At 64.2% G+C, this 57671-nt stretch carries 48 protein-coding genes, 4 tRNA genes and 2 pseudogenes (1 of these 54 running past the window's edge); 26 read left to right on the top strand and 28 right to left on the bottom strand.

The window, feature by feature from the left end; all coding sequences use genetic code 11:
• Positions 1–677 carry the 5' portion of a cation transporter gene (locus KIH76_RS08650; RefSeq protein ID WP_214372331.1) on the bottom strand. The gene continues 229 nt to the left of window position 1, outside the view, so only the first 677 of its 906 coding nucleotides appear in the window; it begins with the start codon at positions 675–677; its stop codon lies beyond the left edge, outside the window.
• A gap of 300 nt (positions 678–977) precedes the next feature.
• Between KIH76_RS08650 and ffh the strand changes: the two genes are divergently transcribed.
• The 8 genes from ffh to KIH76_RS08610 all read left to right on the top strand — a co-directional run bounded on the left by ffh (position 978) and on the right by KIH76_RS08610 (position 10189).
• Positions 978–2618, top strand: coding sequence for a signal recognition particle protein (gene ffh / locus KIH76_RS08645; RefSeq protein WP_214372333.1), 1641 nt, complete (start codon positions 978–980; stop codon positions 2616–2618).
• Positions 2619–2736: 118 nt separating this feature from the next.
• On the top strand, positions 2737–3861 hold the full coding sequence (locus tag KIH76_RS08640; protein ID WP_214372334.1) for an endonuclease/exonuclease/phosphatase family protein: 1125 nt from the start codon (positions 2737–2739) through the stop codon (positions 3859–3861).
• Positions 3862–4043: 182 nt separating this feature from the next.
• A complete protein-coding gene (gene rpsP, locus KIH76_RS08635; RefSeq protein ID WP_214372335.1) occupies positions 4044–4490 on the top strand; it encodes a 30S ribosomal protein S16 in 447 nt (148 codons plus the stop codon).
• Positions 4491–4492: 2 nt separating this feature from the next.
• Entirely contained in the window at positions 4493–4726 is a 234-nt protein-coding gene (locus tag KIH76_RS08630; protein ID WP_094729693.1) for an RNA-binding protein, read from the top strand.
• 8 nt (positions 4727–4734) lie between these two features.
• A complete protein-coding gene (gene rimM, locus KIH76_RS08625; protein ID WP_219070342.1) occupies positions 4735–5343 on the top strand; it encodes a ribosome maturation factor RimM in 609 nt (202 codons plus the stop codon).
• Positions 5344–5435: 92 nt separating this feature from the next.
• Entirely contained in the window at positions 5436–7280 is a 1845-nt protein-coding gene (locus KIH76_RS08620) for an ABC transporter ATP-binding protein (RefSeq protein ID WP_219070341.1), read from the top strand.
• Complete coding sequence (locus KIH76_RS08615; RefSeq protein WP_219070340.1) at positions 7277–9127, top strand: ABC transporter ATP-binding protein; 1851 nt, start codon at positions 7277–7279, stop codon at positions 9125–9127. Before KIH76_RS08620 ends, KIH76_RS08615 begins: the two co-directional genes overlap by 4 nt.
• A 63-nt stretch (positions 9128–9190) precedes the next feature.
• Entirely contained in the window at positions 9191–10189 is a 999-nt protein-coding gene (locus KIH76_RS08610) for a tRNA (guanine(37)-N(1))-methyltransferase (protein ID WP_219070339.1), read from the top strand.
• Positions 10190–10362: 173 nt separating this feature from the next.
• Here the strand turns inward: KIH76_RS08610 and KIH76_RS08605 are convergent, their stop codons facing one another.
• The 4 genes from KIH76_RS08605 to rpmB all read right to left on the bottom strand — a co-directional run bounded on the left by KIH76_RS08605 (position 10363) and on the right by rpmB (position 14869).
• Positions 10363–10965, bottom strand: a complete 603-nt coding sequence (locus KIH76_RS08605) for a nitroreductase family protein (RefSeq protein WP_219070338.1) — start codon at positions 10963–10965, stop codon at positions 10363–10365.
• 150 nt (positions 10966–11115) lie between these two features.
• On the bottom strand, positions 11116–11775 hold the full coding sequence (gene rsmD / locus KIH76_RS08600; RefSeq protein ID WP_219070337.1) for a 16S rRNA (guanine(966)-N(2))-methyltransferase RsmD: 660 nt from the start codon (positions 11773–11775) through the stop codon (positions 11116–11118).
• A 213-nt stretch (positions 11776–11988) separates the two neighbouring features.
• On the bottom strand, positions 11989–14553 hold the full coding sequence (locus KIH76_RS08595) for an ATP-dependent DNA helicase RecG (protein WP_219070336.1): 2565 nt from the start codon (positions 14551–14553) through the stop codon (positions 11989–11991).
• A gap of 121 nt (positions 14554–14674) precedes the next feature.
• Positions 14675–14869, bottom strand: coding sequence for a 50S ribosomal protein L28 (rpmB, locus tag KIH76_RS08590; protein ID WP_152357804.1), 195 nt, complete (start codon positions 14867–14869; stop codon positions 14675–14677).
• A 321-nt stretch (positions 14870–15190) separates the two neighbouring features.
• On the opposite strand from rpmB, the gene KIH76_RS08585 reads away from it, so the two are divergent.
• The 3 genes from KIH76_RS08585 to KIH76_RS08575 all read left to right on the top strand — a co-directional run bounded on the left by KIH76_RS08585 (position 15191) and on the right by KIH76_RS08575 (position 18374).
• The gene (locus tag KIH76_RS08585) at positions 15191–16267 is read left to right on the top strand and encodes a PfkB family carbohydrate kinase (protein WP_219070335.1); all 1077 of its coding nucleotides are present in this window, start codon (positions 15191–15193) and stop codon (positions 16265–16267) included.
• Between the two features lie 196 nt (positions 16268–16463).
• Positions 16464–17741, top strand: coding sequence for an MFS transporter (locus tag KIH76_RS08580; protein WP_219070375.1), 1278 nt, complete (start codon positions 16464–16466; stop codon positions 17739–17741).
• A 147-nt stretch (positions 17742–17888) separates the two neighbouring features.
• Positions 17889–18374 (top strand): hypothetical protein, encoded by a 486-nt coding sequence (locus KIH76_RS08575; protein WP_219070334.1) that lies wholly within the window; start codon positions 17889–17891, stop codon positions 18372–18374.
• Here the strand turns inward: KIH76_RS08575 and KIH76_RS08570 are convergent.
• A complete protein-coding gene (locus KIH76_RS08570) occupies positions 18371–18544 on the bottom strand; it encodes a chemotaxis protein (protein ID WP_219070333.1) in 174 nt (57 codons plus the stop codon). The genes KIH76_RS08575 and KIH76_RS08570 overlap by 4 nt on opposite strands.
• Before the next feature lie 114 nt (positions 18545–18658).
• Between KIH76_RS08570 and KIH76_RS08565 the strand changes: the two genes are divergently transcribed.
• Complete coding sequence (locus tag KIH76_RS08565; protein ID WP_219070332.1) at positions 18659–19024, top strand: VOC family protein; 366 nt, start codon at positions 18659–18661, stop codon at positions 19022–19024.
• Positions 19025–19074: 50 nt separating this feature from the next.
• Here KIH76_RS08565 and KIH76_RS08560 read toward each other — a convergent pair whose 3' ends face one another.
• The 5 genes from KIH76_RS08560 to KIH76_RS08540 form a co-directional block, all read right to left on the bottom strand.
• Positions 19075–19623: a GNAT family N-acetyltransferase gene (locus tag KIH76_RS08560; protein WP_214372348.1), complete on the bottom strand. Its 549-nt coding sequence runs from the start codon at positions 19621–19623 to the stop codon at positions 19075–19077.
• Positions 19624–19759: 136 nt separating this feature from the next.
• Positions 19760–20377, bottom strand: a complete 618-nt coding sequence (locus KIH76_RS11695; RefSeq protein ID WP_214372350.1) for a sugar O-acetyltransferase — start codon at positions 20375–20377, stop codon at positions 19760–19762.
• 299 nt (positions 20378–20676) lie between these two features.
• Positions 20677–21807 carry a helix-turn-helix transcriptional regulator gene (locus KIH76_RS08550; RefSeq protein ID WP_214372351.1) on the bottom strand — a complete coding sequence of 377 codons (1131 nt, stop codon included), beginning with the start codon at positions 21805–21807 and terminating at the stop codon, positions 20677–20679.
• A 186-nt stretch (positions 21808–21993) separates the two neighbouring features.
• On the bottom strand, positions 21994–22878 hold the full coding sequence (locus tag KIH76_RS08545) for a class I SAM-dependent methyltransferase (RefSeq protein ID WP_219070331.1): 885 nt from the start codon (positions 22876–22878) through the stop codon (positions 21994–21996).
• Positions 22879–22920: 42 nt separating this feature from the next.
• Positions 22921–24156, bottom strand: coding sequence for a lactonase family protein (locus KIH76_RS08540; RefSeq protein WP_219070330.1), 1236 nt, complete (start codon positions 24154–24156; stop codon positions 22921–22923).
• Positions 24157–24334: 178 nt separating this feature from the next.
• Between KIH76_RS08540 and KIH76_RS08535 the strand changes: the two genes are divergently transcribed.
• A complete protein-coding gene (locus tag KIH76_RS08535; RefSeq protein WP_214372356.1) occupies positions 24335–26179 on the top strand; it encodes an AMP-dependent synthetase/ligase in 1845 nt (614 codons plus the stop codon).
• Positions 26180–26473: 294 nt separating this feature from the next.
• Here the strand turns inward: KIH76_RS08535 and KIH76_RS08530 are convergent.
• From KIH76_RS08530 to KIH76_RS08510, 5 genes are all read right to left on the bottom strand, one after another.
• A tRNA-Ala gene (locus tag KIH76_RS08530) sits at positions 26474–26546 on the bottom strand.
• A 30-nt stretch (positions 26547–26576) separates the two neighbouring features.
• Positions 26577–26649, bottom strand: a tRNA-Val gene (locus KIH76_RS08525).
• A gap of 60 nt (positions 26650–26709) precedes the next feature.
• A tRNA-Val gene (locus KIH76_RS08520) sits at positions 26710–26781 on the bottom strand.
• A gap of 50 nt (positions 26782–26831) precedes the next feature.
• Positions 26832–26904: transfer RNA gene (locus KIH76_RS08515), tRNA-Gly, on the bottom strand.
• A gap of 131 nt (positions 26905–27035) precedes the next feature.
• Positions 27036–28229, bottom strand: coding sequence for a pyridoxal phosphate-dependent aminotransferase (locus tag KIH76_RS08510; protein WP_214372358.1), 1194 nt, complete (start codon positions 28227–28229; stop codon positions 27036–27038).
• A gap of 293 nt (positions 28230–28522) precedes the next feature.
• On the opposite strand from KIH76_RS08510, the gene KIH76_RS08505 reads away from it, so the two are divergent.
• Positions 28523–29728, top strand: a complete 1206-nt coding sequence (locus KIH76_RS08505) for a DUF2974 domain-containing protein (RefSeq protein WP_214372360.1) — start codon at positions 28523–28525, stop codon at positions 29726–29728.
• Between the two features lie 465 nt (positions 29729–30193).
• Positions 30194–30844, top strand: a complete 651-nt coding sequence (locus KIH76_RS08500; protein ID WP_214372361.1) for a TetR/AcrR family transcriptional regulator — start codon at positions 30194–30196, stop codon at positions 30842–30844.
• Between the two features lie 467 nt (positions 30845–31311).
• Here the strand turns inward: KIH76_RS08500 and KIH76_RS08495 are convergent, their stop codons facing one another.
• Positions 31312–32598 (bottom strand): Mbeg1-like protein, encoded by a 1287-nt coding sequence (locus KIH76_RS08495; protein WP_219070329.1) that lies wholly within the window; start codon positions 32596–32598, stop codon positions 31312–31314.
• A 121-nt stretch (positions 32599–32719) separates the two neighbouring features.
• On the opposite strand from KIH76_RS08495, the gene KIH76_RS08490 reads away from it, so the two are divergent.
• Entirely contained in the window at positions 32720–33493 is a 774-nt protein-coding gene (locus KIH76_RS08490; RefSeq protein WP_214372739.1) for a mechanosensitive ion channel family protein, read from the top strand.
• 64 nt (positions 33494–33557) lie between these two features.
• On the opposite strand, the gene KIH76_RS08485 is transcribed toward KIH76_RS08490, so the two are convergent.
• From KIH76_RS08485 to KIH76_RS08470, 4 genes are all read right to left on the bottom strand, one after another.
• Positions 33558–34697 carry a D-alanine--D-alanine ligase family protein gene (locus KIH76_RS08485; RefSeq protein ID WP_214372363.1) on the bottom strand — a complete coding sequence of 380 codons (1140 nt, stop codon included), beginning with the start codon at positions 34695–34697 and terminating at the stop codon, positions 33558–33560.
• Between the two features lie 98 nt (positions 34698–34795).
• Positions 34796–35902: an NAD(+) diphosphatase gene (nudC, locus tag KIH76_RS08480; RefSeq protein ID WP_219070328.1), complete on the bottom strand. Its 1107-nt coding sequence runs from the start codon at positions 35900–35902 to the stop codon at positions 34796–34798.
• A 36-nt stretch (positions 35903–35938) separates the two neighbouring features.
• Positions 35939–36793: an alpha/beta fold hydrolase gene (locus KIH76_RS08475; protein WP_219070327.1), complete on the bottom strand. Its 855-nt coding sequence runs from the start codon at positions 36791–36793 to the stop codon at positions 35939–35941.
• Positions 36794–36879: 86 nt separating this feature from the next.
• Entirely contained in the window at positions 36880–37506 is a 627-nt protein-coding gene (locus KIH76_RS08470; protein WP_219070326.1) for an NUDIX hydrolase family protein, read from the bottom strand.
• A gap of 242 nt (positions 37507–37748) precedes the next feature.
• Between KIH76_RS08470 and trxA the strand changes: the two genes are divergently transcribed.
• Positions 37749–38096 (top strand): thioredoxin, encoded by a 348-nt coding sequence (gene trxA, locus KIH76_RS08465; RefSeq protein ID WP_214372368.1) that lies wholly within the window; start codon positions 37749–37751, stop codon positions 38094–38096.
• Positions 38097–38163: 67 nt separating this feature from the next.
• Here trxA and KIH76_RS08460 read toward each other — a convergent pair whose 3' ends face one another.
• Complete coding sequence (locus tag KIH76_RS08460; protein ID WP_214372369.1) at positions 38164–39393, bottom strand: ROK family protein; 1230 nt, start codon at positions 39391–39393, stop codon at positions 38164–38166.
• 418 nt (positions 39394–39811) lie between these two features.
• Here KIH76_RS08460 and KIH76_RS08455 point away from each other — a divergent pair, with 418 nt between their 5' ends.
• The 5 genes and pseudogenes from KIH76_RS08455 to pgl all read left to right on the top strand — a co-directional run bounded on the left by KIH76_RS08455 (position 39812) and on the right by pgl (position 44216).
• Positions 39812–40726: a DMT family transporter gene (locus KIH76_RS08455; RefSeq protein WP_236036937.1), complete on the top strand. Its 915-nt coding sequence runs from the start codon at positions 39812–39814 to the stop codon at positions 40724–40726.
• Positions 40727–40836: 110 nt separating this feature from the next.
• A complete protein-coding gene (zwf, locus tag KIH76_RS08450) occupies positions 40837–42390 on the top strand; it encodes a glucose-6-phosphate dehydrogenase (protein WP_219070325.1) in 1554 nt (517 codons plus the stop codon).
• A pseudogene (locus KIH76_RS11790) lies at positions 42387–42588 on the top strand (glucose-6-phosphate dehydrogenase assembly protein OpcA); the annotation flags it as partial. The gene zwf and the pseudogene KIH76_RS11790, both read left to right, overlap by 4 nt.
• Complete coding sequence (locus KIH76_RS08445; RefSeq protein WP_420829269.1) at positions 42570–43373, top strand: glucose-6-phosphate dehydrogenase assembly protein OpcA; 804 nt, start codon at positions 42570–42572, stop codon at positions 43371–43373. The pseudogene KIH76_RS11790 and the gene KIH76_RS08445, both read left to right, overlap by 19 nt.
• A 42-nt stretch (positions 43374–43415) precedes the next feature.
• Complete coding sequence (gene pgl / locus KIH76_RS08440; RefSeq protein ID WP_219070324.1) at positions 43416–44216, top strand: 6-phosphogluconolactonase; 801 nt, start codon at positions 43416–43418, stop codon at positions 44214–44216.
• A 225-nt stretch (positions 44217–44441) separates the two neighbouring features.
• Here pgl and gndA read toward each other — a convergent pair whose 3' ends face one another.
• From gndA to KIH76_RS08425, 3 genes are all read right to left on the bottom strand, one after another.
• Entirely contained in the window at positions 44442–45890 is a 1449-nt protein-coding gene (gene gndA, locus KIH76_RS08435) for an NADP-dependent phosphogluconate dehydrogenase (protein ID WP_219070323.1), read from the bottom strand.
• Between the two features lie 218 nt (positions 45891–46108).
• Complete coding sequence (locus tag KIH76_RS08430) at positions 46109–47443, bottom strand: gluconate:H+ symporter (RefSeq protein ID WP_163231809.1); 1335 nt, start codon at positions 47441–47443, stop codon at positions 46109–46111.
• 38 nt (positions 47444–47481) lie between these two features.
• Positions 47482–48255 (bottom strand): SDR family NAD(P)-dependent oxidoreductase, encoded by a 774-nt coding sequence (locus KIH76_RS08425; protein ID WP_214372374.1) that lies wholly within the window; start codon positions 48253–48255, stop codon positions 47482–47484.
• 332 nt (positions 48256–48587) lie between these two features.
• Between KIH76_RS08425 and KIH76_RS08420 the strand changes: the two genes are divergently transcribed.
• Both KIH76_RS08420 and KIH76_RS08415 read left to right on the top strand, forming a co-directional pair.
• Positions 48588–49610: a LacI family DNA-binding transcriptional regulator gene (locus tag KIH76_RS08420; protein WP_214372375.1), complete on the top strand. Its 1023-nt coding sequence runs from the start codon at positions 48588–48590 to the stop codon at positions 49608–49610.
• 156 nt (positions 49611–49766) lie between these two features.
• Positions 49767–50825 (top strand): bile acid:sodium symporter family protein, encoded by a 1059-nt coding sequence (locus KIH76_RS08415; protein ID WP_214372376.1) that lies wholly within the window; start codon positions 49767–49769, stop codon positions 50823–50825.
• Positions 50826–51028: 203 nt separating this feature from the next.
• Here KIH76_RS08415 and KIH76_RS08410 read toward each other — a convergent pair whose 3' ends face one another.
• Complete coding sequence (locus KIH76_RS08410) at positions 51029–52216, bottom strand: pyridoxal phosphate-dependent aminotransferase (protein WP_219070322.1); 1188 nt, start codon at positions 52214–52216, stop codon at positions 51029–51031.
• A gap of 259 nt (positions 52217–52475) precedes the next feature.
• Positions 52476–52991: pseudogene (locus KIH76_RS08405) on the bottom strand (very short patch repair endonuclease); the annotation flags it as partial.
• An 85-nt stretch (positions 52992–53076) separates the two neighbouring features.
• Between KIH76_RS08405 and KIH76_RS08400 the strand changes: the two are divergent.
• Together KIH76_RS08400 and KIH76_RS08395 are read left to right on the top strand one after the other, a co-directional pair.
• Positions 53077–54132 (top strand): Gfo/Idh/MocA family protein, encoded by a 1056-nt coding sequence (locus KIH76_RS08400; RefSeq protein WP_219070321.1) that lies wholly within the window; start codon positions 53077–53079, stop codon positions 54130–54132.
• A 715-nt stretch (positions 54133–54847) separates the two neighbouring features.
• Positions 54848–56092 (top strand): tyrosine-type recombinase/integrase, encoded by a 1245-nt coding sequence (locus tag KIH76_RS08395; protein ID WP_219070320.1) that lies wholly within the window; start codon positions 54848–54850, stop codon positions 56090–56092.
• 238 nt (positions 56093–56330) lie between these two features.
• Here KIH76_RS08395 and tet(40) read toward each other — a convergent pair whose 3' ends face one another.
• Positions 56331–57515: a tetracycline efflux MFS transporter Tet(40) gene (tet(40), locus tag KIH76_RS08390; protein WP_033495414.1), complete on the bottom strand. Its 1185-nt coding sequence runs from the start codon at positions 57513–57515 to the stop codon at positions 56331–56333.
• Positions 57516–57671: the final 156 nt, after the last annotated feature.

Raw genomic sequence — 57671 nt, 5'->3', positions numbered from 1 at the left:
TCGTCGTCATGCACGCCGCCGACCAGTTCGATGAACGCATCGCGCAGCACGCCGAACGGCTCCTTGATCGTGCAGGCCACAAGCGCGACGGTGATGAAGAAGTCGCCGGTGAAGTGCAGGAAGTCGAACGGGCCGCTGGTCGGCAGGAACATGAGCACGACGGCGACCACGCCGATGCCGAACGACATCGCGCCGTCGACCAGCGTGCTCTTGCATTCGGCGGTGAGCATGGTGCTCGAATTGCGGATGGCACGGTTTTCGCGCCGGTAGTAGACGTACAGGCCGAAGCAGACGAGCACGGTAACGATCTCGTAGATGACGACCGGGCCGGTTTCGATGCGTTCGCCCTGGCCGAGCACGAAGTAGTCGTAAGCGACGCGCGAGACGTCGACGAGTGAGAACAGCAACAGCGAGAGCGTGAAGATGGCCTTGCAGATCGCGTAAATCGGCTCGAGCGCGAACAGGCCATTGGGGAACCGTTCGGTGGTGCGCACGGTGCGCGAGGACAGGTAGACCGCGACAAGGCCAGACAGCACAGAGATCGCGGTGAAGGAGAAATCGAGGAACATGGCCTTGAGGCCGGTCATGAAGAACACGGCCATACCGGCCGCGACTTGCAGCACGTTGACGACGATGCCAACGATCAGGGCTTTACGTTCTATTCTTTTTTGGGGCATAGGGCGGGCCTTCCATATTGCACGGCATGTCTGCGTTGACCCGTTACTTCACTGGCCGGTTCGGAACGTCGCGGTTCCGGGACGGCTCGATTTGCGAGGGCGCACGGCAGTCTGCGTATAGGTGGTGTCCGTCGGCATTTCAAAACAGCGTGTGCATCAAAAAACCACGGATTATTTGCCCTTCTAGGATACTGGGAGGGCGCGATTCAGCGTTGCGTTCTGGGCTGAATCGTCCGGATGACGGATGGCCGGCGGACGGCCTCCCCGTTTTCCCCCGCCACGGCTAGACTGGTGCGCATTATGGCAGCATTTAGTTCTTTGACAGACCGTCTCTCGAATGCGTTCAAGCATTTGAAGAGCAAGGGCAAGCTTTCCGAGGCCGATATCGACGGCACGATCCGTGAGATCCGCCGCGCACTGCTCGACGCCGACGTGGCGCTCGACGTGGTGCGTTCCTTCACCGCCAGAGTCCGCGAACGTGCGCTGGGCACCGAAGTCTCCGACGCGCTCAATCCGGCGCAGCAGGTGGTCAAGATCGTCAATGACGAGCTGACCGACATCCTCGGCGCGGGCGTCGACCGTCCGCTCAACTTCGCGAAGAACCCGCCGACGATCATCATGCTCGCCGGTCTGCAGGGCGCCGGCAAGACCACGCTGGCCGGCAAGCTCGGCTACTGGCTCAAGGACGCCGGCCACACGCCGCTGCTGGTCGCGGCCGATCTGCAGCGTCCGAACGCGGTGACGCAGCTGCAGGTGGTGGGCGAGCGCGCCGGCGTGCCGGTGTACGCGCCGGAGAAGGGCGTGCAGTCCGACGGCGGCGACGCGGTGTCGGCCCCGGGACTGACGAGCGGCGACCCGGTGAAGGTCGCGCGCGATTCGATCGAGTTCGCCAAGCAGAAGCTGTACGACACGGTGATCATCGATACCGCCGGCCGTCTCGGCGTGGACGAGGAGCTGATGAAGCAGGCGCGCGATATCCGCGACGCCGTGCAGCCGAATGAGATCCTGTTCGTGATCGACGCGATGATCGGTCAGGATGCGGTCAAGACCGCGAAGGCGTTCGACGAGGGCGTGGACTTCACCGGCGTGGTGCTCTCCAAGCTCGATGGCGATGCGCGTGGCGGCGCAGCGCTGTCGGTCGCGAGCGTGACCGGCAAGCCGATCCTGTTCGCCTCGAACGGCGAGGGCCTCAAGGACTTCGAGGTCTTCCACCCGGACCGTATGGCGTCGCGCATCCTCGACATGGGCGACATCCTCACGCTGATCGAGCAGGCGCAGAAGCAGTTCGACGAGGACAAGGCGCGCGAGGCCGCGGCCAAGATGGCCGAGGGCGAGTTCGGTCTGGACGACTTCCTCGAGCAGCTGCAGCAGGTGCGCAAGCTCGGTTCGATGAAGTCGCTGCTCGGCATGATCCCGGGCATGGCCGCGCATCGCAAGGAGCTGGAGCAGTTCGACGAGCGTGAGATCGACCGCACGGAGGCGATCATCCGTTCGATGACGCCGGCCGAACGTCGCAATCCGAAGATCATCGACGGCTCGCGCCGCGCCCGTATCGCGTACGGCTCGGGCAATACGGTGTCTGCCGTCAATGCGCTGCTGCAGCGCTTCGAACAGGCCGCGAAGATGATGAAGCGCATGTCGAGCAAGGCCGGCATGGGTGGCATTCCGGGCTTCGGCGGCCCCGCGATGGGCGGTGGCAAGAAGAACGCGAAGAAGGGCAAGAAGAAGGGTTCCAAGTCCGGCAACCCGATGAAGCGTGAGGCCGAGGAGAAGGCGTTGCGCGACAAGCTCGCCGGCAAGTCCAGCGGCTCGTCGTCCGGTTCCGCGTTTGCCAAGAAACCGCAGAATCCGGCGCTTCCGGCCGGTCTGCAGAATGCGCTGGGCGGCAACGGCGAACTGCCGCCGAACCTCGGTGGCGGCCTGTCCGGTCTGCTCGGCTGAGTGCAATCCGGCTGAAACAGCGATACGGCGGCTGCGATTGGCCGTCTATATCCGTTGTGAACTGAGCCCTCGCTTTGACACAGAGCGAGGGCTTATCAGTAATGAAGGAGACGTTGTCATGTTCTGGTTCCTGTGGATCGTGGTGCTGATCTGCGCGGTCTGGGTCGCTCTGTCCGCACTGCCGGCCGGCATGGATGCCCACATGCCGTTGCCGTATCTGATCGCCCTGGTGCCCCTGCTGTGGGTGCCGACGCTTCTGGTGGCCGTCGCGGCCGACGTCATGGGAGAATGGGGGCTGCTGTGCGGCGCGATCGCGGTCGGTCTCGCCTCGCAGCTGCACCAGACCGGATACTGGGCGAACTATTCGACGAAGATGTTCGATGCCCCCGCCCGTCTGACGGCATCCCCCGTCCCGGCCAGGAAACCCGCCCATCGTCAGCCGACCACCGACGAGCTGCTCGCCGAGATCCGCAAGGCGCGCCAGGAGACGGAGATCAATGCCAGCGAGACCGCCGACGACGTCCTCGACCAGCGGACCTCGGCCGCGGCAACCATCAACGTCATGACGCTCAACTGCCGGTATGGCCGCGCCGACGCGAAGTCCATCGTCGCGATGGTCCTCAGCCGCAACATCACCGTGCTCGCGTTGCAGGAACTCACCGACGATCTCGTGCGCGACCTCAACGCCAACGGCCTCGACCTGCTGCTGCCCTACCATCAGCTCGGCGAGAGCAAGGAGACCGACAACGGCGGCTTCAACGGCGTGTGGATTCGCGTCGACCCGAAGGACGCGCAACGTTCCGCGATCGAGATCCCGGCGGCCGACGTGCCGTCGATCACGATTCCGGTCGATTCGATGCGCGACATCACGTTCGTCTCCGCGCATCCGAAGTCGCCGATGCGCGGCTGCCGCGAATGGTCGGCCGGCATCATCGGACTCGGCAAACTCGCACGCAACGACGGCGCAGCCCATCCCGACCGCGACATCGCCGTCATCCTCGGCGACCTCAACTCAGGCACGCAGCATCCGAGCTTCCGCGCGCTGCTCAGGTCCGGCTTCACCGACGCGAACCTCGCCGTCGCGCAGGGACCGCAGTACACGTTCCCGCGCTGGACCGCTTGGCCGCGGCTCATCCTCGACCATGTGCTCGCCTCGAAGGGCGCGTCGTTCACCGACGTGCAGTCCACGGTCATCGAAGGCACCGACCATCTCGCGCTGACGGCCACGCTCACCATCAAGTAGCGAACCAGACCGCTCGCCCGCCCCAGCGTGTCGCGCTATCCACCCCCATGCGCTATAATGGCCCGGTTATTCGCGACCGGCGGTGCCCTCTATCCCGCTTGCCGTGAGGAACATGTGGGCTCGGCGAGCTGCGCCCCACAATGCAAACCGAAACCACGACTCTAGTTACAAGGAGAGCCATTTTGGCAACCAAGATTCGTCTGAAGCGCATGGGTAAGAAGTTCTACGCGTTCTACCGCGTGGTCATCATGGATTCGCGCACCAAGCGCGACGGCCGTGCCATCGAGGAGATCGGTACCTACAACCCGAACACCCAGCCTTCGACCATCGAGATCAATTCCGAGCGCGCCCAGTACTGGCTCGGCGTCGGCGCCCAGCCGACCGAGCAGGTGCTGAACCTCCTCAAGATCACCGGTGACTGGCAGAAGTTCAAGGGCCTTGACGGTGCCGAAGGCACCCTGAAGACCGTTGCCGCCGGCCCGGATGCCGCCGCCCGCGTCGAGGCCGTCGAGAACGAGGCCCAGAAGCTCAAGGCCGCCAAGTCCGAAGCCGACGCGAAGGCCAAGGCCGAGGCCGAAGCCGCCGCTGCCGCCGAGGAAGCCCCGGCCGAGGAAGCGCAGGCTGAGTGATCATGCTCGCGCAGGCTGTGGAACACCTCATCAAGAACATCGTTGATTTTCCGGACGATGTTTCGGTCAAGTCCCACGAGAATCCGCGCGGCGAACTGCTTCGCGTGCGCGTGAATCCCGAGGACATCGGCCGCGTGATCGGCCGTAACGGCCGCACGGCGAACGCGATCCGCACCGTGATCCAGGCTCTGTCCGATCACAAGGTGCGCGTCGACATCATGGACGTGCGCAGGTGAACCCCAACGTGGTGCGAGAATCATTCTCAGACGACCCTCAGCAGCTCGAACTGCTGAGGGTCTGTCGTATCGGCCGCGCTCAGGGGCTCAAGGGCGAAGTCAACGTCTACAGCTTCACGGACGAACCGGAATACCGGTTCGCTGCAGGTTCCGTGCTGTACTCGCGCGACGGCGAGAAAGAGTACATCGTGGAACGTTCCCGCTCGTTCAAGAGCCGTTGGATCATCAAGCTCGAGGGCGTCGAATCGCGTGAGGATGCGGAGGTGCTCAACGGCACCGAGCTGTTCGGCGAGGCCGACGACCCGGACGACATGCTGGAGGAGGACGCCTGGTATCCGAAGGACCTGATCGGACTGGAGGTCCGGCTGGCCGAGGATAACGGCCTCGGACTGCCGGCCGGTCAGGTGGTCGGCAAGGTCGTGGACGTGCTCGACGGCTTCCAGTCGCTGCTCAAGGTGCGGCTCGCGAATCCGGTGCGTGATCCCGAAACCGGCGAGGTGACCGAGAACTCGGCGCTCGTGCCGTTCGTGGACGAGCTGGTGCCCGACATCGATCTGAACGAGCAGTATCTGACGATCGATCCTCCCGGCGGGCTGATTCCCGGTCTGGAATCCTGACCATACTCTCTCGCCGGCACGACTACTATCGTCTTCCATAACGGGAGGCGACGGTGAGACTGATATTCCATTATGTCCGGCGGTGTTGGGCCTTGGCGCTCACCGCCGCCGGCTTTTTGCTGATCGAGACGATCGGCGACCTGTTGCAGCCGACGCTGATGTCGATGATCGTCGATCAGGGCGTGGTGCGGCGCGATATCGGCACGGTGTGGCGTTGGGGCGCGGTCATGCTCGCCGTCGCCGTGATCGGCGCGGGTGCGGCCGCGATGCGCAACGTCTTCGCGTCGCGCGCCTCGCAGCTCATCGGCCGCGACATCCGGTCCGACACGTATCGCAAGGTGATGTCGCTCGGATTCGACACGGTCGACCGGCTGCAGCCCGGCGCGATCATCACGCGCATCACCAACGACGTGGTGCAGATCCAGAACTTCGCGCAGGGGCTGATGCGCATCATGCTCAAGGCGCCGATCACCTGCGTGGGCGCGATCGCGCTGATCATCGTGCAGATTCCGGACCAGACGCCCACGGTGGCGGCGATTCTGGCGGTGGCGGCGCTGCTGATCTGGGCGAACATGCATCTGAGCTTCCCCCGGTTCCTGCGCGTGCAGCAGACGCTCGACCGGCTGGGCGTGGTCAGCCGCGAGTTCCTGCGTTCGATCCGCGTGGTCAAGGCGTTCGTGATGGAGCATGAGGAGCGCGCCCGGTTCGCCGGTGCCGCGCGGCGGTTCGCGGATGCGAACGTCGCCGCGACGAGGGTGAACGCGACGTTCGGCCCGATGATCAACCTGAGCGTGAACGTCGGCATCGTGGTGATGCTGTGGCTGTCGCGCACGCAGGACGCGGCGCATATCGGCACGTTGATGGCCTCGATGAACTACATGACGCAGATCCTGTTCGCATTGAACCGCGTGTCGATGATCGTCAATTCGGCGACCCGCGCGAGTGCTTCGGCGTCGCGTATCCAGGAGATCTTCGACTGTCCCGATGAGTTCGCGCAGTCGCCGGATTCCGCCATCGGCACCGATCAGGCCCATGATACGGTCCGCGGTCCGGCTCCCGATTCAAGCAAGCCCTCCGCCGATTCCAACCCAGCCCTCACGTCGGCGCCTACGCCGCCGCTGCCGTCGCACGAACCGGCGACGCGACCCGAATCATCTGACGACTCCCCCACCGTCGAATTGCGCGACGTCACCTTCGCCTACGCGCAGTCCGCCGCCCCCGCGCTGCGCGACGTGTCGTTCGCCATGCCGCGCGGCGCCACGCTCGGCATCATCGGCCCGACCGGTTCCGGCAAGTCCACGCTCGTATCGCTCATCGCGCGCCTGTACGACCCGCAGTCCGGCATGGTCGCCGTCGACGGCCGCGACCTGCACGCATGGGATGTGGACGAGCTGCGTGCCAATATCGCGCTCGTCTCGCAGCAGCCGACCCTGTTCACCGGCACGATCCGTTCGAACCTGCGCTGGGGCGACCCTCAGGCAAGCGACGAACAGCTGCGCCGGGCCGCGCGGCTGGCCTGCGCCGACGAGTTCATCGACCGGCTGCCGGACGGCTATGACGCACGCGTCGGTCAGGGCGGCGTGAATCTGTCCGGCGGGCAGAAGCAGCGGCTCAATCTCGCCCGCGCGCTGGTGCGCGGGCCGCGGCTGCTGATGCTGGACGACTGCACGAGCGCGTTGGATGCGGTCACCGAGCATCAGGTGCTGTCAAATCTGCGTACGTTGTCTGCCGCCGCTTCGACCGGCCAGACCAGCGAGCGCCGCCGGACCAGCGTCGTCATCATTTCGCAGCGTATCGCCACCGTGCGCACCGCCGACCGCATCGTCGTCATGGACGGCGGCCGCGTCGCCGGAGTCGGCACGCACGACGAGCTGCTGCGAACGTGCGCACTGTATCAGGCCATCGCCGCGTCGCAACTCGGAGGCACCCGATCATGAGTCACGCAGACAACGCAACCCCATCATCGCCATCCGCAACCCCATCCCCGACGTTCGACCGCCGCGCGACCGGACCGCAGTTCGGCGGCGGCATGGCCCGTCGCGGCGCGCCGGTCGTCAAACCGCACGACATGCGCGGCACGCTGCGTCGTCTGCTCGACGTGACGCGCGGCCACCGGCGCGGTCTGGGCCGCGTGTTCGTCCTGTCCGGACTGGGCGCCACGTCCGGCGTGCTCTCGCCGCTGCTCATCGGCATGGTCATCGACCGCATCTCGGCCCGCGCGTCGGTCACGTTCGCGCTCGCGCTGCTGGCCGGGCTGTATGCGGTCGACTGGCTCATCGACTTCGGCAAGCAGTGGATGATGGCCGCGGTCGGCCAGCGGATCGTGCTGCATCTGCGGCTTGCGCTGTTCGAATCGATGGAACGGCTCCCCTTGCGTTTCTTCGACCGGCATCAGCACGGCGAGCTGATGAGCCGCCTGACGAACGACGTGGACAACATCAGTTCCACGATCTCCGATTCGCTCGCTCAGCTCATGGTGTACGCGTTCACGATCGCGGGCACGCTGGCGTGCATGCTGTGGCTGAGTCCGCCGCTGACCGCCGTCTCGCTCGTTTCGGTGGCGCTCGTGCTGCTGCTCGCGCGCACCGTGACGCGCCGCACGCGACCGCTGTTCGCGAAGCAGCAGCGCGTGCTCGGCGAGCTCGACGGGCATGTCGAGGAGACGGTCTCGGGCATGGCGACCGTGAAGACGTACGGTCAGGAACAGGCGATGATCGACGATTTCGAACGGCTCAACGACCGGCTGTGCGCGACGGCGACGCGCGCGCAGACCTGGTCGGGATTCATGATGCCGCTGTCGAACGCGATCAACAATTTCGGGTTCCTGCTGGTCGCGGTCACGAGCGGCGTGATGGCGGCCCGCGGCATGATCGGCATCGGCGTGGTGTCGAGCTTCCTGCTGTACGTGCGCCAGTTCTCGCGCCCGTTCGTGGACATCGCGAACATCTACAACACGTTCCAGACGGCGGTGGCCGGCGCGGAACGCATGTTCCAGGTCATGGACGAGGAGCCGGAGCCGGCCGACGCGCCGGACGCGGTGGATGCGGCCGGGCCGCGCGGAGACATCGTGTTCGATCATGTCTCGTTCGGCTACGATCCGGCGCATCCGGTGATCCATGACGTGACGCTGGCGATTCCGGCCGGCGCGCGCGTCGCGTTCGTCGGGCAGACCGGCTCGGGCAAGACGACGATGGTGAGCCTGCTGACGCGCTGCTACGATCCGGACGCGGGGCGCGTGCTGCTGGACGGGCGTGATCTGCGCGATTATCGGATGGCGAGCCTGAGGCATGCGTTCGGCAGCGTGCTGCAGGAGCCGTCGCTGTTCGAGGACACGGTGGCGGCGAACATCGCGTTCGGGCGTCCAGACGCGACGCGCGAGCAGATTCGCGATGCGGCGCGGGCGGCCGGTGCGGACGGGTTCATCGAACGGCTGGAGCATGGCTACGATACGGTGCTGACCGGCGGCGGCAGTGCGATGAGCCAGGGCGAGCGGCAGCTGCTGACGATCGCGCGGGCGCTGCTGGCCGATGCGCCGATCGTGATCCTCGACGAGGCGACGAGCGCGGTCGACACGGTGACCGAACAGTCGATCCGGCGCGCGATGATCCGCATGACCGCGGGACGCACGAGCATCGTGATCGCGCATCGCCTGTCCACGATCCGCGATTCCGACCTGATCGTCGTGTTCGAGCACGGCAGGATCGTCGAGCAGGGCACGCACGAGTCGCTGATGGCGGCGGGCGGCGTCTACTCGCGCATGGTGGCCGATCAGACGGCGGGGTGATGTTTCACGTCGCGGGCGGGCGGACGCATGGCAGAACCAGCCCACACGCTAGGCTAGGGGTTCATGAAGATCGATATCGTTTCCGTGTTCCCGGAGTATTTTGACGTGCTGAACCTGTCGCTGTTCGGCAAGGCGCAGGCCAAGGGACTGGTCGAGGTGAAGGCGCACAACCTGCGCAACTGGACGCACGACGTGCATCATTCGGTGGACGACACGCCGGTCGGCGGCGGCGCCGGCATGGTGATGAAGCCCGCGGTGTGGGCCGAGTGCCTTGACGATCTGCTAGGCCTTGCGCCGGCGGTCGTGACTGCGCCGTCCGGCGAGTCCGACGAGTCCGACGAGTCCGACGGGGTTCCGGCTTCCGTCTCGCCGGACGATACGACCTCGGCAACCATCCCGACGGAATCGCGGTCCGACGCGCAGTCATCATTCCCGTCATCCCAGCCCTCTGAACAGTCTTCCTCCTCGTCATCTCGAGCGGAGGCGCAGCCGGAGTCGAGAGATCTTCCATCCTCCCCCGTCCTGATCTTCCCCAATCCGTCCGCGCCGCTGTTCACGCAGCGCGACGCGACCGAGCTGAGCCACGCCGGTCACCTGCTGTTCGGCTGCGGCCGCTACGAGGGCTACGATGCCCGAATCCCCGCGTATTACCGCGCGCAGGGCGTGGACGTGCGCGAGTATTCGATCGGTGATTACGTGCTGAACGGCGGCGAGGTGGCCGTGTCGGTGATGTTGGAGGCGATCACGCGTCTGCTGCCCGGGTTCATGGGCAACGCCGACTCCATCATCGAGGAATCCTACACGGGCGAGAACGCGCTGCTCGAGCACCGCCAGTACACCAAGCCGGCCGAATGGCGCGGACTCAAGGTGCCGGACATCCTGCTGTCCGGCGACCACGGCAAGGTCGACCGCTACCGCCGCGACGAGGCGATCGCCCGTACGGACGAGATCCGGCCGGATCTGATCGAGCGACTGGACTGCAAGGCGCTCGACAAGGCCGACCGCAAGACGCTGATGGCGCTGGGCTGGGAGGTCTCGGGCGCGCATCCGAAGCGCCGGTAGTCGACGCTCCCCATCACGCGATTGCGCACGCGATGGAAACTCAAATCCATATGCCATCGCGGAATCGCGCAATAAAAAACGGGATGGAAAACCATGCGAGTTTTCCATCCCGTGATCTCATCGCGTCTCAGCGCACAGCCATGTCAGATGGCCGCAACGCACCGCGGCACGGTTTACAGGCCGAAGACCTTGACGCGGGCGTCGGCCGGCTGCTTGTCGACCGGGCCGGCCGGCTGGGCGACGGTGCCGAACGGCATCTGGGCCTGCAGCTTCCAGCTTGCGGGCAGGCCGAACTCGGCGGCGACGGCCTCGTCGATCAGCGGGTTGTAGTGCTGCAGGGACGCGCCGAGGCCCTTCTCGGACAGAGCGGTCCACACGGCGAGCTGCAGCATGCCGGCGGCGTCACGTGCGAAGCCCGGGAAGTTGGCGGCGTAGGCCGGGAAGTTCTCCTGCAGCTGCTTGGTCACGTCCTCGTCGTCGAAGAACAGGACGGTACCGTGGCCGGCCGCGAAGGAGTTGATCTTCGCCTCGGTGGACTTGAACGCCTCTTCGTCATTGACGACCTTGCGCAGGGTCTCCTTGACGATGTCCCACAGCTTCTGGTTGGCGTCGCCGAACAGCACGACAGCGCGCTGCGGCTGGGAGTTGAAGGCGCTCGGCACGGCGACGGTGACGTCCTCGATCAGCTTGACGATCTCCTGGTCGGCGATCGGGGAGGCGCTGGTCAGCGCGTACTGGGAACGACGGGCCTGGAGTTCCTCGACAAAGTTCGACATGATGGTTCCTTTCGGTCACGGTATGCAGATCATCGATATATCTCGATTCGATATCTCGATTCGAGATATATCATCCGCATACCACGATACGAGGTATTACCGGCACGTCATGCCGGTTTCGCTGAAAGTGAAATCAGTCAGCTCCCGGGATTATTCGCCGTCAATCGCGGGAACCGCAGCCTCCAGATAGAACACCGCCGTCTCGCCATAGTCGCGCCGCTCACTGATCTCCCAGCCGGCCGGGGCGGCCGGGTCATCCGAGCGGCCCGACCGTTCCAGTACGATCACCGTGCGCTCCCCCGCCATGCCGGACGCCACCAGGTCGGCCAGCAATTGGTCGCACGCCTGAGTCTCGAACGCATACGGCGGGTCGATGAAGATCACGTCGAACGGCCGGGCGGCCGCCGCACCCGATGCCGCGGGAGCCGCGAACTTCTCCGCCTTCGCCTTGATGACCCGCGCGCCCATGTCCGGCCGCCACGCCTTGTTGTGCTTCAGCGCGGTCAGCGTCTTCGCGATCAGCGCGGCGGCCGGTCCGTTCGCCTCGATGGCGACCAATTCGCGCGCGCCGCGGCTCAGCGCTTCAATGCCGAGCGCCCCGGTGCCGGCGAACAGGTCGAGCACTCGGGCGTCGTCCAGCACGCCCCACGAGTCGAGACGCGAGAAGATCGCTTCCTTGGTGCGGTCGGTAGTGGGCCGGGTGCCGGTTTTCGGCGTGGTCAGCGCCACGCCCTTGAATCGTCCAGAAATCACGCGCATACGCCCTACTGTAGCGGTCGGCCTATGCACCGGTCTTTCAATCCGGCCCATCATTCCGGTTAAGCCTCCCACCATGTCATTTCGACCGAGCGAAGCGAGCGGAGAAATCTTATGCCGCCGCCTCAGCAAGATTTCTCCGCTCGCTTCGCTCGGTCGAAATGACAATGTCCCACTGCGGTTAGGTCGAAATGACAATATGTGACCAGCTCAGTCGATATGGCAACGCCTCGCCCCGCCTGGCCGAAATGACACGTCACGCCGCGATCACGACGAGGTCAAAAACGCCTCGTTGCCGCGCGTGAAGTCGAGCACCGCGCCGGCGAGCTGCACTTCGCCGCCCAGATCGGGGTCGTCGGTCAGCAGTCGTCCGGCACGTTCGCGCGCGTCGGCGATCATGTCGGCGTCCTTGACCACGCGCAGCAGTTTCAGGCTCGACTTGCCGCCCGACTGCGCGTCGCCGAGCACATCGCCCGCGCCGCGGAATTCCAGGTCGGCCTGCGCGATCTCGGCACCGTCCAAAGATCCCTGAATCACCTGCAACCGCTGTTCGGCCGGCGATCCGGGCTCGGCACGCGAGATCAGGAACGCCCACGAGTTCGTGCCGCCACGCCCCACACGCCCGCGCAGCTGGTGCAGCTGCGACAGACCGTACCGGTCGGCGTCGAAGATCACGATGCAGCTGGCCTGCGGCACGTCCACGCCAACCTCGATCACCGTGGTGGCGACCAGGATCGGCGTCTTGCCGCTCGCGAAGTCGGCCATCACGCGGGCCTTCGTCTCGTCGTCGTCGCGCCCGGTCAACGTCGCGAACTCGATGCCGGCGAACTGCGGCAGGCTTGCCAGCCGGTCGGCGATCTCGGTCACCGAGTGCAACGGCGGGCGCTGTGGGTGCTCGTCGCCGTCCGTCCCGGTCATGCCGGCATCAGAGCGGTCGTATACGTCCATTTCGGAGCCGCCGGTCACCGACGAGTCGACATCGTCGGTCTCGGAATCCGCGTCGATGCGCGGGCAGACCACGTACGCCCGCTCCCCTGCGTCGATACGCTGGCGAATGTGCGCGAACATACTGCCCATCGTGCGCCCGTCCGCTTCGGGCACAATGAACGTGCGGATCGGCTTGCGGCCGCCCGGCAATTCCGTGAGCCACGAGATGTCGAGATCGCCGAACCAGGTCATCGCGGCCGTGCGCGGGATCGGCGTGGCGGTCATGACTAGCAGGTGCGGCGCCTTGTCGGCTTTGCCGCGCAACGATTCGCGCTGTTCGACGCCGAACCGGTGCTGTTCGTCGATGACCGCAAGCGCGAGGTTCGGCGCCTGAAAGGTTTTGGAGAACGCGGCATGCGTGGCAACGATGATGCACGGCCGGCCGCTGGCGGCAACGGCGAGCGCACGGCGACGGGCGGCGAGTTTCATGCCGCCAGTCAAGAGGATCACGGGGATGACGTCGTCGTGTGCCGCGGGATCGTCGAATAGGCCGTCGGATGCGGCGGTGGAAGCTTTGCCACGGCGAGAATGGTCGTCCGTTACATCGTCACCGTCAGCGGACGCATCGACGTCATCCGCCGCGCGCAGTCCGGCGACCATCTTGCCGATCGTGGCAACGTGCTGCTCGGCGAGCACCTGCGTGGGCGCGACGAGCACGGCCTGATGGCCGGAGCCGACCGCCTGCAGCATCGCGGCGAGCGCGACGACGGTTTTGCCGGAGCCGACTTCGCCTTGCAGAAGCCGTTGCATCGGCGTGTCGCGGGTCATGTCGGCGGCGATGTCGTCGACGACCTCGCGCTGACCGCGCGTCAGATCGAACGGCAGAGATGCGATGAACCGGTCGCGCAATGCGGTGTGCGGACAGGGTTCCGCGGCCGTGTGATGCGCGTGCCGGCGCGCTTGCAGCAGCGAGGTCTGGCAGATGAACGCTTCCTCGTATCGCAGCGTGTCGATGGCGCGCGCGAAGTCGGCCGTGGAATCCGGATTATGGATCGCGGCGAACGCTGCGGCTCGGTGCATGAGCTGTTTGGCGGTCCGCACCGGTTCAGGCAGGATGTCGGGGATGGCATGCGCGAGTCGCATGATCTGGGCGGCGTCGGCAGGGCCGTTTACGGAGTCGGCGGCACCCTCGGCGGTCGCTGTCGTGTCGCGGAGCGTATCGTTCCGCGCAGCCCGGCCGGCGTCCGCAATGTCCGCGACATCGTCGCGTTCCAGCATTCGCATGAACGAGAGGATCGACTCGTGGATATGCTCGCTGGAGATGCGCGAGGTCGCGTGGTACACCGGTCGCGGCCGGCAGACGCGACGCAGGCCGGCCTCGACCGTGTCCGCATCGTACTTGAGCGATGACGTTTCCGGCACGAACATGCCGTCTACGGTCGGACCGTCGTTCGGCGCGACCGTCACGATTTCGGGATGCGTGAACTGCAGCTGGCCGCCGTATTCGCTGGGCGTTCCCGAGATCACGACGCTCGATCCGGCACGCAGCCGGACACTCAGCCAGTCGACGTACTGCTTCTTGTACGAGAAGAACGTGAGCCGCGTGATCGCGCCTGTCATGCCGCGCGAACGGGCGAAATCGGAATCGTCGGCGAGCGCTTCGAGTCGGTAGCCGCGCCGCGCGTTCATCGGCACCACCCGCAGGTCGCGGATCACCGCGGCGAACGCCATCGCCTCGCCGATCCGAGCCTCACGCAGCGCGCGCAGCGGCACCGGGTCGGTCACACGGAACGGATAGTAGGTCAGCGCGTCGCCGATCGAGACGATGCCTAGAGATTTGAGCGCACCGGCACGCCGTTTGTTCGTCATCAACGACGACACCGGGGTGTTCAGGGTAATGCTCATAACGCTCCATTGTGTCGGGGCAAGCGGACAGCTGCCTTCGGTCAACGGCCCGGACCGCCTGCGATATGAAAAACCCCGGCGGTCTTGCGACTACCGGGGTTTAAGCTTGCTATCTCGCGATTCACGCGGCCACACGCTGAACCTTGCCAGCCTTGAGGCACTTGACGCACACGCGAACGCGGACGTTCTCGCCGTCGATCGTGGTGCGAACCGGCTGCAGGTTCGGGCGGAAGGTGCGCTTATTGCGGATATGTGAGTGCGAAACGGTGTAACCGGTCTGCGGTCCCTTGCCGCACACTGCGCAACGAGCTGCCATAATGGACTCCCTATAATGTTCTTTGACTTGCAAGTCTTGCGTTCGCGCCACGCATTTTACCGCACGGCGGAACACACAACTTCACTACTATAGCGCACAGCACCGGACAACGCAAAACAGGCGCGCGAAATCTCCCTACAACCGACCAGCCCGCCCGAGCGCATCATCATCCGCCGTCTCGCGAAACTTCACGCAATCATACCTAGTACCTATTGCCGCATTCAGGAAACATTCATAAACTTGCTGTACAACGTGACTAATTAATGGCGATGGCTCGCAACATCGACGCGCAGCCCATCCGCAGCAGTCAAGGAGGATGCCATGCTCAGCCGAATCGGTGAACGCTTCGCCCAGTTCAAGGAAACGCAGGACGACGAACCGCAGCATGCCGTCATCTCGCTCGGCCACATCTGGGTCGACATCATGATGAACGTCAACGATTTCCCAAAACCCGGCGGATTCGCCGTCTCTGATCACACCAATGCGGCGGTCGGCGGCAGCTACCGTGTGCTGCAGGCGGCCACACGCATGGGCGCGAAGGCCGAACATGCCGGCATCATCGGCACCGGCCCGTGGGCCACGATCGTGCGCGAGACGCTCGCCGCCAGCGGCATCGACCACATCGGCCAGGACCGCCTCGACACCGATTCCGGCTTCCGCCTCGTGCTCGCCGACGAGGATCGCCGCAAGACCTACATCGCCACCTACGGCGCGGAGGCACAGGGCGACGGCACGACGTTCGACTGCGTGGAGCCACGTCCCGGCGACGTGGTGCACATCAGCGGCAACACGCTGATGGACCACACCGCAGCGGGCGTGGACGAATTCATGCACCGGGCCGGCAGCGATCCGGCCGGCCGCGATTTCACAATCGTGCTCAACCCGACGAACACGCTGTCGCTGGTCAACGACCATCTGCTCGAGGATTTGGTGCTGGCGCGCCCGATTTGGTCGTGTAACCGGCAGGAGGCGAACACGCTGGCCGACCGACTCGGCGTGCTGCGCGACGACGACATGCTGATGACCGTGGGCGGCGGGTTCGACCGGTCAATGGCCGAACTGTGCGAGGTGCTCGGCGAGACGCTACGCGCGCCGCTGGTGGTGCGGGCCGGTTCGCGCGGCGCATGGGTACGCACGCCGGGCGGCAACGTCGTGCACGTGGACGGATTCCCTACCAAGGCGACGCACACGCGCTCGGCCGGAGCGCCGCATACCGGCGCATTGTGCGCGATGCTGGCGCAGGGCTGGTCGCTGACCGATGCGGTGCGCATCGCGAACGCGGCCGCGTCGATGGCGATCCAACGCGCGGTCAACGGCGTGCCGAGCTGCCCGGAATACGAGGACGCGATCGCGCTCGTCGACGCGGCCGAAACGGAAACCGGCAAGCCCCAGGCGTAGACGCGGCTCCCCAGACAGACATATCGTCCCCACACCTTGGCATACGTTTGCCGGCAGCATGCGGCCAACCACCGCCAGCCGCCGGCAAACGACAATTCACTGTGCGTTCATCTCCATTCTTCCGGCCGCACGGCACGTCCCGTACCATTAAAGATGGTTATGAACAGGAGTCGTTATGTCTGAAAGCACCACCGGCATGTCCGCCGCGCCAGCCCCGGCGGCACCGGCCGCATCCGCGAAACTCACGAAACGCGAGAAGCAGTGGATCGTCTACGACGTCGGCAATTCGGCGTTCGTGCTGCTGAGCACTGCCGTCGTCCCGATCTACGCGAAATCGCTCATGCCCGCGGACGGCAACATCGTCTCCGCATGGGGCTACGCGCAAACGATCGCATCGCTCGTCATCGCGCTGCTCATGCCGCTGCTTGGCTCGATCGCCGACGTGCAGGGTATGAAGATCAAATTCTTCCTCGGCTTCTTCGGTACGGGCGTGGTCATGTGCTGCGCGATGGCCCTGCCGCTGACCTGGCTGCCGTTCCTGATCGCGTACGTGCTCGCGACGATCGGATTGAACGGCTCGCTCACGTTCTACGATTCGATGCTCATCGACACGACCGACAACGATCGCATGGACAAGGTGTCGTCGCACGGCTACGGGTGGGGATACGTCGGCTCGACGATCCCGTTCATCGCGTGCATCGCGCTGATCTTCGGCGGTCCCGCTCTGTTCGGCTGGTCGACGGTCGCATGCACGCGGGCAAGCTTCGTCATCACGGCCGTGTGGTGGGTGGCGTTCACGATCCCGCTGCTGACGAGCTACCGGCAGGTGCATTACCGCGCGACCCGCGAGCACACGCGCGAGGCGATCCACGGCACGTTCACCGAGCTGGGCGGCACGTTGCGCAAGCTTGTGCGCAACAAGCCGCTGTGGATGTTCATGATCGCGTTCTTCTTCTACATCGACGCGGTGAACACGGTCATCTCGATGAGCACGTCGTACGGCACGCAGCTCGGCATCGACTCGACGCAGCTCGTGGTGGCGCTGCTGGTGACGCAGTTCGTCGCGTTCCCGTGCGCGATCCTGTACGGACGGCTGGCGGGCCGTTTCGGGTGCAAGCCGATGATCATGGCCGCGGTCGTCGCATACATGTGCATCGTGTTCTTCGCCGCGTTCTTCCTGCGCTCGGCCGTGCAGTTCTGGATCCTCGCGATTCTCGTAGGCATGTTCCAGGGCGGCATTCAGGCGCTGTCGCGCTCGTACTACGGCAAGATCATCCCCAAGGAGCACGCCAACGAGTACTACGGCCTGTACGACATCTTCGGCAAGACGGCCTCGATTCTCGGCACGTTCCTCGTGGCGACCACCACGTCGCTGACCGGCAACGCGTCGCTCGGCGTCCTGTCGATCGCGATCCTGCTCGTCGTCGCGCTCGTCTTCCTCACCCTGCAGAAGGATCCGACCAAGACGGCCTGACGGCGGCGCGCCTGCCTCGCCCGACCGTCCGATTCCTCCATGCGGGTGCACAGATGTCCGCATGCTCCCCCTGCGGCCGGTTGCGCACTGATACATTGGGATGCATCGGACCGTTGGGACGCATCAATCCGGCCGGAAGGAACGCCAATGCGCAGCGACAATCCTGAGAACAGGCCACGATACGGCCATATGCTTGGTGGACATCTGACGCTGGATGCGGTCGTCTCGTTCCCGATCAGTCTGCTGGTCGCGTGGCTGGGATTGCGGTTCATCACGCACGCCGCGTTCGACGCCGGCGAGCTGGCCGCTCTGCTGGCGGTCACATGGCTGGGCGTCTCGCTGATCGATTCGCGTCTCGACTACGAACTGCGGCGGGCGACGAACCGCACCGCACCGCCGATGCCATGGCCGATGATCGCCGCCAAGATGGCGCTGCCGTTCGCCCTGCCGTGGATCGCGGCCTTCGCGGCCCTTGGCCATGCGGACATGACGACCGTCGCGGCCGCGAGCGTCGCCGCGGGAGCGGTCCGTCTGGCGGAGATCATCGGCCTCGAACAGCCATGGAGAGGTGAGGATCAGGAGACGATCGACCGGCGACGGCGAGGGCCGAGGCGCGGCATCCAAGTCGGTTAATGTCCCAGCAGCCCCGAGATCTGTCCGATGACGTCGGTGGGTAGACCCGTCCGATCGGCGATCGATCCCAGATCGAGGTTCTCGCCCTGTTCCCGGATCGCGCCGGCGACCGCACCGATCTGATCGACGGAGATGTGCTCCTCGACGAGCCCGCCAAGCGCGTCACCCAACGCGCCGGACGCGAGATTCTCAAAACCGCCCAGCCGCCCACGTCCCGCCGACTAGACTGGAAACCGATGGGATCACCGGGAATACGGCGGTTCCGCCGATGCAAGGAGGTCAATATGATCGATCATGTCGGATTGTTCGTCAAGGACGCGAACGAGCGCGCGGGCTTCTACGAGCAGTTGCTCAAGCCGCTGGGCTACGTGAAGAAATGCGAGTTCCCGGGCGCGGTGTGCTTTGCGAACGACGAGGACGGCGACAGCGTGTGGCTGGAGTCGCCGAAGGACGGCAACCCGGTCGTGCCGACGCATCTGGCGTTCCACGCGGCCGACGAGGATGCGGTGAAGACGTTCCATGCGGCCGGCCTTGCGGCGGGCGGCGTCGACAACGGCCAGCCCGGTCCGCGCCCGAACTACAGCCCGACCTATTACGCCGCGTTCATCCACGACCCGGACGGCAACAACATCGAAGCCTGCCTGCAGTAGCGGTGCATCGGCTGTGGTGGGTGAGGCGACTCTCCCACCACAGCAGCAAGTCACATTCGTTGAAACTCTTCGTTCAGTATCGCGTATTCCAGCTCATCTTCCCAATGCGTGCCGGCAGCACCCACATATTTCACCTTTTGAACGTAATGGGCCTCTTTGCGTAAACCGCATTTCTCCATCACCTTCCATGAGCCGATATTATTCGGATGACAAAGCGCGCACACGCGATGAACCTGCATCACATCGAAGCAATATTTGAGCAATGATTTGGTGATTTCCGTGGCGTACCCCTTGCCCCATTCAGATCGCACGAGCAGCCAGCCAAGCATCGCGGTATCACTTTCATAATCCATATGGATTCGCGCCCGCCCAATTTTTCGCGAATCGGATTTCGCGATCACCGCCATCTCATAATTCGTCTGCGGCCGCACATCCCAGTCAGACACCACCTGCCGCACATGATCCCGAATCCCCTCATCCGTCAAACAACCGCACGGCATATACGTCATGATCTCTGGGTCGCCGTACAGCGCGGAGATGATATCCTCATCATCAAGCGTGAACGGGCGCATCATAAGACGCTGAGTTTCTATCATCATTCTCGATCTTTCTTATATGCAGATTCGTTTTCGGGTTCCATATTCCCACGTATCGAGAAGGCAGATCACGCATGACACAAAAGCCTTTACGGAAGTGCACACATGCTCGGCCGAGTACGCTCGCTCTGGCACGCGCTCACTCCCACACGTCTAGGCGACGGTTCTTGTAGTAGAACTCGCGGTCCTTCTCCCCGATCTCGCGTACGGCTTTGCACGGCACGCCGTAGGCGACCGTGTTCGCGGGAATGTCGTGGCTGACGACCGAGCCGGCGCCGATCACGCAGTTGTCGCCGATGGTCACGCCCGGCAGGATCGTCACGTTCGCGCCGATCCACACGTTGCGACCGATCGTGACCGGGATGCAGTACACGTAGTGGTGTTCGCGCAGCACCGGCAGCACCGGATGCCCGGCCGTGGCGATGACGACGTTCGGCCCGAACATGCAGTAGTCGCCGATCGTGATGTCGGCGTCGTCCACGCAGGTGAAGTTCACGTTGCAGTACACGCCTTTGCCCATGTGCACGTGGTGGAATCCCCAGTTCGCGTGCGCGGGCGTCTCGACGTGGCAGCCGTCGCCAATCTCGGCGAACATCTCCTTGAGGAGCTTCTGCTTGCCGTCCGCGTCGGTGGGGTGGGTCCGGTTGAACTCCCACAGCTTCTCCTGATATTCGAGCTGGCCACCCATGATGGACGGATCGTCGTAGTGGTACGGCAGTTGTTCGGTACGGCGTTGCGCGTTATTGAGTTCGGCCATATTGACACTCCTCGTCAAATCCCAATGATTGCAACTATGTTTGCGTTATCATTATAGATCGAGCATATACGGTTCCACGCGGCGTGTTATACGATTCACTTCATCCATGCACGGTGACACGACGCATCCAGCGATATCGTGCGCCCGGGCGGCCGCGACCTGATCAACCGCATGCCACCCCTATCCTTGTTTTTCGAGGCCGACGCCGCCAAGCCACAGCCTCTCGATCGGCGAACCGACGCACGCAAACCGCCAAATCTGCCTCTCAATCGGCGAACCGTCCCAAAAGACCCCGCCCATCAGCCGTCAAGACGATCCTTGCACAGCCAGATGACGAGCGCCGCGATGCCGCACAGTGTGCCGCCGACCGGCCACGGCAGCCAGAACAGCGTGAACGCCGACCACACACCGGCATCGGCACCGGGCATGAGTAGCAACAGACATAGGGCGATGATCGTGGCGACCAGCATGATGACACCGCACACCGCCACGGTGAGTCTATTGGAGAACGCCTGTTGTCCGGTTCGCCGCTCCTCACCTCGATCGTTCTCGGCCGCACGGTTGTAGGCGTCGATGTTCAGCAGACCATACCGCATGCCGCAGTAGACAAAGCCGAACACGGCAAGCGCGCTGAGCAGCAGCATGACCGCGTTCGGCCAGCCAGAGGCAATACCCAGCACATCATCCGCATACACGACCACCACGATGCCGACCAGTATCGCCACCATGCCGCCTACGATACCGGTCGCGAGCAGTCGTATCTCCCGATCGCGATCGTCCTCGGTATACGGATCCTCGACGTACGGATGCCGGCGCGCGAAGACGACATGAGACATACCGCCCGGAATAAGCAGCGCCAGCCCGACGACCATCCCCATGCCGATGCACACGAACATCAGCAGATCGTTGAACGGCGACGATCCGATGATCGAGTTCACAGGATCGAACAGGTTCGCAACGCCAACCGACGCGACGACCGTTGTGACGCCGGACGCGATCAGCAATGCGAACCGGCGGCGATGCGCATCGTAGCCGGTCGGGTCCTGAGGGATGGCCGGGTCCTGCGTTCGCACTGATGCGGCGTCGATGCCGTCGCACCCGACCGGCCGATTCCCGCCATGCCCGTCGGAGTCGGAACGATCACCTTCGGCCGTCGGCAGCGACGCCGACCAATCGGCCGCATCGACCATGTCCGCCGCATCACCCGCATCACCCGTATCATCCGCCCGAGTCACGTCGCCGAGCACGAGATCATCCAGCGTGCAGCCGAACAGGTCGCAGATCGCCAGCAGCTTGTCCATTTCCGGGTACGCCTTCTCGGATTCCCATTTCGAGATCGCCTGCCGCGAGACGCCGAGCAGCATGGCGAGCTGTTCCTGTGTCATGTTGCGCCGCGCGCGCAACGCCTGCAGATTGGTGCGGAATGTCATGGTGATCCCCCTTCTTTCCACGGTGTCGTCATGTCGTGTTCGGCCGATGACCCCACTATGGCAGACCACGCCGCCGCCCGCCACCATCTTGCGGTTGCACACGCCGATCCCGACCGCAACCGATGCGCAACCAGCGGTTGCATCGGCGGAATTCTGCGGTTGTCGGCCGGGTCGGTGTCGGCTCGGTCATCGCACGTGGATACGTTCGCTGGCGATCATGGTGACGTTGTCGTCGGTGAGGATGCCGTCGACCGACCGCGCGTCGAAGATCGCGTCGACCCACGCGCGGTGCGCGGGATACGCCGGGTCGGTCGGCAGCGGGCTGTGCGAGTGCGAATCCATGTAGGCGCGCCACGATGCGTGCGTGTAGCGGATCGGGTTGGGGAACCGGCGGATCGTCGGATGCGTGAAAAATGCGGCGGCCGTTTCGCGAAAGTGCCGCGCACTGACGCCGATGTCGGCGGCGTCGCCGTCCGAGACGGCGGTTGCGCCGACCGCTTGCGACGCGTTGGCGGAGTCGGCAGGACCAGTCGTGTTGCCGCCGCCGGAAGACACCCCCGGCACGTCACGGTCCACGCCGCGCATCATCGCCGAATCGAACGACGTGCTGTTGTAGATCGATATCAGCAGGAACGATTCGCCTCGGCTGACGCGCGCGCATTCAGCAAGGAACGCATCATGGTCGAACCAGTGCAGCGCCTGTGCGCAGGTGATCGCGTCCACGCTGCGATCGCGCAGTCCGGTGCGCTCGGCCGTGCCGTCGGCCACCGTCACGTTCGGATACGGCCGGACGGCGTCGGCCAGCACGCCGCGCATGTCGGCGTCCGGTTCGACCGCCGCAATCTCGTATCCGAGCCGGGCCAGTGGCACCGTGAACTTGCCGGTTCCCGCACCGATGTCCGCGATCCGCGCACCGTCCGGCAGCAGCGAGGCGATGTGTTGCATGGCCGCGTCCGGGTATCCCGGCCGCGCACGGTCGTAGGCTTGCGCCTTGCCGTGGAATTTGGTCTGGATTTCGGACGGCTGTCGCGTAGACGGTTCCGTTGACGACTCCGTTGATGGTTCAGTCACGATGCATCCTTTCCTCACCTGTTCAGGCAGCGGCTCGCCCGATCACAGCGGCAAGATCGTCGTCGGCGAGCCGACCGAAACGTTGCCGAGCAGGACCGGCTCGCCGTTCGCGGCGATGCGGAAGACGGTCAGGTTGTCGGTGATTTCGTTGGCGGCAACCAGATATCGGCCGATCGTGCGCAGATGCCGCGGACGGCTGCCGCCGCTGGGGATGCCGCGACCGGTCCAGCCGGGCGTATCGGGCGAGGCAAGACGTTGCAACCGTTCGCCGTCCCAGCGCAAGGTGACGATGCGTTCGGAGCCGCGCAGACCCACGTACGCGAATCCCGGATATGCCGATGCGATCGCGGCCTGACCGTCAGATTCAGCGCCAGCATGTGTTTCAGCATCGCTGGATGACGCCTCGGCGAGCGCGGCGTCCGGCACATACGCCAGCGATGCGGCCTGATCGAGATCGTCGCCGCCGAGGTCGACGGTGTGCAGCACTTGCAGATCGCCATCGTTCGCATCGCACCCCAGCAGCGTGACCGTATCACCCCATTCGTCCACGACGGCGACCCGCAGCAAACCGTCACGACTCGGCAGGATGTGCATGTCGCGCGGGCCGGTTCCGGGCGCAAGCATCACTGCACCGACGCGCACCAGCTCGCCGTTGTGCCAGCGGTGCACGTATACGCGGTCCGCACCCAGGTCAGTGGTGAGCACGCGCCCGTCCGGCAATGGCAGGATCCAATGCGCATGCGGCCCGTCCTGCGCCGGCAGCGGCCCGCGGCCTTCGCCGTGCAGGTGCTGTGTTGCCGCCTCGAGCGAGCCATCGTCGCCCACCGGAAACACGCTGACCGTGCCGCTGACATAGTCGGCGGTGACCGCATGCCGTTGATCCCGGTCATCGACGGCTATGGCGACGTGGGTCGGGCCGTCGCCGGGAACCGGCATCCGCGACACCAGCGAGAGACGCACCTGCCGGACTGCCGGATCCGTGGACGTGCCGCCGGGCACAGGTTCAGCGATCGTTGCATTGTCCGCTTCGATGCGCAGCGCCGCCAATTCGTTGCTGTTTTCCAGCACCGCATACACCATGTCCCCATCACGCTCCAGCCACGACGGGGACGGCACATCGGACAGCAGACCCCGGTTCTTGGCGTCGAGCCTGCCGGCTGCCGCGCCGCGATTGTCTGCCGCGCCGTCGACCTGCAACGAGTACTGTTCGATGCCCGGGCTATGAGACCCCTGCAACGCGCCAAAGCCTCCGACCAGTATGTCAAACTCATCAGTCATGGCTACCAGTGTAGATCCGGTATCTGCCGACCGTCCGGCAACGGCGAACCGACACACCCGACGGCATCTTCCCGCATGACAGGCCGCCGTCATCGGCGTGTCGCCGGGCGAGGACGGTCACATTCCGCATGTTTCCAATGGCCGTCACGATGTACTGCATCGGTGCCATGCTTGAGCCATGACAGTCAATTCCACCACCATCGTCAAAGAGTTCACCAACCCGCTCAAGGAACCCATCGACGACGATATCAATCTGTTCGATTTCCTCGACCGGCGCGCCCAACGCGATCCGGACGGTTCCACCGTCGAATACAAGGCCAAGGATGAATCCGGCAAGGACATCTGGAAATCGTTCTCGGCCGCACAGTTCCGCGACCTGGTGATCGAGCTCGGCAAGGGCCTGATCGCGCTCGGCGTGCAGCAAGGCGACGCCGTGTCCATCGTCTCGCACACCCGCTGGGAGTGGACCGCGCTCGACATGGCGATCATGGCGGTGGGCGCGCTCACCGTGCCCGTATACGAGACGAACTCCGCGGAGCAGGTCAGCTGGATCTTCAACGATTCCGAGGTCACCATCGCGTTCGCCGAGGACGATGGCCAGCGCGACAAGGTCGAGTCGGTGCACGCGCAGGTGCCGACGCTGCGCAACGTGTTCATGATCGAGGCCGGTGCGCTCGACACGCTGCGCGAATACGGCAAGACCGTGTCCGACGGCGAGTTCTGGGATCGTAAGCGCTCCGCTCACGGCGATGACCTGGCCACGATCGTGTACACGTCCGGTTCGACCGGCACCCCGAAGGGCGTGGAGCTGACGCACCGCAACCTCGCATTCCTGTGTCTGTCGGCCATGCAATACATGCCGCGCGCCTGTGCATGGCCGGATCGCCGTCTGCTGCTGTTCCTGCCGCTGAGCCATGTGTTCGCGCGGTTCATGGAACTGCTGAGCTTCTGCGGCACGCTGACGCTGGGTCTGAGCTCGAACATGAAGACGATCGTCAAGGATTTCGAATCGTTCGGGCCGACGCTGCTGCTGGCGGTGCCGCGCGTGTTCGAGAAGGTGTACAACGCGGCCTCCCAGCGTGCGGGCAGCGGGCTTGCGGGCAAGATGTTCCTGCGAGCGGCCGACGTGGCGCGCGAATGGTCGAAGGCCGAGCAGGCCGGCGAGAAGCTGGCGTGGAACAGGCGGCTGGCGCACGCGTTTTACGAGCGCGTGGTGTACCGCAAGATCCGCACGATCTTCGGGCCGAACGCCGATTTCGCGATCACCGGCGGCGCGCCGATGGACGCCGACCTGTCGCACTTCTTCAACGGCATCGGTATGCCGCTGCTCGAGGGGTACGGCATGACCGAGACCTGCGGCCCGGTGTGCGTGAGCCTGCCGGAGAACAACCGCATCGGCACGATCGGCATGCCGATGAGCGGCGTCACGGCCGGCATCGCGGATGACGGCGAGCTGTGCGTGCGCGGGCACCTGGTGTGCCGCGGCTATCACAACCATCCCGAGGTCACCGCCGAGCAGATCGTCGACGGCTGGCTGCACACCGGCGATCTGGGCGATATCTCCGAGGACGGGTTCATCTCGATCACCGGACGCAAGAAGGATCTGATCATCACCGCCGGCGGCAAAAACGTCTCCCCCGGACTGCTGGAGGCTGCGGTGATGACCTCGCCGGTGGTGAACCAATGTCTGGTGATCGGCGACCGCAAGCCGTTCGTCGCGGCGCTGGTGACGCTCGACCTGGCCGACGCGAACGCGTGGCTGGAGTCGCAGGGCGCGAAGACCGAGCCTGATCTGGCCGCGCTGGCCCGCAACCCGATCGTGCACGCCGAGGTGGAGCGCGCGGTGAATCAGGCGAACGACAGCGTGTCGCGCGCCGAGTCGATCCGCAAGTTCGAGATCCTGCCCGACGAGTTCACACAGGACAACGGCATGCTGACGGCGAGCCTGAAGACGCGACGCGCGCAGATCGTCAAGCATTACCGCGAGCTGATCGACACGGTGATCTACGCGCCGCGAAAGTAGGATGACGGATGCGCGCCGATCAGCAAGCGTCCGCTTTCCGCCGGACCCCTCCCCGTTCTCGCGGTAAACGGACGCTGCCGGCATGGTGCGCGTCCGTTTCCCACTAGGATCCTTCCCGTTCTAGAGGAAAGTGGACGCCACCGCGGCTCCCAGCGTCCGTTTCCCGTTAGGGTCTGCCCGTTCTGGCAGTAAACGGACGCTGCCGGCACCTCAAGTGTCGGGTTGCCGCCAGGATCCGCAGAAGATGTCCGCAAAACGCAAGAAGGGCCTGCCCGAAGGCAAGCCCTTTGTCTGTGGAGCTAAGGGGATTCGAACCCCTGACCCTCTCCATGCCATGGAGATGCGCTACCAGCTGCGCCATAGCCCCAAAATTCACCCGCGGCAAACCACGAGATCGTGGGTGATGTAGGAATCGAACCTACGACCCCTTCCGTGTGAAGGAAGTGCGCTAGCCGCTGCGCCAATCACCCAGTCGCACGACCAGACTCGCGTCCGATCCAATCGGTCAACAGTCTCCTGCCGATCAATCGTGGGCGATACAAGATTCGAACTTGTGACCCCTTCCGTGTCAGGGAAGTGCGCTACCTCTGCGCCAACCGCCCGGGTCTTCGCTCCCGTAGCGCCGAATCGCTTCGACACCACGAAAAACTAGAGCGGACAACGGGACTCGAACCCGCGGTCTCAACCTTGGCAAGGTTGCGCTTTACCAACTAAGCTATGTCCGCAATCTGTCGCCGTGAGGCAACAGATGGATAATCTACACGAACCCGATGCCAGACGCAAATCCCGGCGTGTCGCCCGGAATTCCGCGGCATCATGTGGCACGCCACACTCGATGCCCGGCACCCCGAAGCCGTCAGGCCTTGCCGTACACCTCGCGTGCGAACCGTTCGAGCGCCAGGATCGAACGCTTCACCTTCTCCGTGTCGATGCAGTACGCCATACGGAAGTAGCCGGGCACGCCGAAGCTCTCCGACGGCACGAGAATCAGGTCGTACTCCTTGGCCTTCATGCAGAACGCGGTCGCGTCCTCCTCGAGCGCCTTCGGGAAGATGTAGAACGTGCCGCCGGGGCGCACCACGTCGAATCCGATCGAGGTGAGCGCGTCGTACAGCAGGTTCATGTTCGTCTCGTACACGCTCAGGTCCGAGGTCTCGTCGAGCACCTTCTCCACCGCGAGCTGCATGGTCGAGCTCGGGCAGTTGTGGCCAGTGCCGCGCGAGATCTGGCCGCACATCGGCACGATGAGCTCGGCGTCGGTGGCGCGAGGGTTGACGGCCACGTAGCCGATGCGCTCGCCCGGCAGCGAGATCGACTTCGACCACGAGTAGCAGGTGAGCGTGTTGTCGTAGAACTTCGCCGGATACGGCTGCTCGCCGCCGTCGAACACGATCTCACGGTACGGCTCGTCGCTGATGAGGAAGATGTCGTGGCCGTATTCGGCCTGGCGTTCGCGCAGCAGGTCGGCGAGGCGCTGGAGCGTGGCGGCCGAGTACACCGCGCCGGACGGGTTGTTCGGTGTGTTGATGAGCACGGCCGCAGTCTGGGGGCCAAGCGCCGCCTCGAACGCGTCGAAGTTGATCTGGAAGTTCTCGGTGTCGGCCGGCACGACGGTCAGGTGCGCGCCGGTGCCGTTCACGTACGGCTGATATTCGGGGAAGTACGGCGCGAACGTGATCACCTCGTCGCCGGGCTTGGTCACCGCGCGCAGGGCGTGCGCGAGCGCGCCGGCAGCGCCCGTGGTCGGGAAGATGTAGTCGGCGGTGTAGTCGGTGCCGAATCGGCGGTTGAGGTTGTCGGCGACGGCCGCGCGGAACGATGGCAGGCCGAGCGACGGGCTGTAGCCGTGCAGTTTGACCGGTTCAGCGGTCTTGTACATGTCGATGACCGTCTTGGTGAAGTCAGGCGGGCACGGCACGCTCGGATTGCCGAGACTGTAGTCGAATACGTTGTCATAGCCGATTTCCGCGCCACGGGCGGTCGCGTATTCGCTTAGGGTTCGGATCACGGACTTGCCGCCGAGCATCGCCTTGTATTCTTCGTTGATCATATGCAACCTCCTCGTGCTGCCTCGCAAACGTTCGCGGAACGACGTGCCGTCATACCAGCCATGCGCCGGCAACGGCCACAGCCCGATGCCGCGCCGTTCCCGCGTATGGTTCCGTTTCTACCACCGGCATGGCACATCCGCGCCGCAACACTCCAATTTCACGCGGTTCGTCGGATCAATCCGCCGATTTTCGCGCGGGTTCGCCTGCAGCGAGACCGTCATTCACTATGATTTTCCTAGGAGGCCCGCACAGCAGACACAGCGGAACCGGCCCGTGGCGAAGGAGGTGCGCGATGGGCAACATCACCGATTACGCGCGCACCGAGACGCGTGGTTTCGCGACGCGCCCGTTCTGCGCGGCTGACGCGCTCGCGCTGGCGATCCTTGTCTACGACGACGTGCCGGACGACGTGCCGCACCTGGCCGACGAGTTGCACCGCTACGGCACGTTCCGCGACCGCCTGCAATCGTTCTCCTTCCGCCATCCGATCACGTCGCTGCACCACCTGAACCATCCGCCGTTCGACGGCATGACCATCGAACAGGCCGACCGCGAACTGCATCAGGGCCAGGTCGTCAGCGACCACGACGTCAACGCGATCGCACTGGTCAGCCCGCAGCTCACGCACGATTTCTATCGCACATGCGCCGCCAATCCGCGGTTTTCCGGCATCGTCATGGGCGCATACGCCGCGGAGTTCAGCGCGGACCGGCAGACGCAGTTCGCCGCGCTGACGTACCGGCTGCCGGACGGCACGCTGGTCGTCTCGTATCGCGGCACCGACGACTCGCTGGTCGGCTGGAAGGAGGACTTCAACATGTCCTTCCAGTATCCGGTGCCGGCGCAGGTGTCGGCCGCGCAGTACCTGCGGCAGGTCGCCGGACTGTGGGACGGGCCGATCATCCTGACCGGACACTCGAAGGGCGGCAACCTGGCCGTGTACGCGGCGATGAACGCGCCGGACGACGTGCGCGAGCGGGTCGTGCGCATCTATTCGCTGGACGGGCCGGGATTCCCGGCGGATGTGGTGCACGGATACGAATACGGCACGGTGAAGGACCGGATCGTCAAGATCGTGCCGGATTCGTCGATCATCGGCATGATCCTGGAGACGCCGGAGAAGTGCACGGTGGTCAAGTCGGACGTGGAGGGCGTGATGCAGCACTTCGCGTTCTCATGGCAGATGTGCGGCGGCGAGTTCGTGCAGGTGGAGGATCTGGCGCACAGCTCGAAACTATTCAACGAGTCGCTGAACCGTTGGATGGCGGGGCTGAGCCAAGAGCAGCGCGAGCATGCGGTGGACGCGCTGTTCGCGGTGCTCGAGGCGAGCGGCGCGAACAACATCGGCGGGATGATGGCGGCCGGCGCGAAGGCGATCCCGGATATGCTCGGCGCGTATGTGGGCCTGAGCCCGGAGGATCGGCGCAACATCACACAGGCGATGATGATCCTGTTGCAGGCCGCGCTGGCGCGCAACACCAAGGTGTCACGGCGCTAGTATTTTGTCGGATTTAATGTGATGGATCTGACGCTCCCTCAGTCAGCCTACAGCTGACAGCTCCCTCAGCCGAGGGAGCCAAGAATAGCAATGCGTCAGTTAAACCCGAGAAACCACTAGGTACCTCTGCCTGTATCGATCGAGGCACGACACGTCATTGCGTCATTTCGAGCGATGCGAAGCACACCCTGTCTGAGCCAAGCAACGCACGCCTTGTCATTTCGAGCGAGGCGAAGCCGAGTCGAGAAATCTTATGGATGTCCGTTCGAAAGATTTCTCCGCTCGCTGCCGCTCGGTCAAAATGACAGATAGGTCTCACTGCCGATCACTATAGACACGTTGTCCAATAACGGTGTATCATATCTGGTCAGACACCTTGTCTAGACAGACTGTCTAGACACTTCGGCCAATAATCACCATGCCGGGCAAGCTCAGCCCGCGCCGCATCTCATCCAAGGAGCCGCCATGCCTCGCCCACGTCGCGATTCCGAAATCCTGCCCGCCAAGGAACGCATGGAGAACGCGTTCTGGGACCTCCTGGCAGACCGCGAATACCACAAAATCACCGTCACCGACATCGTCCACGAGGCCGGTGTCAACCGCAATTCGTTCTACTACCACTACAGCAGCCTGCCCGAGCTCGCCGATTCGGCCATCATGCACGTCGTGCAGGAAGCCAAGCCGGCCCTGCCCACGCCCGACTCCGACCCGGACGCGACATGGCGCGAGAACATGACCAACCTCATGCAGTCGCCCGAACACCGCGAGCGCCTCGACCGGCTCGCGCTCATCGCCGGCCCGCACAGCTCGCCCGAACTGGTCGATTCGCTGCGCGACTTCGGCCGGCTCACCATCATCCACAGCCTGCAACTGCCCGAGCACATCGACCTGAAAACCGATCTCATGCTCGACTTCACGGTCGGCGGCATGCTCGCCGTGCTCAGCCGCTGGCCCGATCTACGCGACACCGTGGAACTCGGCGACCTGCTCAACGAGGACGTGGCCGTGCTCGCGATGAGCATGTGCCTGTCGCTGTCGCGCGCGGACCTGCTCAGCTACTGGCACCGTATCTTCCGCAACAACCTGCCGTCCGCATCCGCCGGTTCCGACGCCTGACGCCCGGCGAGCCGTCATTCCCTCCCGGGCTTACGGCCGGTTCCGCACCCTCAGCCGGGCTTACGGCCGGTTCCGCACCCTCAGCCGGCCGTAAGCCCGGGAATGAACCCTCAACCGCCATCATCCCGCGCACCCCTCCCGGGCATACGGCCATTCAAAGCGCCAAAACCGGCAGTATGCCCGGGAACAAACACAGAATCAGCGGGCATCCTGCGCACCCCTCCCGGGCATACACCCACAGTGCGCACACTCCTCCCCGGGCATACGGCCGCCGAAAGGGGTGGAACCGGCCGTAAGCCCGGGAACACAGTCCGAGAACACACCCAACCAGCATTACCCCGCACGTATCTCCCGGGCATACGGCCATTCGAGGAGGCGGAACCGGCCGTATGCCCGGGAGGAACATGCCCGGGAAGGAACAACTGTGCCGCGCGCATATGTTTCCGCCCGTAAGACCGAAGGTCCAGTCAGCGCTGGGCGTCATGCTGCACCAGCGATCGCATGGCGCTGGATGGCAGCCCTTTGAGCACCGAGGTGATGAGCTCGCGGGTCTTGCGGTCGGTGCTTGTCGCGGCTATGAGGATCTTCGGCAGAGCGTCGGTCCAGTTCGCTGCCAGATCGGCGAAGTTCGTGTATCCGGCAGCGGCGACGACGTCGTACACCTGATCGATGGTGACCTCGCGCTGCCGCTGGTCGACGCCGGCCAGCCACGTACTGATCGTGCGGTCCGCGAACTGCGCGCCGGAGGTCAGCTCGGACGCGGTGACGAACCGGCCGTCTTCGACCTGCCAGCTACCGCCCATGTGCTGCAGGATGCCGATCGCGTCGGCCTTGACGATGGTACGTCCAAGACCGCCGTCATCGAGCAGCATACCGATGACCGATGCTTCCGGCACGGTTTTGCTGATGCGGTCGAATACGGCACGATAGGCGGGCGACGCGGTGATGGCCGCGTCGAATCCCGGACCGTCGTGGCTGAAGATGCGCGCGATGCGCGGCATGACAATCCTTCCATCGGCATCACTACGGCTCTTACGGACGTCATCGCCGTCTCGGGCACCATCATCGACTCCATGACAAGCATGATCAGGAAATGCCACGTTCCGTTTCGGCGCAAACGTATCGTTGTCATTCGCAGCATCATCAACCATGCGCATGGCCGCGTAGATGGCCATGTTGCCGCCTTTGGAATGGCCGCCGACCATCAGCCGCGCCGGCACGGCCCCCGGCACCCCTGCGGACCGGTCCGCAATCGACCGCAGGTACTCGGCGGCCGACCGTTGCGCCGGCACCGGGCATCGCACGGCCATGTTGAAATCCTCTTTCCATCCGATCAACGTGCCGTCCGTGCCGCGGAATGCCACGTACAGCAGCGCCCCGCCCACACCGTCACAGTCGGTCAGGTCGAACGTCATCGCGGCGAACTGCGTCTGATCTCCGGCGTCCAGCTGTTCGGCATACTCTCCCACGCGGATGCCGCGGTATCGCGGCGATTCGCATACCGCACGCAACAGGCCGAGCCGGTATTCGTTGACCGAATCCGATCCGGTCGTGAACATGGTCGGGTAATCCTCGGCACGCAACGCGGTACCCAACGGCACGCTCGCCACGGTTTTCGCCGCGCCGAATCGCGGCACCGAATCCGGCATATGGATGTACGCAAGTTCGGACAGCACCAGCGAATCGACCTCGTTGAACGGCAGCTCGCCGAATCCCCGGAAATTTGTGCGAGCATTATCGAGAATATTGCCCATGCTTTCATGGTAGTCACAGATTCCGCCGCATGGGCCGGCTAGGATGAAGGCGGACATGCGATGGAAACCGACAGGACGGGAGCGTGCGATGAGCGACACGGCTGATGCGGGGCTGGACATGATGAGCTTGATGATGAAGTGGCTGGCGGCGAACGCCGGCAAGATCATCTTCTTCGTGGTGGTGCTCGCCGCGGCGTGGGTGGTGGTGAAGGTGGTCAGCAAGGTGCTGCGCAAGGTGCTGAACCATACGAACATGCCGAGCGCGTCGATTTTCATCAATATCGTGCGTGTGCTGATCTGGGTGGTGGCCGCAACGATCGTATTGAAGCCGGTGTTCGGCATTGATCCGACCACGCTGATGACGGCGCTCGGCGTCGGCGGCATCGCGGTGTCACTGGGTTTGAAGGACACGGTGGCGAATGTGATCTCGGGATTCGGACTGATGCTCGGACGGGTGATCCAGCCGGGCGATCTAGTGACGGTGGCCGGCACGACCGGCGTGGTCAAGGACATCACATGGCGGCAGACCGTGGTGCGCGAGCGCAACGGCAACGAGATGGTGATTCCGAATTCGGTGCTCAACACGGCGTCGTTGGAGAAGCTGACGCCGGTGAACGAAGGATTGGTGACGGTGCCGTTCACGGCGAAGGCGGGCAGCGATGTCAAGGATGTCGAGCGGCGGATCGTCGAGGCGGTCAAGCGCGGCACCGTCGACGTGGCGACGGAAGGAACCGTGCCGATCGTCAAGTTCACGGGATTCTCGCCCTATGGCATCGAAGGGCAGGTGCTGGTGTTCGCCAAGCCGGACCTGCTGCTGTCGACCGCACGCGATGCGGCCGCCCGCGCGCTCACGGACGTCGACGCCCTTGAGCAGCGTGCCGCCGTCGGCGCATGATCCGTTTACGGCGAGGCCCCGTGTTCTGACCGGAACACGGGGCCTCGCCGTCAAGCGCCGCGAATCAGCGCAGTACGCCTTCGATGAGGGTGGTGATGAGGTCGGTGTAGCTCACGCCGGTGGCCTCCCACGCCTTCGGGTACATGGAGATCGGCGTGAAACCGGGCATGGTGTTGATCTCGTTGATCATCACGTCGCCGTCCGGGGTCACGAACGTGTCCACACGGCTCAGGCCCGCGCCGTCGACTGCCTTGAAACCGCGCACCGCGATCTCGCGCACGCGCTCGAGCAGTTCGTCGGGCAGGTTGGCCGGCACCTCGACGTGCGAGGCGCTGGCGTCCATGTATTTGCTGTCGAAATCGTAGAACTGGTCGTCGCCGCCAGCGCGCTTGTCGAGCACGATCTCGCCCGGCCAGCTGGCCTTCGGCTCCTCGCCGGCCTTCGGGCACAGCACCGCGCATTCGATCTCGCGCGCGTCGATGCCCTGTTCGACCAGGATGCGCCAGTCGTGGTGGCTGGCCTCGAACACGGCGGCGGCGAGTTCGGCCGCGTCGCCCTCGTGCTCGACCTTGGTCACGCCGAAGCTGGAGCCGGCGCGCGACGGCTTGACGAACAGCGGGTACTGAAGGCCCGCCGCCTCGACCTGCGCGAGGATGGCCTCGCCGTTCGCCGCGAACTTGGTCGCCTGGTCGAAGCCGCGCGCGTCGAGCGTGATGCCGGGCGCGACCGGGATGCCGGCGGCCGCCAGCAGCACCTTCGTGTAATGCTTGTCCATGCACGTGGCGGACGCGAGCACGCCGCAGCCGACGTACGGAACGTTCATCATCTCGAACAGGCCCTGGATCGTGCCGTCCTCGCCGAACGGACCGTGCAGCACCGGGAACACGGCGTCGATGTGGCCGAGCGATTCCAGCGTGCCGTCCGCGTTGCGCGCGAAGAAGCCGTCCTGCCCGAGCGCCACGTCGAGCACGACGTCGCGCGAGGAGGCGGTCTTCTCGACGGTCGGCAGCGCGGAACCATTCAGATCCCAGCCGCGCGGGTCCTCGCCGTCCACGATCCACTGGCCGGCCTTGGTGATGCCGACCGGAATCGGCTCGAACTTGTCGGTGTCGAGCGCCTTCAGCACACCGGCGGTCGAGATGCAAGAGATCGAATGCTCGTCGGCCTTGCCGCCGTACATTACCACAATGCGCTTCTTGGTCATGTTCTTCCTTTACCGTTCCATGGAACAATACTGGGGCATAAGACTACTAGCCCCGATGGTCGTGCCGCGCAACGGTTCCCACGCTTCGTCTCGAGTCTTCACAACTCGCGCCCGTACCACTCCTCGATCATGTACCGAGCGATCGTGGCCTTGCCCGGCGCGACCATGCGGCCCGTCACGAGTTCGTTCGTGTATTCGTCACGCGTGACCCACCGCGCGGTCATCGTCTCCTCGCCGTCCACGTGTACGTCGACGGTGACGGCCTGCGCCTTGAACGCCATCATGAGCGAGGCGGGGAACGGCCACGGCTGCGAACCGAGATACTTGACCGCGCCGAGCGTCAACCCGACCTCCTCCTTGGCTTCGCGGCGCACCGCGTGCTCGAGGTTCTCGCCTGCCTCGACGAATCCCGCCGACACCGAGTACAGCCGCGAGTCCTTCCATGCGACGTTGTGCTGGAGCAGCAGCCGATCGTCGCCATCCACGATCGCGGTGATCACGGCCGGTTCGACGCGCGGGAACAATAGTCGGCGACCGTCGGCGTCGTTCGTGCAACGCTGCGCCCAGCCGCCCATCGCCGTTTCGACCGGCGCACCGCAGGTCGGGCAGAACCGCTGGCGCGTGTGCCAGATGCTCAGCGAGATCGCACTCGTGGCCTGGCCTGCCTCGCGAGCGGTGGCGTGCGGCGCGAATCCGCGCAGATCGACCCAGTCAAAGCGGGTGACGGCCTGTTCGAGCAGACTCGGTTTGGCGGACGGACGGGACGTCGATTCGTCGTCGTGTTCATCGAACGCATCGTCCGCGCCGGTTCCGGCAGAGTCGGGGACCGCAGCCGGTGATTGACCGGCCGGCGTGGCCGGTTCGACGCGGGTGATGTCGATGACGATGACGTGCTCGTTGCGTTCGCCGCCGTAGCTGCCGAGGAACATGGCGACGGCGGCCGGGTGGGATGCCAGTTCGCTGCGAACGTATGCGCCGGGCAGTGTTGCAAGTCGCATGCGCACGTTCTCATAGTCGACGATGCCGCCCTGTCCTTTGGGAACGGCAATACGGCCGCCGCGCGTGAGGATGACCTTGGTGCTCGGTTCGTTCAGCAGCGAGTCGATCAGGCCGTCCTCGCCACGACGTTCGGTCTGATAGTCGATGTCGCCCTGTGCGAGCGGCAGGAATGGAAGCGCCTGGGTCAGCGCCAATGGTGAAAACATGAAATCAGACTTCCTTTCGCAATCACCGACGGTCGTTCACAAGGCCCGTCGCATCAGCGATACGAGCGCGGCGGCCACGGTGTCCGGGTGCTCGACCGCGCTGAAATGGCCGCAGTCGTCCACCAGCGTGTAGGCCGTCTCCGTGCCGGTCATCGCGTCAGCAATCGAACGCATGCGCGTCTCGTCGGCGAACGGGTCCTTATCGCCGCAGACCACGGCGGCAGGCGCATTGACAAGCGGCAGCTGGTCGTTGAGGTCGGGCCGACCTGCGGCCATGCGCTGCCGCCATGCGATGCCCTCCGGACGCTGCTCGCGGATCCACCGTGCAAACAGCGCCTTGCCGGCCTCGGACCGCTTGAAGCTCGAATCGGTTTCGTCCGCATCGGCAAAGTGCATGACCGGCTCGACCGACTGCGAACGCTCGCACGTATCGGCCACGCGCACGCGGTTCGCCCGTTGCGCCGGCGTGTCCGCGTCACCCTTCGTGTCGCACATCGCGAATCCGGCCACCGCGCCCGGGTGCCGACGCTGGATGTCGAGGATCACATAGCCGCCCATCGACAGTCCAGCCCACACCGCACGCCGGTAACCGGCCTTGTGCAGCAGGCCGACGTACGCATCGGCCAGCAGGTCAAGCGCATGATCGTACGCGCCGTCCGCGGCACGGCCGCCCGACTCGGCGTCACTCGGAATCGGCCCTTCGCCGGCACCGGGCATATCCGGCGCCCATACTGCGAACGCTGGCATGCCGGCCGCGTCGGCCTGCCGGATGATCTCGGCCGCGCAGTCGTCCCACATGCGGTGGTCGACCGGGAACGCGTGGACGAGCACCAGCGGTGCCGCTGAGCCGTTCCCCGCACGGTACACGTTGTTCTTCAGTTCAATCGTCATGACATATCGCCTTGATTCAGTAATCCCGTATCAGTAATCCCGTATCATCCTGCGCGTGCCGTGCATCCAGTACGGCGCTCAGCAGTTCAGTCGCCCAGCCAAGCCAGTGCGCGGCGCACGATGTCGCCATGACCGTTGACCATCTGTTCGATGAACGTGTCCATCACATCGCTCGACGGATCGACCCATTCCACGTCGAGTGTCTCGTCCTGAGGCTTACAGTCGCCGGCGATCGGCACCACGTAGCACAGCGCGATCGCGTGCTGACGCGGATCGTAATACTCGCTCATGCCGGGCGTGGGGAAGAACTCGGCCACACAGAACGGCTGCAGGCTTTGCGGCAGCACCGGCAGCGCGATGTCGCCCAGATCCTTGGCCACGTTGCGGGCGATCGCCTCGCGCAACGTCTCATGGAACAGCACACGGCCGGTGATCAGCGTGCGCTCGATCGACCCGTCGTCGGCCACGCGCAGTAGCGAGCCGACCTGCGCGACACGGCCGAGTTCGTCGGTGCGCACCGGCACGATCTCCACGTACGTGATCGGTATCTGCCGCCGCGCCCGCTCAATGTCCGCACGGCCAAGCCATCCGGGTGGGTTGCCGTGGCCCGTGCCGCGGATGAAATCCTCAGGCGTGATGTTGTCGAACTCGCCGCGGCGGCGTCCCGCGTCGAAATCGCCCTCGTCGGGCACTTCATCATTCAAGACTGGCATACCCTCATTATCACCCCGGCCGCGTAACGGAACGCGCATGTTCGGGCGCGTCGGCCTGGTTTCGCAGGGCCCGCACCGTTCGAGTGCCGGGGTTCCTGCCGGATTCGGCTCACAGTGGAAGTTGTTCCGCTCTGCTGAGATGCTGGGGTTCAACTATTGTCTGTTATGGAAACGTTCGCGGGCAGCGTGCTGGTCCGGCATGACGGCTGCGAGCAGGAGTTTGGATAAGGGAAGGATCGAGCATGGCGACCGTCGCGCTCAACACGCAGGATTTCGAGAAGACGCTGAACGACAACGAGCTGGTGTTCGTTGATTTCTGGGCGACGTGGTGCGGACCGTGCCGCGCGTTCGGCCCGATCTTCGAACAGGCCAGCAACGAGAACCCGGATATCGTGTTCGGCAAGGTGGATATCGACGCGAACCAGGATCTGGCCGCGGCGGCCGGTATCCAGGCGGTACCGACGCTGCTCATCGCGAAGAACGGTCAGGTCGTGTTCAAGCAGGCCGGCGCACTGCGCGCCTCCGATCTCGACGATCTGATCGAGCAGGCCAAGAAGCTCGACGTGTCCGCGGCCGACGACGCGCAGTGACATAGACGGGCAACGGTTTTGCGGCATGGCAAGCGGCCGACCATACTTTGGTCGGCCGCTTTCGTATTCACTCGACGGTGAGGAAGCGCATCGGGTTGTGCACGAGGTTGTGCAGACCCATCACGGCCGCGCCATACATGGCCGGATGCCCGGTCAGTGGCGGGAACATGAGCTTGACGCGCACCACGTCGCGGGCGAGGATCTGCGACTGCACGCGTCGTTCGAGGTCGGCGCGCAGGTTGTCACCGAACTCGCTCCACAATCCGCCGACGATCACATTGCTCATGTCGACGATGTTCACGGTCGACGCGATCGCCGCAGCCATCGCCGCCATCGCGTCCTCAACGGCGAGCACGGCGGTCGTGTTGCCGCCATGCCACGCGGCGACCAACTGCCGCGGTAGGTCGGTGCCGGCCGCGTGATCCGCATCGGCCAGGCCGGACGCGATCATCACCGCGCGCCGTCCTGCGTACATTTCCAGGCATCCGTGACGTCCGCACCGGCATCGTGTGCCGTGCACGTCGACGCACATGTGGCCGATCTCGCCGGCGAACCCGTGGTCGCCGCGCACGACCTGCCCTTCGCGAACGTATGCACCACCGATGCCGACATCCGTGGAGACATACACGAACGAGTCGGACGACGCGACCGGCCAATCCTCCGCCGGGCGCTGCGTCGCGTATCCGGGGATCTGCGCGATCGCGGCGAGCGCGGCCTCGTTGTCGGCCACCGCACCGAGCCGTTCGATCACCGCATACCGGTTCAGGTCGATGTCGCGCCAACCGAAGTTGCGCGCAATGAGCAGACGGTTGCCGGTGGACACGAGTCCGGGCAGCGCCAGCTGGGCGCCGGCCACCACATAGCCGTCGTTGGCAAGCTGTTCCTCGACCGGCCGCATCATCTCGTCCAGTTTGGCAAAGATCTCGTCGGGATTCACGTCGTCCATTGCGCGGTCGTGCCAGTCGCTGGCCACGACGGAGCCGTCGAGGTCGAGCACGGTGTAGCCGTAGCCGTCAGTGTTGATCTGCATGCCGATGCCGGCCCAACGGCCCGGACGGAACGCGAGCGGCGTGCTCGGCCGGCCATATGACACACCGGCGGCCGGCTCAAGCTGGCGGATCACCCCGTTCTTGAGCAGGATGTCGCTCAGCAGCGAGAGCGTGGCTTTCGTCAGACCGGTCTGTTTCGCAAGTTCGGCGCGGCTGAGCGGCGTGCGGGACCGGGCCATCGTGGACAGCACCACGGACAGGTTGTGGTTGCGCAGATCGTCCTGATTGATGCTTTTGGACACCGGCATCGGGGCCGCCTCCTTCCTCGCAAGCGCACTGGGTTGCGCATGATAACGTATGCAACACGGTACACCGCATCGCTTCGTACAATGATTTTACTATATGTTCGCGGCGTGTCGTCCTCCCTGTGCGCGCATCCGAATCCCCTCTCATGCAAACGCGCGTATGCGCAACGGCCACATCCGCATCATCCAATGCCCCCTCAATGCTCCCATCACATCGCATGTAACCCGAAAACCCCATCTTTCGAGCCGAATTTCACCCCATGCAAACGCGCGTATGCACAGGCAGCGGCAGCCGACACGCACATCACCGCGCATCCGCCGATTGACCGTGCGCCACACTAAGCTGTTGGCGGGTTTATCGATGTCTGTCAACCGGCATCGATACCCGCAACCATCGGCCACGCAAAAGGAGCATCCGGCAATGACGCGCAAGTTCCAGCTCTCCCCCACCATCGGCAAGCTCATGCTGCTCGCATGCGCGATGCTCTGGGGCGGCAGCTACCCGACCGCGAAGGTCGCGATGACCGTCGTCCCGCCGCAGTGGCTCATGGCCATCCGCCTGTTGGCCGCCTCGCTCATCATGTTCATCCTGTTCCGCAAACAGATCACGCCGTATCTCAACCGTCACATCATCGTGCCCGGCCTGCTGGTCGGCGTGACGTATTGGGGCACGATGTGCAGTCAGACGGTCGGTCTGACCATGATCGAACCGGGCCGCAGCGCGTTCCTGACCGCCGCGTACTGCGTGATCGTGCCGTTCACGTCGTGGCTGCTCATGAAGCAGCGGCCCACAATCCGCAACATCGTGGCCGCCGTGCTGTGCCTGACCGGCGTGGGCTGCGTGTCGCTCAGCTCCGGATTGGGCGGCATGTCGATCGGACTGGGCGACCTGCTCACACTGCTGTGCGCGATCGTGTTCTCGTTCAATCTGGTGTGGCTGGGCAAGTTCGGACGGGTGATCCACCCGGTGGCGCTCACGTTCGCGCAGTTCATGACGGCCGGCACGCTGTTTCTGATCGGCGCGATCGTGACCGAGCCGGCACCGTCCGCGACCTGGCTGCGGCCGAGCATTCTGCTGTGTCTCGTCTACCTGTTCTTCGGCGCGACGATGACCGCACAGATCATGCAGAACGTCGGACTCAAGGTGACACCGCCCTCCCAGGCGTCACTCATCATGTGTCTGGAGACGGTGTTCAGTCTGCTGTTCTCGGTGCTGTTCTACGGCGAGCGCGTCGAGGCGGCGGCCGGCATGGGCTTCGTGCTGATCTTCTCCGCGATCCTGTGCTCGCAGATCCATCTCAACGGCCGCATGCTCGAACGGCTCTCGCGCCGATAGCCGGCGGGCGAGTCGCGACGATCGCCGACGCGACCGATATCGTCCCGCCCCCATCGTCCCGCTTCGCCCAGCTCGAAACTCCCGGGCGCGCCGCCGGCGAGACCACTAGGATGACTCGTATGAGCGATTCAACACCAACCGAGTGGGTCAACCCACTGCGCGACCCGCGCGACCTACGTCTGCCGCGCATCGCAGGCCCGTGCAGCATCGTGATCTTCGGCGTGACCGGCGACCTGTCACGCAAGAAGCTGCTGCCCGCCATCTACGACCTCGCCAACCGAGGCCTCCTGCCGCCGAGCTTCGGCCTGACCGGCTTCGCCCGCCGCGACTGGACCGAGGACCATTTCAAGGATTTCGTGCGCGAGAACGTGATCGCGCACTGCCGTACCCCGTTCAAGGAGTCCACGTGGACGCAGCTGGCGGCCGGCATCCGCTTCGTGCAGGGCACGTTCGACGATCCGAAGGCGTTCGAGCGGCTGTCGAACACGGTTGCCGAACTCGACCGCGACCGCGGCACGCGCGGCAACCATGCGTTCTACATGTCGGTGCCGCCGCGCGCGTTCCCGATTGTGGCGCGTCAGCTGGCCGACTGCGGCCTGTCGCGCTCTTCCGAGGGCGCGTGGCGTCGCGTGATCATCGAGAAGCCGTTCGGCCATGATCTCGAAAGCGCGAAGGAGCTCGACCGCGTCGTCTCCGAGGTGTTCGACCCGTCGAGCGTGTTCCGCATCGACCACTATCTCGGCAAGGAGACCGTGCAGAACATCCTTGCGCTGCGCTTCGCGAACGCGATGTACGAGCCGATCTGGAACGCGAACTACGTCGACCATGTGCAGATCACGATGGCCGAGGACATCGGCGTCGCCGGTCGTGCCGGCTACTACGACGGCATCGGCGCGGCCCGCGACATCATCCAGAACCACCTGCTGCAGCTGCTTGCGCTCACCGCGATGGAGGAGCCGGTCTCGTTCGCCGCGTCCGATTTGATCGCCGAGAAGACGAAGATCCTCTCCGCGGTCCGTCTGCCGCGCGATCTGGCCGCGCACACCGCCCGAGGACAGTACGCGGCCGGCTGGCAGGGCTCGCACGAGGTCGTCGGCTACTTGGAGGAGAAGGGCATCGACCCGTCGTCCACGACCGAAACGTACGCGGCGATCCGGCTCGATCTCGATACGCGCCGCTGGGCCGGCGTGCCGTTCTATCTGCGTACCGGCAAGCGTCTGGGCAAGCGCGTGACCGAGATCGCGGTCGTGTTCAAGCGCGCGCCGCACCTGCCGTTCGAGTCGACGGCGACGCGCGAGCTCGGCAAGAACGCGATCGTGATCCGTGTGCAGCCCGACGAGGGCGTGACGATGCGGTTCGGCGCGAAGGTGCCGGGCGGCACGTCGATGGAGGTGCGTGACGTGTCGATGGACTTCAGTTACGGCCGTTCGTTCACCGAATCGTCGCCGGAAGCGTACGAACGGTTGATTCTGGACGTGTTGCTCGGCGATCCGCCGCTGTTCCCGACGACCAAGGAGGTCGACCTGAGCTGGGAGATCCTCGATCCGATCGAGGACTTCTGGTCGACGCTCGGCCAGCCGCAGCCGTACCGCGCAGGTACGTGGGGACCGGAAGAGGCCGATGAGATGCTCGCCCGCGATGGACGCCATTGGAGGATGCCATGATTATCGATATGCCGAACACGCGGACCCGTGAGATCTCGCGCAAGATCGACGAACTGCACGAGGAGCGCGGCGAGTCCGCGACCGGTCGCGTGCTCACGTTGCTCATTTCGACCAACGAGGATGAGCTGGAGCATGCGCTGGAATTGGCGAATGCGGCGAGCCGCGAGCATCCGTGCCGTGTGATCGCGATCAGCCCGAAGCGTGGGGCGGCCGCGGCGGGCGGTCAGAAGGGCGCGGTGGCCGAGAACGATGCCGACGCGCAGGACGAGGAGTCGAACCTCGACGCGCAGGTGCGTTTCGGCGCGGATGCCGGCGCGGGCGAGATCATCGTGCTGCATCCGCGCGGCGGACTCGTGCACCATCAGGACACGCTGGTGATTCCGCTGCTCGTGCCGGACGCGCCCGTGGTGGCGTGGTGGCCGACCGAGGCGCCGGCGAACCCGTCGAAGGATCTGCTCGGCGCGATGGCCCGCACGCGCATCACCGATGCGATGCGCTCGTCGAACCCGTACCGCACGATCGCCGACCTGCGCCGCAACCGTTCGTCCAAGAACGTGGACCTGTCGTGGACGCGACTGACCGTGTGGCGCGCGATGCTGGCGACGATGCTCGACCAGCCGCCGCACCTGCCGATCAGCACCGTGCGCGTGACCGGCCCGAAGGGCTTCCTGCCGATGGACATGCTGGCCGCGTGGCTGCGGCTGCGGCTCAACGTGCCGGTGACGGTGGAGGATGTGCCGGGCGCGACCGCAGTGACCGGCGTGTATCTGACCCGTTCCGACGGTGTGCTGAGCCTGGAGCGGCCGGATGCGGATGGCGGCGTGGCCGTGATCAGCATGCCGGGCGCTTCGCCGCAGACGATCAGCGTACCCGCCCGCACGCTCGAGGAATGCCTGAGCGAGGAGCTGCGCCGACTCAACCCCGATGAGGTCTACGCCGAGGTCATCACCGAAGGCTGGGACCTCATCCACCCCACCGACTGACGCGGTATCGGCCTACGGCCGATTCCTTACCCAAGGAATGACATGACCAATCGTAAAACCATCATCTATCGCGATCCGACCATCCTCGCGCAGGCCGTGGCCGCGCGTACGCTGCTGACGATCGGCGATCTGTTGGCCGAACCGGGCCGCACGCGCGTCGACATCGCCGTGACCGGCGGCACCGACGGCAACCGCGTCTTCCACGAACTGCTGGCCAGCCCGCTCACCGAAGCGGTCGACTGGTCGCGCGTGCACCTCTGGTGGGGCGACGAACGGTTCGTCGCCGCCGACAGCGACGACCGCAACGTCAAGCAGGCCCGCGGCGAGTTCCTCGATGCAATGACCGGCGCCGGACTGCTGCCCGAGGCGAACATCCACCCGATGCCGGCCGACACGCGTTCCGCCGATGAGATCGCGGCCGCCTCCCCCAAGGAAACCGATGCCGTGCTCGCTGCCGCTGCGGCCGAATATCAAGCCGAACTGGTCGCGGAACTCGGGTCCGAACCGGCGCTGGACATCGCGATGTTCGGCATGGGGCCGGACGCGCATTTCGCGTCGCTGTTCCCCGGACTGCCGCAGGTGCTCATCGATGACCCGCATGTGCTGGTCGCCGGCGTGCGCGACTCCCCCAAACCGCCGCCGCTGCGCCTGACGCTCACCGTGCCGATGATCGCCCGGTCGCGCCACACGTGGGTGTTCACCTCCGAGGAACGCAAGGCCCCGGCCGTAGCTGCGGCATTCGCCCAGCCGCGCAACCCGCAGGCCCCCAGCTCCTTCGCCGACGGTCAGGAACTCCTCTGGCTCATCGACAAGGGCGCGGCAAGCAGGCTGCCCCGCGAATAGGTCTTGTCATTTCGAGCGAGCGGGTATTACGTTCCTCTTGTCATTTCGAGCGAGCGCAGCGAGTCGAGAAATCTTTCAAAGCGGCTGGCCGCAAGAGATTTCTCCGCTCGCTGACGCTCGGTCGAAATGACACGGTTGAGGTCATAAACGACGAGTGGCGGTTTCTTCCACTGAGCATGTGCCCAGTGGGAGAAACCGCCACTATCTATATCAGATCAGAAGCGATCAGGCTTCGATCTCTTCGCGATCCTTAGTGGCCCAGAGCGTGTGGAATGCACCCGGCATGTCGACGCGCTGGTAGGTGTGGGCACCGAAGTAGTCGCGCTGGCCCTGGATCAGGGCGGCAGGCAGACGCTTCGAGCGCAGGCCGTCGAAGTACTCGAGCGAGGAGGCGAACACCGGAACCGGCACGCCGAAGGAGATCGCGCGGGTCACGACGCGACGCCACGAGGTCTGCGCGGTCTCGATCGCATCCTTGAAGTACGGCGCGAACAGCAGGGAGACGTTGGCCTCGCCGGACTCGAACGCATCGGAGATGCGGTTGAGGAACTTCGCGCGGATGATGCAGCCGCCGCGCCAGATACGCGCCACCGCGGCCAGATCGATCTTCCAGTCGTACACCTTTGCGGCCTCGGTGATCTCGTTGAAGCCCTGCGCGTACGCGACGATCTTGGACGCGTACAGCGCCTCGCGGATGTCGTTGATGAACGCGGCCTTCTCGGCGGAATCCATCGGCACCACGCCTTCCGGGCCCTCGAACGCCTGCTTCTGGGCCTCGGCGCGCAGCTCGCTCTGGCCGGACAGGCCACGGGCGAACACGGCCTCGGCGATGCCGGTCACCGGCACGGCCAGGTCAAGCGCGGACTGCACGGTCCACGTACCGGTGCCCTTCATGCCGGCGTGGTCGACGATCACGTCGACAAGCGGCTTGCCGGTCTTCTTGTCGACCTGGTGCAGCACGTCCGCGGTGATCTCGATCAGGTACGAGTTCAGCTCGGTCTTGTTCCACTCCTCGAACACGTCGCCGATCTCGGTCGGGGTCATGCCCAGCGCACGACGCATCAGATCGTAGCTTTCGGAGATGAGCTGCATGTCGGAGTATTCGATGCCGTTGTGCACCATCTTGACGAAGTGGCCGGCGCCGTTCTCGCCGATGTGCGTGACGCACGGCTCGCCCTCGGCCTTCGCCGCGATCGACTCAAAGATCGGCTTCAAGGTCTGCCAGGACTCCTCGGAGCCGCCGGGCATCATGGACGGTCCGAGCAGCGCGCCTTCCTCGCCGCCGGAGACGCCACAGCCGACGAAGTGCATGCCGCGCGCGGAGATGGCCTTCTCGCGACGGATCGTGTCCGGGAAGTGGGCGTTGCCCGCGTCCACGATGATGTCGCCCGGCTCCATGAGATCGGCGAGCTGGTTGATCATGTCGTCGGTCGGTTCGCCGGCCTTGACCATGATGATCGCGGTGCGCGGCTTCTTCAGCGAGTCCACGAACTCGGCCATCGTCTTGGCCGGGAAGAACTGGCCTTCGTCACCGTGCTCGGCGATGAGCTTCTCGGTGCGCGAGTAGTGGCGGTTGAACACGGCCACCTTGTTGCCGTGGCGTGCGAGGTTGCGGGCGAGGCTGGCACCCATCGCGGCAAGACCGACAACGCCGACGTTTGCTTCAGCGGACATTGTTATCCTTTCGAATATTTGGCATACATATTCCATAGATCAGTCTATAACCCGGCCGCACCAATCGGCCATGCCCACGGCAAAAACCGGCAACGGCCGCATGCGACCGAAGACTGCCGTCTCCGCCGCATGCGACCGGCCGATCCAATTGATCCGACCGATGCGACCGGCCGATCCAAGCGGCACGACCGAACCGACCAAGCCGATACGGCGGCCGTTCAGACGAACAGCGACAGGCCGAGCACGGAGACCAGGCCCATCACCGACATAACCGTCGTCGCGGTCGTCCACGACATGAACGTCTCCTTCAGCGACAGTCCGAAGTACTCCTTGATCATCCAGAATCCGGCATCGTTGACATGGTCGGCGATCACCGATCCGGCCCCGACCGCCAGCACCATGAGCGCGGGGTTCACGGTGGTCATCGTCATGAGCGGCGCAACCAGTCCGGCCGCGGTCAGCGAGGCGACGGTGGCCGAACCGAGGCAGACGCGCAGCACGGCGGCGACGAGCCATGCGGCGATCAGCGGCGGCATGTTGATGTTCTGGAACAGCGTGGAGACATAATCGGAGATGCCGCCATCGACCAGCACCTGCTTGAATGCGCCGCCACCACCGATGATGAGCAGCATCATGGCGATCTGCTTGACCGACTCGGTCATCGACTGCGCGATTTCAGGCATCTTCTTGCCGCGAGCGAAGCCCATGCTCCACACGGCGAACAACATCGACAGCAGCATGGCGGTATCCGGCGCACCGATCGCCTGGATCACCTCGTTGACGAGGGCGTCCTTCGGCAGCGTGAACGAGCAGACGGTGGCGACGGCGATGAGCAGCACCGGCATCATGGAGGTGAGCACGGAGATGCCGAACCCCGGGGTTTCATCCTCGGAGAACTCCTTGAACTCGCCAAGCACGGCGATGTCGAAGTTCTTGCGGTACAGGCCCGGCTTGATGCGGTGCAGCAGCATGTTGAACAGTGGACCGGCAACGATCACGGTCGGGATGGACACGATGATGCCGAACAGCAGCACATGGCCCATGTTCGCGCCGAGCGTTTCGGTGATGGCGGTCGGAGCGGGGTGCGGCGGCAGGAACGCATGCGCCACGTTGAGCGTGATCGCCATCGGGATGCCGAGGAACATGAGCGGCATGTCGAGCTCACGCGCAATGACGAAGATGATCGGCAGCAGCACGACCAGACCGACCTCGAAGAACAGCGCGATGCCGACGATGAACGACGCGACGACCACCGCGATCTGGATGTGTTTGCGGCCAAAGCGGTTGATCAGCGTCATGGCGATGCGGTGCCCGCCGCCCGAATCCGAGACGAGCTTGCCGAGCATCGATCCGAAACCGAAGATAATGGCGAGGTGGCCAAGCTGGCCGCCGATGCCGGTCTCAATGGTGGAGGGGATCTTGTCGACCGGGATCTGCAGTACCAGCGCGGTGAGGAACGCGGTGATGATCAGCGAGACGAACGTGTTGAGCTTGACCTTGACGATCAGGAAAATAAGCACTGCGACGGCGCAGGCCACGATGAGCAATGGCATGGGACTTCCTTATCCGTTGACGTTTCGATCGCTGCAGATTAACGCAGCAGGTAGCCGCCGTCGACCGGCAGCATGACGCCATTGATGTAGTTGGACGCATCGGAGCACAGGAACACCATCGCGCCCATCAGCTCGCGCGGTTCGGCCCAGTGACCGGCCGGAATGTGTTCGCGGATCTCGACGCTGCGGACCGGGTCCTCCTGCAAGGCCTTGGTCATCGGCGTGTTGATGTAGCCGGGGGCGAGGCCGTTGACCTGGATGTTGTACGGAGCGAGCGCGTCGGCGTAGGCGCGGGTCAGGCCCATCACGGCGTGCTTGCTGGCGGCGTACGGGTAGATGAACTTGCCGGCTCGGTAGGACTGCATGGATCCGATGTTCACGATCTTGCCGCGGTTCTGCTTGATCATGACCTTGGCGACCTCATGCGACAGATAGTACAGCGCGTTGAGGTTGAGGTTGATCACGGCCTGCCAGTCTTCGTCCGGAAAATCGACGAGGTCGTGGCGACGCTGCATGCCGGCGTTGTTGATGAGCACGTCGATGCGGCCGAATTCCTCGAGCGCCTTGTCCACGATCTTCTTGGCGGCACCGGGCTCGGTGATGTCCTGCTGCATGAAGACCACGCGGCGGCCGTTCGCCTCGACCGCCTTACGGGTCTCCTCCCAGCCACGCTGCTCGTTGGCGACGACGAACACGTCGGCGCCGACCTTGCTCACGGCCTGCGTGTAATACTCGCCCAGACCGCTGGCGCCGCCGGTGATAAGCACGACTTTGTCGGTCAGTTCGAAGGTGTGAATCGAAAACTCTTCCATGATCATTGCTCCTCGTCGATGATGGAGGTTCGGCGTGCCGGTTGGGTTCGGTTTCCCAACGTTCATCGCAGCCGATGCCGATGTGTTGCAGTTAGGTATATCGTTGCCCCTAGCTTACGTCAACCGCTGACGTTCGCCGTGGTGTATCGATACCCCAAAGCATATGACCGACGATTGACGAAGTCAAGTCGGATGGTGTATCGTTTTCCTCGACGATCGGAAAACGGCGGATTCACTGGCGTCCGTCGGAGTGTCGCACCGCCGACACGCACGGCGCCACGCAGCATGCGGCATACGGAGCGCATGCACAACCCATACGGAAAGGACCGCATATGGCCAAGGTGACCATCGCCGACATCGCCCGCGAATCGCAGGTGTCCGTGACCACCGTCTCGCGCTACCTCAACGGCAACTACGGCAAGATGAGCGCCGCCACCAGAACACGCGTCCAGGAGACCATCGAACGGCTCGACTACCATCCCAACGCATCCGCGCAGCGCATGCGCCAACAGCACACGCATATCGTCGGCGTCATCGTCGCCGACATCTCGAACGTCTTCTCGTCGCTGCTCTTCAAGGGAATCTACAACGAGCTGGAACCGGCCGGCTACGACGTCATGCTCATGAACTCGAACAATTCGCTCGGCGAAGAGCACGATGACATCGACCGACTGCTCTCGCAACGTGCCGACGGACTGATCATCCAACCGAACGCAAGGACCGCCGCCGCATACGAATCCGTCATCAGTGCGCGCAAGCCGCTCGTGCTCGTCGACCGCGAGCCCGACGAACGCCCCGCCGGTATCAGCCAGATCGTCGCCGACAACAGCGAATCCTGTCATCGGCTCGGACTCGAACTCGCGCAACGCGGGTACGACAACATCGTCGTCTGCAGCCGCATCCGCAGCGAGATCTCCGCGCAGACCAAACGAGTCGAAGGCTTCCGCGCGGCCGCCGAGGAAAGCCACCGGTTCATGGTTCACATCGAGGTCGCCTCCAACGACGTCGACTGGCTGACGCGCGAACTGTCGGTGACGCTCGGTCATCTGCATGGCCGCACCGTCGTCATCTCACTGATGGGACCATTGCTGTTCGACTTGCTCGCCGCATTGCGCACGCTGGACATCACGTTCCCCGACGACATTGGCTTGGTCAGTTTCGACGACTGGCAATGGTCGCAATACGTGCGGGACGGCATCTATCTGCTTGAGCAGGATCCTCAGGCACTCGGCCAGGCCGCAGCACGCAACCTACTCGACCAGATTCGCGCCGGTTCGTCGCCGGACGGTGACCCATACGCCGCCAGCGACGTCATCACGTTGCCGGTACGCACGGTATCCGCGCCATCAATCTAAATCGTTCACCACGACACCATTACGTAACACGATCCTTAACACAACGTTCACAACGTGAGACGCGCGAGAACAATCGGACGCAGACTCTTACGATGTTCGGGTACATCCGCAAAACGGACAACGTATTCCACAGTTGTATTAAGAGAGAGATTTTCGATGGAAAACGTGAAGAAATTCGCCGATTGGCTGACCAAGTGGTTCACGGCGATCGTGGTCGTGTGGGCCGTGTTCAACTACTTCGTGCCGCAGGCAAGCCTGTGGGGCAAGCCGTACACCGGCTACATGCTCGGCATCGTGCTGTTCGGCATGGGCCTGACGCTGACGCTCGACGACTTCAAGCGAATCCTCACCCAGCCGCTCATGGTCATCGTCGGCACGATCGCGCACTTCGTGATCATGCCGCTCATCGCCGTGCTGCTGTGCTGGATCTTCCGCCTCGACGGCCCGCTGGCCGTCGGCGTGATCCTCGTCGGCTGCTGCCCGTCCGGCACCTCCTCCAACGTGATGAGCTACCTGTCGCGCGGCGACGTGGCGCTCGACGTGTCGATCGGCATCCTGTCGACCCTGTGCGCGCCGTTCATGATCCCGCTGCTGATGCAGTGGTTGGCCTCCCAGTATGTGACCGTGCCGGTCGAGTCCCTGTTCCTCAACGCCGTCAAGGTCGTGCTCTTCCCGATCGCCCTCGGCGTGATCTGCCACATGATCTTCGGCAAGAAGATCGAGACCATCACCGTCGCCCTGCCGATCGTCTCCCAGGTCGCCATCCTGCTCATCATCGGCGTGGTCGTCGCGGTCAACGGTTCGAAGCTGTTCGTCGCCTCCTCGCTCATGGCCATCCCGGTCGTCATCCTGCACAACCTCTCCGGCTACGCGCTGGGCTTCGGCTTCTCCAAGCTCATGTACAAGATCTACCCGAAGGGCTTCCGTTACGCGCAGCAGAAGGCCATCACCTTCGAGGTGGGCATGCAGGACTCCGCGCTGGGCGCGACCCTGGCGCTGACCTCGTTCGCCTCCAACCCGATCGCGGCCGTGCCGTCCACGTTCTTCTCCGTGTGGCACAACATCTCCGGCTCCATCCTCTCCAGCTGGTGGCGCAACCACGATGACCGCCACGAGATCCACTGGGATTCCGACAACGGCGAGAAGGGTTCCGCCAAGGACGCGACCAGCGAACACGCGTTCGACGCCGACAAGAAGGCCGCCGCGGCCAAGTGAGTTCTCCTCGCCGCAGCCTTATGCGTGAGGCCGTAACTCAACAGTAGCGAACGTCTACTGTCGGGTTACGGCCTTTTTCATGCCCGAAAACGGCCGTAACCCGACAGGATCTGCGTCCTACTGTTGAGTTACGGCCGCTATGCGAGCGCAGCGAGCCTTGGCTCCCTCGGCTGAGGGAGCCAAGATTCGCCTAATGCGAGCGGCTACAGCGTCTTGACGAATTCGCCCAGCCGGCGCAGCCCCTCGGCGAGCGCCTCGCGCGACGCCGCATACGACAGGCGCACATGCGTGTCGGCCGTGGCCGGCCCGAAATCACGCCCCGGGGTGAGCGCCACATGTGCCTCGTTCAGCGCACGTTCGCAGAACGTCCACGCGTCCAATCCGGTCGAGGAGATGTTGAAGTACGCGTAGAACGCGCCGTTCGGCTCCACCTCGAGCGGCAGTCCGATCTCGCGCAGCCCGTCGACCACGATGCGCCGACGCGCCAGCAGCTCCTGCCGCCGCTCCTCGCATACCGCAAGGCTTTCGGGCGTGAAGCACGCCACGGCCGCATGCTGGGTGGGCGTGTGCGCGCACAGGTAGAAGTTCGTGGCAAGGTCGTCCACCGCCTCGATCGTGTTCTCCGGAATCACGGCCCAGCCGAGCCGCCAGCCGGTCATGCCGAAGAACTTCGAGAAGCTGTTGCATACGATCGCATCCGGGTCGGCGAGCAGCACGGACCGCACCTCGCTGCCGTCCGCCTCTCGGTCGGCTAGGTCAAGATACGTCTCGTCCACGATGCGCCACGCGCCACGCTCACGCGCCAGATCGCACACGGCCTTCAGCGTGTCGAATTCGATCGTCGTGCCGGTCGGGTTCGACGGCGACGTGATCATCACGGCCTTCGTATGCTCGCTCCACGCGCTGTCCACGAGTTCCGGTGTCAGGTGGAATCGGGTCGCCGCGCCGGTCGGCACGTCCACCACGGTGCCGCCGAACGAGCGCACCAGCTCACGGTTGCACGGGTACGACGGGTCGGCGATGATCACCTCGTCGCCCGGATCGACGGTCAGCGCGGTCGCCAGCAGCAGCGCCGCCGAGCCGCCCGACGTGATCACGATGCGCTTCGGGTCGATCTCGACGCCGTGTTTGGTCCGGTAGAAGTCCGCGATCGCACGGCGCAGTTCCGGCAGACCGAACGCGGCGGTGTACGGCAACGGACGGCCGTCGTACTGCTCGCGCATCGCCTCGCGCACGGCCGGCGGCGCACCGAAGTCCGGCTCCCCCAAGCTGAGCTTGACCACATCGACGCCGTTCGCGATCATATTGTCGGCCTTCTCGCCGAACACCATCGCGCGGAACGGCTGCGCCTCGCGCGCCCGCTGCGCCATCACCGGCTGCCTGTCTGCCATATCACGCTTCCTTTCGTTCGTTTCCGTTCCCGATTCTAGTGTCGTGCGCGTCGATCGTGCCGATTATGCCCGTTTCCGACGGCCGCGGATCGGTCGAATCGTCCACGCCGTCAGCCGTCGCGCCGCTGCCGGCCGTCGCATCGCCGTCATCCGTCGTTCCGCCAAGCGGCACGTCACCGTCATCCATCGCCGTCACATCGCCGTCAGCAGACCCGCCGCCAGCCGCATCACCAGTCGACCCGCCGCCGGCCGCTCCCGTAATCTCGCGCACCAACCGCGCCAACCGCTCCTCGCGCACCGGTTTCGCCAGCTCGCACTCCCACACGACGATCACCTTCCAGCCGGCCGCCCGCAGTTCGGCATGCTGCCGCACGTCGCGGTCGTGGTTGCGCACGAGCTTCGCACTCCAGAATTCGACGTTCGACTTGGGCATGGAATGCTTCGCACAGCCCTCGTGCATGTGCCAGAAACAGCCGTTGACGAACACGATGGTGCGGTATTTCGGCAATACGACGTCCGGATGGCCGGGGTAGCGTTTGTCGTTCTTGCGAAAGCGCAGTCCGTGGCGGAACAGGTAGCTGCGCACGAGCACCTCGATCTTCGTGTCCTTGCCGCGGATGTGCGACATGGTGTAGCTGCGCGTGCCGCGTTCGTACCGTTCGGGTTGGGTGGACCGGCCGCGACCGGACCAACCGGATCGGCCGGACTGTCGGGGCGCACGCTTGGCCGTTCGATCGGACGACTGACCGGCTGTTCGCTTGGATTGACTGTTCACGAGATTCCATTATTACCCGTGCGGATTCTAGAATGGTACTGTTTGCGATTCCATCACATGCAACAACACGATTCAAGGAGGAACGATGAGCCGACTGAACGGACGCCGGGCCGAGGCCGAGGCGCAGGGACTGAAGGTGAAGGTGGCGATTCTCGGCGCGGGCCGCATCGCGATCCACATGGCCGAGACGCTGGTGAAGATGGCCGCCGACCCGCGCTATGCCGGGCTGGTCGAGCCGTACGCGGTGGCCGCCCGCGACGGGGAGCGCGCCGCCGCGTTCGCCGCCAAGTACGGGTTCCCGGTGTCGTACGGCTCCTATGACGAGCTGCTGGCCGACCCGGACGTGGATCTCGTGTACATCGCCACGCCGCACAGCCTGCACGCCGAGCAGGGCATCGCGTGTCTGCGGGCGGGCAAAAACGTGCTGGTGGAGAAATCGTTCACCGCGAACACGGCGCAGGCGCGTGACCTACTGGCCGTGGCCGACGAGACGGGACTGCTGTGCACGGAGGCGATCTGGACGCGGTACATGCCGTCGCGCGCGATCATCGACGACGTGGTGGCGTCCGGCGTGATCGGCGAGGTGCAGTCGATCGCGGCGAACCTGTGCTATCCGGTGGCCGGCAAGGCTCGTATGACCGATCCGGCGCTGGCCGGCGGTGCGCTGCTCGACGTCGGCGTGTATCCGCTGAACTTCATCGACATGGTGATGGGCGGGCATGGCGACGTGGCGATCGACCGGGTGGAGACGTCGATGATGCCGTATGAGACGGGCGTGGACGCGCAGAATGCCACGACGATCTACTATGCGAACGGCGTGATGGCGTCGGCGCAGTCGTCCATGCTGGCCGCGTCCGACCGCGGCGGCTATATCTGGGGCGAGCGCGGGTACATCGTGTGCCGGAACATCAACAACGTCGAGGCGGTCGACGTGTACGGGCTGGATCATCTGCCTCTCGCGCACTACGACGTGCCGGAGCAGCTGACCGGTTACGAATACGAGGTGGCGGCCGCGGCGAATGCGATTCTCGATGGACTGGGCGAATGCGCCGAAATGCCGCACTCCGACACGTTGCGCATCATGGAACTGATGGACGTGCTGCGTGGCAAGTGGGGCCTGCGTTACCCGTTCGAGGGGTAAGCCGATTATTAGCGCAACTATTCTCGGAAAACAGCCCACTGTTCCCGGAATAGTTGCGCTAAGCCGGCGCCAGTGCAACTTTTCTCGGAAAACACCCCATTCGTCCGAGAATAGTTGCGCTGGCAACGTTCCAGTGCAACTATTCTCGGAAAGCGCCGTTCATTTCCCGGAATTGTTGCGCCGTACAGATGCCCATCGAGGTGGCATAGTCCCATCCCTATAACTTGGCGACAGAGTCAGGATGCATCAGGACGGTACCAAAACGGTACCAAAACGGCTTCCGGCAAGAAACAGAAAAGCGCCGAAACCATTGAGTTTCAGCGCTTTTCGTGGCAGTCAGCCATCGTACCCCCAGAGAGGGGGATACGAAAGGCAATTGCCTCAAGCGCAAACGGCAAATCCTTCAAATGTATATTTACTTATTATCAATCTGAATCTTAAGTATAGCAACGATTCCCGCTTCCTTCCGGTAGACACGCGAGCGGTGTTGCTCCTTAGCGTCATCTTCATGCGGCTGATGGTCGAAACGACCTGTGACGAGTGATCGAATCATCCTAAACCCCAATGATTGCAATGCCTAAGGTGCCGTAGGTGCATTTTTAGGTGCAATGGTTCGCCGAGAGCCCATTCGGCCACTTGGTGGCATTTTTGGTGGCATTTTTCCGAGGCCGTTATGCGTGCCATCGATCCTGGATTCAGCACAAGGAGCATCATCATGTCCGCAAGGACGAAGAAGGACAGTATGGGGCCGTCGCCGGAGCGGCGGAGCAGGTTCGGCACCGTGACGCCGCGCTACGACGCCGCGGGCAATCTCATCGCCTGGCAGGTGCGCTACCCGGACCCGAAGCGCCCGGGCAAGAAGGTCCAGCGTCAGTTCAAGCCGGACATGGAGCATGAGGCGCATCAGTGGCTCGAAAAGGAACGGCATCTGGTGGAACTGGACCGCAAGAACATCCAGGAATGGGTCCATCCGTCCGAACGCCGTCGCAGGAAGCGCGCGAGCCTTATCTCGTTCGAGGATTACGTGGCCCGGTGGGCGGAGGGATACCGGCTGCCGAACGGCGAGAGGATAGCCGGCGGCACGCGCCGGAACCTGTATCTCGACATCGCGCACTTCATGCCGGGCTTCAAGGGCAAGCTCCTGACCGAGATCACGCCGAAGGACATCAAACGCTGGTACGATGCGCCGCACCCCGAGGGGCAATGGGCGTTCCGTCGCTCATGCATGCGTCTGAAGGCGGCGTTCGCCAGCGCCACGAAGATGGGCATGGACGGCTCCCCGCCGCTGATCCGTGATAACCCGTTCATTCTGCCCATACCACCCGCACCGCGATCCGCCAGGGAGGACGTTCCGCCGGTCACGCCGCTGGAACTCAAACTGATCGCGGAGAACATGCCCGACTACACGAGACTGGCGGTGATACTCGCCACGCTCGTCGGAGGCCTCCGTTGCGGCGAGCTGTGCGGCCTGCAGGTCAAGGACATCGACCTGAAGGCCAAACGCCTGACCGTGCGCCATTCCGTCAACAGGGGCTATACGGATTGCGGTTCGACACGCATCGCCAGGACCAAGACCGACTCCAGCCGACGCACCGTACCCATCCCCGACGGGCTCGTTCCCCTGATTCACGACCATCTGCTCAGACACTGCGAATGGACGGACCAGGAAGCCATGGTCTTCCGCCCCAGACGAGCCTCGGTGATGAGCCAGACCACTTTGGAAGCCCAGTTCCGCAAAGCCAGGGAGAAAGCCGGCCGACCCGATCTGACCTTCCAATCCTTGAGAGCGAGCCATGCGACCCTGCTCATGCTCAAGGGCGGCACCCTGAGGGAGGTCATGGATGAACTCGGCCACGTCAGCGAGAAGGTCGCCATAAAGCACTACCAGCGCATCGTCGCCCAGCATCGCAACCAGATCGTCAACCAACTCGCCGAAGACTTCATCAAAACAGCACAATGAATAAGACATCGATATAGGTACAGTGTTTGCCAAACCCAACAAAACACAGTTGGAAGAGCACCCAATATGCCGTGAGTCAATGCTCATGTACGGTAAAGTATCACAAGAAAATTATGTCGAATTGACAGCCGCCTCCGCTATACCGAATAAGGAAATAAAGAGTCCTCAAATTTTGCGCTACTAAATGAAGACGAGCGGAAGTAATCTCCCGCTCGTCAGTAAACTTAACTATGCCATATCAATCCCGCTTCTTTCCCGCCACCGGCACTAAGAACAGCGCGGGCAACAGCAGGAAAGCGGTACAGACCAGCCCCCAGGGTATGGACACCTGCTGGGCTACCAGCCCCACAATAGGCCCGCCGATGATCTGCCCGAAAGAGTCCAGCTGTCCGCTGGTGGAAAAGACTGTGGCGCGCATTTTCTCATCCACTTGGTCGTTCATCCAGGCGGCCAGCACAGGCTCCTTGATGGTGCGCATAAGCCCCGCCAGCAGGAACACCAACAACATGAACCAAAAGCTCCGCCCCACCGCGAAGAGAACCAGGCACAGGATATACCCGGCGCTGGTGGACATGGCCACACTGGTTCGGCTGACAGTCCCTTTTTTCTCCATGCGGGCGATGAGCAACTGAGAAGCCAGAATACCTAAGCCGCTGCCGATAAGACTGATAACACCGAACCAAGTGACGCTGTTCAGCGGCCCGATAACGGGTATTACCGTGTCATCCAGAAAATGAGCGGTGGAGAGCCGGTCAAAGCCTTCACTGGCAAGTCCCCCGCATAGTGTGATTGCTAAGAGCGCCAGCAACACAGGTGCGCCTTTCACAAAGCCCAGGTTGAGCTTGAACAGGCAGACAAAGTCTTTAAGCAAGCCCTGCCGTTCCTCAATAGCAGGGGAGAAGTTGGTTTCTGGCATGATGCGAACCATCACCAGCCCCAACAACAAGCACAAACTGCCCCCCAAGATGATAGGCATTTGCAGGTTTATGTTTCCCAGCAGTGTGCCCAGCACCACGCCCAGAACGCCGCCGATTTGCCCCATTTGACTGCCCCGCAGGAACACCTTGTCTATGGGTTTGTCCTCTTCCTCCGAGGCAATCCACGCCTCCAGAGCGCCGGTGATGAAGGTATCACCGCAACCCCAGACAACCTGGGCCAGCAGAACCGGCGCGAACCACGGTAGCGCACCCTCCATCAGAAAGCCCAGGCCGTAGAGGAACATTCCAATCAGCACCGAGCGCCGACGGCTATACAAATCCGCCACCACACCGGTGGGCATCTCGAACAGAAAGCAGGAGGTCTCCAGAACCGTCCCTACCAGGACAAGCTGGAAAGCATCCAGCTGCACCACCTCCAGGTGGTACACGATGGAAAGCACTGTGGACATAGAAACCGCCAGGGAACAGACAAATCGGAACAGCAGGTAGACAGAATATGCCTTTGAATTTTTAGCCGAGGTGCCTCATTTGAAAATGAGCGCGTAATCCGGAGTGGTGCCTCACCTGTGGTGAGCGTGAAATCCTAGTCCGCGTCGGCTTGTGGGGTTTCGTCGTCTTCCGGTTCGACGCCCGCGATCCGG

The sequence above is a fragment of the Bifidobacterium simiiventris genome (assembly GCF_019331715.1).
GTDB lineage: Bacteria > Actinomycetota > Actinomycetes > Actinomycetales > Bifidobacteriaceae > Bifidobacterium > Bifidobacterium simiiventris.
This window is presented reverse-complemented; position numbering and strand designations above follow the sequence as displayed.

Coding starts and splice junctions, on each gene's coding strand:
- KIH76_RS08415 (WP_214372376.1), top strand. CDS start 49,767: ATGGAAAACGTGAAGAAATTCGCCGATTGGCTGACCAAGTGGTTCACG.
- rsmD (WP_219070337.1), bottom strand. CDS start 11,775: ATGGGCCGGATTGAAAGACCGGTGCATAGGCCGACCGCTACAGTAGGG.
- gndA (WP_219070323.1), bottom strand. CDS start 45,890: ATGTCCGCTGAAGCAAACGTCGGCGTTGTCGGTCTTGCCGCGATGGGT.
- KIH76_RS08495 (WP_219070329.1), bottom strand. CDS start 32,598: ATGGGCAATATTCTCGATAATGCTCGCACAAATTTCCGGGGATTCGGC.
- KIH76_RS08460 (WP_214372369.1), bottom strand. CDS start 39,393: ATGCCGGTGTCCAAAAGCATCAATCAGGACGATCTGCGCAACCACAAC.
- KIH76_RS08420 (WP_214372375.1), top strand. CDS start 48,588: ATGGCCAAGGTGACCATCGCCGACATCGCCCGCGAATCGCAGGTGTCC.
- KIH76_RS08550 (WP_214372351.1), bottom strand. CDS start 21,807: ATGACATTCCGCACCAATCTGCAGGCGTTGCGCGCGCGGCGCAACATG.
- KIH76_RS08595 (WP_219070336.1), bottom strand. CDS start 14,553: ATGAGCATTACCCTGAACACCCCGGTGTCGTCGTTGATGACGAACAAA.
- KIH76_RS08640 (WP_214372334.1), top strand. CDS start 2,737: ATGTTCTGGTTCCTGTGGATCGTGGTGCTGATCTGCGCGGTCTGGGTC.
- KIH76_RS08500 (WP_214372361.1), top strand. CDS start 30,194: ATGCCTCGCCCACGTCGCGATTCCGAAATCCTGCCCGCCAAGGAACGC.
- zwf (WP_219070325.1), top strand. CDS start 40,837: ATGACTCGTATGAGCGATTCAACACCAACCGAGTGGGTCAACCCACTG.
- KIH76_RS08605 (WP_219070338.1), bottom strand. CDS start 10,965: ATGTCGAACTTTGTCGAGGAACTCCAGGCCCGTCGTTCCCAGTACGCG.
- pgl (WP_219070324.1), top strand. CDS start 43,416: ATGACCAATCGTAAAACCATCATCTATCGCGATCCGACCATCCTCGCG.
- KIH76_RS08510 (WP_214372358.1), bottom strand. CDS start 28,229: ATGATCAACGAAGAATACAAGGCGATGCTCGGCGGCAAGTCCGTGATC.
- KIH76_RS08455 (WP_236036937.1), top strand. CDS start 39,812: ATGACGCGCAAGTTCCAGCTCTCCCCCACCATCGGCAAGCTCATGCTG.
- KIH76_RS08540 (WP_219070330.1), bottom strand. CDS start 24,156: ATGACTGATGAGTTTGACATACTGGTCGGAGGCTTTGGCGCGTTGCAG.
- KIH76_RS08575 (WP_219070334.1), top strand. CDS start 17,889: ATGCGCAGCGACAATCCTGAGAACAGGCCACGATACGGCCATATGCTT.
- KIH76_RS08535 (WP_214372356.1), top strand. CDS start 24,335: ATGACAGTCAATTCCACCACCATCGTCAAAGAGTTCACCAACCCGCTC.
- KIH76_RS08560 (WP_214372348.1), bottom strand. CDS start 19,623: ATGATGATAGAAACTCAGCGTCTTATGATGCGCCCGTTCACGCTTGAT.
- nudC (WP_219070328.1), bottom strand. CDS start 35,902: ATGTTTTCACCATTGGCGCTGACCCAGGCGCTTCCATTCCTGCCGCTC.
- KIH76_RS08610 (WP_219070339.1), top strand. CDS start 9,191: ATGAAGATCGATATCGTTTCCGTGTTCCCGGAGTATTTTGACGTGCTG.
- KIH76_RS08400 (WP_219070321.1), top strand. CDS start 53,077: ATGAGCCGACTGAACGGACGCCGGGCCGAGGCCGAGGCGCAGGGACTG.
- KIH76_RS08395 (WP_219070320.1), top strand. CDS start 54,848: ATGTCCGCAAGGACGAAGAAGGACAGTATGGGGCCGTCGCCGGAGCGG.
- KIH76_RS08475 (WP_219070327.1), bottom strand. CDS start 36,793: ATGACGATTGAACTGAAGAACAACGTGTACCGTGCGGGGAACGGCTCA.
- KIH76_RS08425 (WP_214372374.1), bottom strand. CDS start 48,255: ATGGAAGAGTTTTCGATTCACACCTTCGAACTGACCGACAAAGTCGTG.
- KIH76_RS08630 (WP_094729693.1), top strand. CDS start 4,493: ATGCTCGCGCAGGCTGTGGAACACCTCATCAAGAACATCGTTGATTTT.
- rpmB (WP_152357804.1), bottom strand. CDS start 14,869: ATGGCAGCTCGTTGCGCAGTGTGCGGCAAGGGACCGCAGACCGGTTAC.
- KIH76_RS08410 (WP_219070322.1), bottom strand. CDS start 52,216: ATGGCAGACAGGCAGCCGGTGATGGCGCAGCGGGCGCGCGAGGCGCAG.
- KIH76_RS08485 (WP_214372363.1), bottom strand. CDS start 34,697: ATGACCAAGAAGCGCATTGTGGTAATGTACGGCGGCAAGGCCGACGAG.
- KIH76_RS08505 (WP_214372360.1), top strand. CDS start 28,523: ATGGGCAACATCACCGATTACGCGCGCACCGAGACGCGTGGTTTCGCG.
- KIH76_RS08470 (WP_219070326.1), bottom strand. CDS start 37,506: ATGCCAGTCTTGAATGATGAAGTGCCCGACGAGGGCGATTTCGACGCG.
- KIH76_RS11695 (WP_214372350.1), bottom strand. CDS start 20,377: ATGGCCGAACTCAATAACGCGCAACGCCGTACCGAACAACTGCCGTAC.
- KIH76_RS08615 (WP_219070340.1), top strand. CDS start 7,277: ATGAGTCACGCAGACAACGCAACCCCATCATCGCCATCCGCAACCCCA.
- trxA (WP_214372368.1), top strand. CDS start 37,749: ATGGCGACCGTCGCGCTCAACACGCAGGATTTCGAGAAGACGCTGAAC.
- KIH76_RS08490 (WP_214372739.1), top strand. CDS start 32,720: ATGAGCTTGATGATGAAGTGGCTGGCGGCGAACGCCGGCAAGATCATC.
- KIH76_RS08585 (WP_219070335.1), top strand. CDS start 15,191: ATGCTCAGCCGAATCGGTGAACGCTTCGCCCAGTTCAAGGAAACGCAG.
- KIH76_RS08565 (WP_219070332.1), top strand. CDS start 18,659: ATGATCGATCATGTCGGATTGTTCGTCAAGGACGCGAACGAGCGCGCG.
- KIH76_RS08430 (WP_163231809.1), bottom strand. CDS start 47,443: ATGCCATTGCTCATCGTGGCCTGCGCCGTCGCAGTGCTTATTTTCCTG.
- ffh (WP_214372333.1), top strand. CDS start 978: ATGGCAGCATTTAGTTCTTTGACAGACCGTCTCTCGAATGCGTTCAAG.
- KIH76_RS08580 (WP_219070375.1), top strand. CDS start 16,464: ATGTCCGCCGCGCCAGCCCCGGCGGCACCGGCCGCATCCGCGAAACTC.